The sequence below is a fragment of the Chitinophagales bacterium genome (assembly GCA_016787225.1).
In the GTDB taxonomy this organism is placed as follows: domain Bacteria; phylum Bacteroidota; class Bacteroidia; order Chitinophagales; family JADJOU01; genus CHPMRC01.
Map to the genome: position 1 here is coordinate 1 of JAEUUY010000031.1, position 57,671 is coordinate 57,671.

46 protein-coding genes and 1 CRISPR repeat array are annotated in these 57,671 nt (G+C 35.5%); of the genes, 26 read left to right on the forward strand and 20 right to left on the reverse strand.

Annotation, left to right across the window (positions count from 1 at the left end):
- Positions 1–725 precede the first annotated feature (725 nt).
- The 4 genes from JNL75_12175 (at position 726) to JNL75_12190 (ending at position 8,773) form a co-directional block, all read left to right on the forward strand.
- Positions 726–5,084 carry a hypothetical protein gene (locus tag JNL75_12175; GenBank protein MBL7790576.1) on the forward strand — a complete coding sequence of 1,453 codons (4,359 nt, stop codon included), beginning with the start codon at positions 726–728 and terminating at the stop codon, positions 5,082–5,084.
- Positions 5,081–5,980, forward strand: coding sequence for a type II CRISPR-associated endonuclease Cas1 (gene cas1, locus JNL75_12180; protein ID MBL7790577.1), 900 nt, complete (start codon positions 5,081–5,083; stop codon positions 5,978–5,980). Before JNL75_12175 ends, cas1 begins: the two co-directional genes overlap by 4 nt.
- A 29-nt stretch (positions 5,981–6,009) precedes the next feature.
- Positions 6,010–6,315: a CRISPR-associated endonuclease Cas2 gene (cas2, locus tag JNL75_12185; GenBank protein MBL7790578.1), complete on the forward strand. Its 306-nt coding sequence runs from the start codon at positions 6,010–6,012 to the stop codon at positions 6,313–6,315.
- Positions 6,316–6,365: 50 nt separating this feature from the next.
- Positions 6,366–8,245: direct repeats of the CRISPR family, unit length 36 nt; unit sequence GTTGTTAAAGATACAATTTTAAAAGCAATTCACAAC.
- 63 nt (positions 8,246–8,308) lie between these two features.
- Positions 8,309–8,773, forward strand: a complete 465-nt coding sequence (locus tag JNL75_12190; GenBank protein MBL7790579.1) for a hypothetical protein — start codon at positions 8,309–8,311, stop codon at positions 8,771–8,773.
- 530 nt (positions 8,774–9,303) lie between these two features.
- Here JNL75_12190 and mnmE read toward each other — a convergent pair.
- The 4 genes from mnmE to JNL75_12210 all read right to left on the reverse strand — a co-directional run bounded on the left by mnmE (position 9,304) and on the right by JNL75_12210 (position 12,635).
- A complete protein-coding gene (gene mnmE, locus JNL75_12195; GenBank protein MBL7790580.1) occupies positions 9,304–10,629 on the reverse strand; it encodes a tRNA uridine-5-carboxymethylaminomethyl(34) synthesis GTPase MnmE in 1,326 nt (441 codons plus the stop codon).
- A complete protein-coding gene (locus JNL75_12200) occupies positions 10,626–11,633 on the reverse strand; it encodes an adenosine deaminase (protein MBL7790581.1) in 1,008 nt (335 codons plus the stop codon). Before JNL75_12200 ends, mnmE begins: the two co-directional genes overlap by 4 nt.
- A 57-nt stretch (positions 11,634–11,690) precedes the next feature.
- The gene (locus JNL75_12205; GenBank protein ID MBL7790582.1) at positions 11,691–12,200 is read right to left on the reverse strand and encodes an ORF6N domain-containing protein; all 510 of its coding nucleotides are present in this window, start codon (positions 12,198–12,200) and stop codon (positions 11,691–11,693) included.
- Positions 12,201–12,293: 93 nt separating this feature from the next.
- On the reverse strand, positions 12,294–12,635 hold the full coding sequence (locus tag JNL75_12210) for a single-stranded DNA-binding protein (GenBank protein MBL7790583.1): 342 nt from the start codon (positions 12,633–12,635) through the stop codon (positions 12,294–12,296).
- A gap of 205 nt (positions 12,636–12,840) precedes the next feature.
- Here JNL75_12210 and JNL75_12215 point away from each other — a divergent pair, with 205 nt between their 5' ends.
- The 5 genes from JNL75_12215 (at position 12,841) to JNL75_12235 (ending at position 17,409) form a co-directional block, all read left to right on the forward strand.
- A complete protein-coding gene (locus JNL75_12215; protein MBL7790584.1) occupies positions 12,841–13,170 on the forward strand; it encodes an alkylphosphonate utilization protein in 330 nt (109 codons plus the stop codon).
- Between the two features lie 3 nt (positions 13,171–13,173).
- Complete coding sequence (locus JNL75_12220) at positions 13,174–13,524, forward strand: hypothetical protein (protein MBL7790585.1); 351 nt, start codon at positions 13,174–13,176, stop codon at positions 13,522–13,524.
- Between the two features lie 361 nt (positions 13,525–13,885).
- The gene (locus JNL75_12225) at positions 13,886–15,295 is read left to right on the forward strand and encodes an HD domain-containing protein (GenBank protein ID MBL7790586.1); all 1,410 of its coding nucleotides are present in this window, start codon (positions 13,886–13,888) and stop codon (positions 15,293–15,295) included.
- On the forward strand, positions 15,282–16,193 hold the full coding sequence (gene miaA, locus JNL75_12230; GenBank protein MBL7790587.1) for a tRNA (adenosine(37)-N6)-dimethylallyltransferase MiaA: 912 nt from the start codon (positions 15,282–15,284) through the stop codon (positions 16,191–16,193). Before JNL75_12225 ends, miaA begins: the two co-directional genes overlap by 14 nt.
- On the forward strand, positions 16,180–17,409 hold the full coding sequence (locus JNL75_12235; protein MBL7790588.1) for an MFS transporter: 1,230 nt from the start codon (positions 16,180–16,182) through the stop codon (positions 17,407–17,409). The genes miaA and JNL75_12235 overlap by 14 nt, the downstream gene beginning before the upstream one ends.
- A 408-nt stretch (positions 17,410–17,817) precedes the next feature.
- On the opposite strand, the gene JNL75_12240 is transcribed toward JNL75_12235, so the two are convergent.
- From JNL75_12240 to JNL75_12265, 6 genes are all read right to left on the reverse strand, one after another.
- Complete coding sequence (locus JNL75_12240; protein MBL7790589.1) at positions 17,818–18,246, reverse strand: hypothetical protein; 429 nt, start codon at positions 18,244–18,246, stop codon at positions 17,818–17,820.
- A gap of 218 nt (positions 18,247–18,464) precedes the next feature.
- A complete protein-coding gene (locus tag JNL75_12245) occupies positions 18,465–18,854 on the reverse strand; it encodes a hypothetical protein (GenBank protein MBL7790590.1) in 390 nt (129 codons plus the stop codon).
- A 76-nt stretch (positions 18,855–18,930) separates the two neighbouring features.
- The gene (locus JNL75_12250; GenBank protein MBL7790591.1) at positions 18,931–19,356 is read right to left on the reverse strand and encodes an RDD family protein; all 426 of its coding nucleotides are present in this window, start codon (positions 19,354–19,356) and stop codon (positions 18,931–18,933) included.
- Between the two features lie 268 nt (positions 19,357–19,624).
- Positions 19,625–21,901: a penicillin-binding protein 1C gene (gene pbpC / locus JNL75_12255; GenBank protein ID MBL7790592.1), complete on the reverse strand. Its 2,277-nt coding sequence runs from the start codon at positions 21,899–21,901 to the stop codon at positions 19,625–19,627.
- Between the two features lie 147 nt (positions 21,902–22,048).
- Positions 22,049–27,523 carry a hypothetical protein gene (locus JNL75_12260; GenBank protein MBL7790593.1) on the reverse strand — a complete coding sequence of 1,825 codons (5,475 nt, stop codon included), beginning with the start codon at positions 27,521–27,523 and terminating at the stop codon, positions 22,049–22,051.
- A 498-nt stretch (positions 27,524–28,021) separates the two neighbouring features.
- Positions 28,022–28,669: an O-methyltransferase gene (locus JNL75_12265; GenBank protein MBL7790594.1), complete on the reverse strand. Its 648-nt coding sequence runs from the start codon at positions 28,667–28,669 to the stop codon at positions 28,022–28,024.
- A gap of 50 nt (positions 28,670–28,719) precedes the next feature.
- On the opposite strand from JNL75_12265, the gene JNL75_12270 reads away from it, so the two are divergent.
- The 4 genes from JNL75_12270 to JNL75_12285 all read left to right on the forward strand — a co-directional run bounded on the left by JNL75_12270 (position 28,720) and on the right by JNL75_12285 (position 31,737).
- Positions 28,720–29,667, forward strand: coding sequence for a nitronate monooxygenase (locus tag JNL75_12270; GenBank protein ID MBL7790595.1), 948 nt, complete (start codon positions 28,720–28,722; stop codon positions 29,665–29,667).
- Positions 29,664–30,164: a DnaJ domain-containing protein gene (locus JNL75_12275; GenBank protein MBL7790596.1), complete on the forward strand. Its 501-nt coding sequence runs from the start codon at positions 29,664–29,666 to the stop codon at positions 30,162–30,164. The genes JNL75_12270 and JNL75_12275 overlap by 4 nt, the downstream gene beginning before the upstream one ends.
- Before the next feature lie 124 nt (positions 30,165–30,288).
- Positions 30,289–30,966 (forward strand): SCO family protein, encoded by a 678-nt coding sequence (locus JNL75_12280; GenBank protein MBL7790597.1) that lies wholly within the window; start codon positions 30,289–30,291, stop codon positions 30,964–30,966.
- Positions 30,967–31,221: 255 nt separating this feature from the next.
- Positions 31,222–31,737, forward strand: a complete 516-nt coding sequence (locus JNL75_12285; GenBank protein ID MBL7790598.1) for a methylated-DNA--[protein]-cysteine S-methyltransferase — start codon at positions 31,222–31,224, stop codon at positions 31,735–31,737.
- Positions 31,738–31,764: 27 nt separating this feature from the next.
- Here JNL75_12285 and JNL75_12290 read toward each other — a convergent pair whose 3' ends face one another.
- From JNL75_12290 to JNL75_12305, 4 genes are all read right to left on the reverse strand, one after another.
- Complete coding sequence (locus tag JNL75_12290) at positions 31,765–32,493, reverse strand: hypothetical protein (GenBank protein ID MBL7790599.1); 729 nt, start codon at positions 32,491–32,493, stop codon at positions 31,765–31,767.
- A gap of 225 nt (positions 32,494–32,718) precedes the next feature.
- Positions 32,719–33,135: an SRPBCC family protein gene (locus JNL75_12295; GenBank protein ID MBL7790600.1), complete on the reverse strand. Its 417-nt coding sequence runs from the start codon at positions 33,133–33,135 to the stop codon at positions 32,719–32,721.
- 11 nt (positions 33,136–33,146) lie between these two features.
- Positions 33,147–33,539: a DUF1801 domain-containing protein gene (locus JNL75_12300; GenBank protein ID MBL7790601.1), complete on the reverse strand. Its 393-nt coding sequence runs from the start codon at positions 33,537–33,539 to the stop codon at positions 33,147–33,149.
- 50 nt (positions 33,540–33,589) lie between these two features.
- Positions 33,590–33,946: a YraN family protein gene (locus JNL75_12305; protein ID MBL7790602.1), complete on the reverse strand. Its 357-nt coding sequence runs from the start codon at positions 33,944–33,946 to the stop codon at positions 33,590–33,592.
- Positions 33,947–34,004: 58 nt separating this feature from the next.
- On the opposite strand from JNL75_12305, the gene JNL75_12310 reads away from it, so the two are divergent.
- From JNL75_12310 to sufD, 6 genes are all read left to right on the forward strand, one after another.
- Positions 34,005–35,003: a bifunctional phosphoglucose/phosphomannose isomerase gene (locus JNL75_12310; GenBank protein MBL7790603.1), complete on the forward strand. Its 999-nt coding sequence runs from the start codon at positions 34,005–34,007 to the stop codon at positions 35,001–35,003.
- Between the two features lie 98 nt (positions 35,004–35,101).
- Entirely contained in the window at positions 35,102–35,941 is an 840-nt protein-coding gene (locus tag JNL75_12315; protein ID MBL7790604.1) for a hypothetical protein, read from the forward strand.
- A 111-nt stretch (positions 35,942–36,052) separates the two neighbouring features.
- Positions 36,053–37,966 carry a RecQ family ATP-dependent DNA helicase gene (locus JNL75_12320; GenBank protein MBL7790605.1) on the forward strand — a complete coding sequence of 638 codons (1,914 nt, stop codon included), beginning with the start codon at positions 36,053–36,055 and terminating at the stop codon, positions 37,964–37,966.
- A gap of 175 nt (positions 37,967–38,141) precedes the next feature.
- The gene (rplU, locus tag JNL75_12325) at positions 38,142–38,444 is read left to right on the forward strand and encodes a 50S ribosomal protein L21 (GenBank protein ID MBL7790606.1); all 303 of its coding nucleotides are present in this window, start codon (positions 38,142–38,144) and stop codon (positions 38,442–38,444) included.
- Between the two features lie 26 nt (positions 38,445–38,470).
- Positions 38,471–38,728 (forward strand): 50S ribosomal protein L27, encoded by a 258-nt coding sequence (gene rpmA, locus JNL75_12330; GenBank protein MBL7790607.1) that lies wholly within the window; start codon positions 38,471–38,473, stop codon positions 38,726–38,728.
- Positions 38,729–38,804: 76 nt separating this feature from the next.
- Positions 38,805–40,124, forward strand: coding sequence for a Fe-S cluster assembly protein SufD (gene sufD / locus JNL75_12335; GenBank protein ID MBL7790608.1), 1,320 nt, complete (start codon positions 38,805–38,807; stop codon positions 40,122–40,124).
- A 389-nt stretch (positions 40,125–40,513) separates the two neighbouring features.
- Here the strand turns inward: sufD and JNL75_12340 are convergent, their stop codons facing one another.
- The 5 genes from JNL75_12340 to queG all read right to left on the reverse strand — a co-directional run bounded on the left by JNL75_12340 (position 40,514) and on the right by queG (position 45,536).
- Positions 40,514–42,511, reverse strand: a complete 1,998-nt coding sequence (locus JNL75_12340) for a KUP/HAK/KT family potassium transporter (GenBank protein MBL7790609.1) — start codon at positions 42,509–42,511, stop codon at positions 40,514–40,516.
- Between the two features lie 82 nt (positions 42,512–42,593).
- Positions 42,594–43,670, reverse strand: coding sequence for a porin (locus JNL75_12345; protein MBL7790610.1), 1,077 nt, complete (start codon positions 43,668–43,670; stop codon positions 42,594–42,596).
- Positions 43,671–43,790: 120 nt separating this feature from the next.
- A complete protein-coding gene (locus tag JNL75_12350) occupies positions 43,791–43,967 on the reverse strand; it encodes a hypothetical protein (protein MBL7790611.1) in 177 nt (58 codons plus the stop codon).
- Between the two features lie 7 nt (positions 43,968–43,974).
- Entirely contained in the window at positions 43,975–44,490 is a 516-nt protein-coding gene (locus tag JNL75_12355; GenBank protein MBL7790612.1) for a hypothetical protein, read from the reverse strand.
- A gap of 104 nt (positions 44,491–44,594) precedes the next feature.
- Positions 44,595–45,536 (reverse strand): tRNA epoxyqueuosine(34) reductase QueG, encoded by a 942-nt coding sequence (gene queG / locus JNL75_12360; GenBank protein MBL7790613.1) that lies wholly within the window; start codon positions 45,534–45,536, stop codon positions 44,595–44,597.
- A 169-nt stretch (positions 45,537–45,705) separates the two neighbouring features.
- Between queG and JNL75_12365 the strand changes: the two genes are divergently transcribed.
- From JNL75_12365 to JNL75_12395, 7 genes are all read left to right on the forward strand, one after another.
- Positions 45,706–46,701, forward strand: coding sequence for a ribonucleotide-diphosphate reductase subunit beta (locus JNL75_12365; protein MBL7790614.1), 996 nt, complete (start codon positions 45,706–45,708; stop codon positions 46,699–46,701).
- Positions 46,702–46,720: 19 nt separating this feature from the next.
- A complete protein-coding gene (locus tag JNL75_12370; GenBank protein MBL7790615.1) occupies positions 46,721–49,153 on the forward strand; it encodes a ribonucleoside-diphosphate reductase subunit alpha in 2,433 nt (810 codons plus the stop codon).
- Between the two features lie 328 nt (positions 49,154–49,481).
- Complete coding sequence (locus tag JNL75_12375) at positions 49,482–50,135, forward strand: SMI1/KNR4 family protein (protein MBL7790616.1); 654 nt, start codon at positions 49,482–49,484, stop codon at positions 50,133–50,135.
- Between the two features lie 79 nt (positions 50,136–50,214).
- Positions 50,215–51,477, forward strand: coding sequence for a DNA cytosine methyltransferase (locus JNL75_12380; GenBank protein ID MBL7790617.1), 1,263 nt, complete (start codon positions 50,215–50,217; stop codon positions 51,475–51,477).
- Positions 51,474–52,097: a hypothetical protein gene (locus JNL75_12385; GenBank protein ID MBL7790618.1), complete on the forward strand. Its 624-nt coding sequence runs from the start codon at positions 51,474–51,476 to the stop codon at positions 52,095–52,097. Before JNL75_12380 ends, JNL75_12385 begins: the two co-directional genes overlap by 4 nt.
- A 637-nt stretch (positions 52,098–52,734) precedes the next feature.
- Positions 52,735–53,394: a hypothetical protein gene (locus JNL75_12390; GenBank protein ID MBL7790619.1), complete on the forward strand. Its 660-nt coding sequence runs from the start codon at positions 52,735–52,737 to the stop codon at positions 53,392–53,394.
- Positions 53,395–53,461: 67 nt separating this feature from the next.
- A complete protein-coding gene (locus JNL75_12395) occupies positions 53,462–55,324 on the forward strand; it encodes an ABC-F family ATP-binding cassette domain-containing protein (protein ID MBL7790620.1) in 1,863 nt (620 codons plus the stop codon).
- Positions 55,325–55,381: 57 nt separating this feature from the next.
- On the opposite strand, the gene JNL75_12400 is transcribed toward JNL75_12395, so the two are convergent.
- Entirely contained in the window at positions 55,382–57,577 is a 2,196-nt protein-coding gene (locus JNL75_12400; GenBank protein ID MBL7790621.1) for a glutamine synthetase III, read from the reverse strand.
- Positions 57,578–57,671: the final 94 nt, after the last annotated feature.

Sequence of the window (57,671 nt, forward strand, 5' to 3'; positions counted from 1 at the left end):
ATCAGGAAATAATTAAAAAAAATAAAATACATTATATCAATAAAACAATTGAGAAATATAAAATTGCAAAAGACTGTATACTAGCTAATTGAGGGGTAGTTAGATAGAATTAATCATTAGAAGCCACAACGTGGCGAACTAAATGATTTAGTTGGGGTTATCCCGATTTAGAATTTGTTTCAAGATTTATAAAATATTGAAATACAAATTCTTAATCGATTCAACATTTTCTAATGCAGAATTTGGGATAAAGCTTTGTTACGCTAAATCTACCTTTGTCAATCATTTCGAGACTACATACCCTTAAAAATCAACCCAGACCCTATTGAATGTCTTTAAATGTAGTCTTGACGAATATTTTATCTCATTCCTATTAAATAGTTATTCTTCGTAGTGGTCTTAAAATATCTGATGCTTGCTATCTTTCGGAGACAATCATTTTCTTCAAGCCAGAACAATGAGGGCTCTGGGCTACTGAAATGAGTTAAGCAATAGTCTGTGTATTATGAATAGGTTAAAATAAAAAAGGCGACGATTGCTCGCCACCTTAGATGTTTACACAACGGAATAATCCTTATTGTGAATTGCTTTAAAATTGTAATGCAAATATAGAATAATTTTATTTTTCTAATAAGTTAATCTTTTTAGCATAAATTTAACATTCAAAACGACACTATTTGGCAATAGCATCTATGATATAGTCGCAATTTTTAAATTAAACATATATGAACAATACAATTTTAGGTCTAGACCTAGGCACAAACTCAATAGGGTGGGCATTAATAGAAAAAGAAAAGCAACAAATCATTGGACTAGGGAGTAGGATTATTCCTATGTCACAAGATGTTCTAGGTAAATTCGACAGTGGAATATCTATTTCACAAACAGCAGAAAGAACAGGCTATAGAGGTGTCAGGAGATTAAGAGAGCGACATCTGCTAAGACGAGAGAGATTACATAGAGTCTTAAATATTCTAGACTTCCTACCGATTTTTTATAAAAATCAAATAGACTTTGACCAGCGATACGGTCAATTTAAAATAAACTCAGAACCTAAGCTAGCCTACAATGAAAACAATCAGTTTATCTTTCAAAACTCCTTTAGCGAGATGGTTGAAGATTTTAGAAAAGCGCAGCCCAATTTATTCTATACAAAAGAAAATGGCAAAGAAACCCTTATACCCTATGATTGGACAATCTATTATCTGCGAAAAAAAGCCCTAAGCCATAAAATAGAAAAAGAAGAACTCGCATGGCTATTACTAAATTTTAATCAAAAACGTGGATACTATCAGCTAAGGGGCGAAGATGAGGAAGTAGTTCCAAATAAGAAAGTTGAGTTTCATTCTTTATTGGTGACTGAAGTTATTGCAGATGAACCTCAAAAAGGAAAATCAGAATTATGGTATAATATTGTTTTGGAAAATGGCTGGATATATAGACGTGCTAGTAAAATTGAGTTGTTTGATTGGAAGGGTAAAATCAAGGAATTTGTAGTGACCACAGACTTAAATGATGATGGTTCGGAAAAAATGGATAAAGATGGTAAGGTCAAGAGAAGTTTTAGAGCTCCAGCTGAGACGGATTGGACACTTATGAAAACAAAAACTGAGCAAACCATAGACAAATCAGGAAAAACTGTTGGACAATACATCTACGATACTCTTCTACAGAATCCATCACAGAAAATTAATGGAAAACTGGTACGTGTAATTGAACGAAAATTCTACAAAGATGAACTGGAACAAATATTAAAAACACAAAAAAAATTTCACACAGAATTACAAGATGAAAATCTATACAAATTGTGTTTGGAAGAATTATATGAATTTAATGAATCACACAGAAACAATATTGCCAAAAGGGACTTTGTCTATTTGTTTCTGAATGATATTATCTTCTATCAAAGACCATTAAAGAGCAAGAAATCTTTGATTAGCGATTGTAAATTCGAAAGTAGAAGATATAGTAAAGATGGTAAAGAACAAAATGAACCGCTAAAATGTATCGCTAAATCACATCCATTATTTCAAGAATTTAGACTATGGCAATGGATTAAAAACTTGCAAATATTTGAAATAGAAAATGACGATAATCCTATAACTGATAAGATTATTTCCTCCGAAGAAGACGTTGCAAATCTCTTTGATTTTTTAAACAATCGAAAAGAAATCTCACAAGAAGCCTTACTCAAATACCTCCTAGAACCCTTAAAACTAAAAGCCAAGGAACTAAAAACAGAGATATCCAAGTACAGATGGAATTATGTGCAAGATAAAGAATATCCTTGCAATGAGACTAGGGCGATGATTTTAATCAGATTGGCTAAGTGCGCTATTAATCCCAATGAATTTCTCACCAAAGAAATTGAAGAAAGTTTGTGGCATATACTATATTCAGTAAATGATAAAGATGAAATCAAATCTGCATTGGAAAAATTTGCCGCCAAATATTCATTAGGTGATGATTTTGTAGAGCAGTTTAAAAAATTCCCTCCTTTTAAAAATGAATATGGAAGCTATTCTGCAAAAGCTATCAAAAAGTTATTACCATTGATGAGGGTCGGTAAACACTGGAGTGAAGCAGATATTCATCCAGAGACAAAAAATAGAATTGAAAAAATACTATCCGCAGAATATGATGAAACTATTAGAAATAAAGTTAGAGATAAAGCTATTGATTTAACGGATATAACTAAATTCAAAGGATTACCATTGTGGCTGGTCAGCTATATTGTCTACGATAGACATGCGGAAGAAATCAACCTTGAAAAATGGAAATCACCAGCCGATATCGAAACATATTTAAAAAGCTTCAAACAACATTCCTTAAGAAATCCTATCGTAGAGCAGGTAATAATGGAAACGCTCCGAGTAGTCAAAGATTTATGGATTTACTACGGAAATGGTATTGAGAACTTTATAGATGAAATACACTTAGAGCTAGGCAGAGAGATGAAGAACCCTGCCGATAAACGAAAGAAAATAACGGAACAAACGACCGCCAATGAAAACACTAACCTTCGAATAAAAGCCCTATTGGCAGAAATGCTCAATGATGCGAAAATAGAAAATGTAAGACCACATTCTCCCATGCAGCTAGAAATACTAAAAATCTATGAAGATGGAGTATTAAATTCTGGTATAGAGATAGAAGATGATATTCTCAAAATAAGCAAGATGGCTCAGCCGAGTAAAACGGACTTGTTTCGATATAAGCTATGGCTAGAACAGAAATATCGCTCACCCTATACAGGTGCGGTCATCCCTCTAAGTAAATTATTTACCCCTGCCTATGAAATAGAGCACATTATACCCCAAAGTAGATATTTCGATGACTCCTTCTCTAATAAGGTAATCTGTGAAAGTGAAGTGAATAAAGACAAGGGCAATCTATTGGCTTTTGAATATATCAACCAAAATAGCGGAAAAAAAATTGAACTTAGTAGCGGAAAATATATCTCACTTTTCACCATAGACCAATACGAAAATTTCATCAAAACAAGTTATGCAAAAAACTATGGCAAGGGTAAAAAACTAATGTTACTGGATATACCAGAAAAAATGATAGAACGGCAGATGAATGACACGAGGTATATCAGCAAAGAAGTAAAAAATCTATTATCACGAATAGTAAGACAAGATAAAAACGATGAAGGTACTACTGCCAACAATTTATTGAGCACCAATGGTCAAATCACTTCAATTCTGAGACATGACTGGGGACTAAACGATATATGGAATGACTTAATAACTCCTAGATTCGAGCGATTAAATGAACTCACCCAGTCCAATCATTATGGACAGATAAATCCAAATACTGGAAAATTTCTGCCGAGTGTGCCTCTCGATGCGCAAAAGGGCTTTAACAAAAAGAGAATCGACCATAGGCATCACGCACTGGATGCATTAGTCATAGCCTGCGCTACGAGAAATCATATCAATTATTTGAATAATCAGAATGCCCTAGACAAAGATAAAACAAGAGGTCAAAAAACCAGAGAAGATCTGAAAAGAGTACTATGTGAGAAAAAATTTAATGCCGATGCTGAAAAAAATTATAGTTGGATTTTCAAACAACCGTGGGATACTTTTGCATTAGATGCTAAAAACAAACTGGAAACTACAGTCATTAGCTTTAAACAAAATCTGCGTGTCATCAATAAAACAGTCAATAAATACCAGCGGTGGGAAAATGTCAATGGAAAACTGAAAAAAAATATAGCTACCCAATCCAAAGGAGACAGCTGGGCTATTAGGAAACCATTGCACAAAGATACTGTTTCAGGAAAGGTAAATTTAAAAGGAGTAAAAGTATCTAGAGATAAAATGATAACGGCTACAAGAAAGACCTTAGACACTAGTTTTACCATAAAAGTAATTGAAAAAATAACGGATACAGGCATCCAATTGATTTTGAAAAACTATTTAGCAGCGAAGGGAGGTGTCCCTGAAATAGCGTTCACTCCTGAAAGTATAGAAGAAATGAATGCAAATATTTCCTTATACAATAATGGAAAAGCGCACAAACCTATTGTTAAACTGAGAATATGGGAAGAAGGCAGCAAATTTGCTATAGGTCATACAGGAAATAAAGTTCATAAATATGTAGAAGGTGCAAAAGGAACGAATCTATATTTCGCCATATATAGAGATGACAAAGGTAAAAGAAGCTATGAGACTATCCCTTTCAACGAAGTCCTAGAAAGCCAGAAACAAAGTGCTGCTCTGAAACAAAAGCCCCAGTCTGTGCCCGCAAAAAATGCCAAAGGAGACCCTCTCCTATTCAGTCTATCTCCTAATGACCTCGTCTATGTGCCGAGTGCTGAAGAAATAGACAATCCTTCTATGGTCGATTTTTCAAATCTTACCAAAGAGCAAGTGAATAGAATTTATAAATGTGTGAGTTTCTCTGGATTTCAATGTTTTTTTGTAAAGGGAGAGGTTGCAACATCTGTAGTTAATAAATTAGAATATTCTTCGCTAAACAAAATGGAAAATTCAATTGAAGGTATTCAAATTAAATCATGCTGCTGGAAATTGGACGTAGATAGACTAGGTAATATTATAAAAGTTGTCCAATGATTAAGCGCACCCTTTATTTTGGCAATCCTGCCTATCTTAGCTACCAGAATAGTCAGTTGACTATTTCCTATCCCGATGCAGATGATAAAAAGACCATACCTATTGAGGATATAGGTATCGTCCTATTGGATCATACTCAGATTACCATTACCCATTCATTGATAGCAAATTTACTAAATGCTAATGCAGCCTTAATAACCTGTAATGACAAACACCTTCCTACAGGTATGATGCTCAATCTCGATGGTCATAGTCTCCAAAGCAAATATTTCAAGTATCAAATCGCAGCCAAAGAACCACTCAAAAAGCAGCTATGGCAGCTCACTATCAAAGCTAAAATTAATAATCAAGCCAATGTACTCTATGCTCAGTCAAAAAACTATCAATATCTGAGAAACCTAATACCTATGGTCAAAAGCGGCGATAGTACCAATATGGAGGCGCGTGCAGCAGGCTTCTATTGGAAATCGGTATATATGGAGCTAGGTATCAAATTTAGCCGCGACCCTACTGGGTCTAGTCCTAATCATTTGCTCAATTATGGATATACTATCCTCCGTGCTATGGTAGCTCGCTCCTTGGTAGGGAGTGGACTCTTGCCTACCTTAGGGATTTTTCATCGAAATCAATACAATGCATATTGCCTAGCCGACGATATCATGGAGCCATACCGACCTTATGTCGATGTTTTGGTTTATGATATCTGTCAAAAATATGGATATGCTGTAGAACTAGATACAGCTATAAAAAAAGAACTCCTCACTATCCCTGTCCTAGATGTAGTCATAGAACATAAAAAAAGTCCTATGATGATAGCCATACAGCGTACCACGGCTTCGCTTGCCAAGAGCTTCGAATCAGGGATTTGCGAACTGATATATCCTGACTATGAATGAATACAACACGCTTCAACGCTTATCAGCTTATGTGGGTACTCGTCATGTATGACCTACCTACGGTCACTAAAAAAGAAAAGAAAATAGCAGCTAGATTTAGAAAACAAATATTAGCGGATGGCTTTACTATGTTTCAGTTTAGCATGTATGTGCGTCACTGTCCGAGTAGAGAAAATGCAGAGGTGCATATGCAGCGGGTCAAAAACATTATACCCGACGATGGTCTCGTAGGCATATTCTATATTACCGATAAGCAATTTGGAGATATTCAGATATTCCAAGGAAAAAAATCACAAAAACCACCTGACATTTCTTATCAGTTAGAGCTTTTTTAATGCCAAATTTTTGGCTAAAATCTTCAACAACAAGCCCTTAAATCAGGGCTGTTGTTAAAGATACAATTTTAAAAGCAATTCACAACTATTGGTCTAATAGTTCAAATCGACTTAATGTTGTTAAAGATACAATTTTAAAAGCAATTCACAACGGCAAAAAGTGCTATGGAAACGCACGGGAAGTTGTTAAAGATACAATTTTAAAAGCAATTCACAACAATACTGAGTTTCTTTGGCTCCTCTATCTTGTTGTTAAAGATACAATTTTAAAAGCAATTCACAACGGAACCAAATTGACTATAGATAATAATGAAGTTGTTAAAGATACAATTTTAAAAGCAATTCACAACATCGGTGCCATTCTCTACCATGTGAGTAAAGTTGTTAAAGATACAATTTTAAAAGCAATTCACAACGAGACAGTGGACACAGCAAGTAACTGGTATGTTGTTAAAGATACAATTTTAAAAGCAATTCACAACAATCCCTGTTATCAGCCAATTGGCATTAAGGTTGTTAAAGATACAATTTTAAAAGCAATTCACAACGCTATTTCCTTATCGCCCAAATAATGATAAGTTGTTAAAGATACAATTTTAAAAGCAATTCACAACGACACTCTCTTACGTGTTTAGTAATTGGGTGTTGTTAAAGATACAATTTTAAAAGCAATTCACAACTAGAGCAAACAAATAATGACGTTGCAGATGGTTGTTAAAGATACAATTTTAAAAGCAATTCACAACGGAATAGTTTTTGCACTTAAAAAATTCGTAGTTGTTAAAGATACAATTTTAAAAGCAATTCACAACAGTGTCCTCTCTTTTCTCTGATTAGCTGTCGTTGTTAAAGATACAATTTTAAAAGCAATTCACAACGGCTTAAAAACTATAGCGACAATACGATAGGTTGTTAAAGATACAATTTTAAAAGCAATTCACAACGAAGCCTTCCACGATTAGCGAGTCTATGCGTTGTTAAAGATACAATTTTAAAAGCAATTCACAACAAATTCCATACGCTCTCTACAAACCGAGCGGTTGTTAAAGATTCAATTTTAAAAGCAATTCACAACATAAATTCTACGGCAAACTCCCTGAGCATGTTGTTAAAGATACAATTTTAAAAGCAATTCACAACATTCTAAACTACTGAGTTCGTTTCCTTTGAGTTGTTAAAGATACAATTTTAAAAGCAATTCACAACTCAGCATCAACAATTAGACGAATCAAATGTGTTGTTAAAGATACAATTTTAAAAGCAATTCACAACCCATGCATGGTGATAAATTTTAGGCAAAGTGTTGTTAAAGATACAATTTTAAAAGCAATTCACAACCGCTGACTACTATGCCCGTATCGTAGAGAAGTTGTTAAAGATACAATTTTAAAAGCAATTCACAACATGCCTGATGGAACTTCGTATTCAAACTGGCTGTCGAAGATACAATTTTAAAAGCAATTCACAACCAACTACATGCTACATCCTCTATTATAGAGCTGTCGAAGATACAATTTTAAAAGCAATTCACAACTATTAAGGCTATTTTCATTTGAGTAGTTCAGCTGTCGAAGATACAATTTTAAAAAGCAATTCACAACTCTAAAGTTCCGTTAGAAACCCCTATTTTTGCTGTCGAAGATACAATTTTAAAAGCAATTCACAACGATAGCATTGAACCACTTGTCCCGTTTAGTGCTTTCGAAGATACAATTTTAAAAGCAATTCACAACATATTGCTCTTGCTATGCTATCTGGAGTATGCTGTCTAAGATACAATTTTAAAAGCAATTCACAACGATACAGTTATAGACCTCGAAATTTCAATCGCTGTCGAAGATACAATTTTAAAAGCAATTCACAACTTTTAGCCACTGCAACCACTTATTATCATGTTGTTAAAGATACAATTTTAAAAGCAATTCACAACTTAGTTCTCATTTGATGAAAGTAAAAAGCTGTCGAAAGTTCGTTCGAGCTAGATGAAAGTTCGTTGAGAAAGGATGAATTTTCGTTGAAGCTAGTTAAAAGTTCATTCGAGCCAGATGTATATTCGTTCGAGCATAATGAAAGTTCGTTGAGACAAGATGAATCTTTGTTGAAGCTAGTTAAAAGTTCATTCGAGTCAGATGTATATTCGTTCGAGCATGATGAAAGTTCGTTGAGACAAGATGAATCCTCGTTGATGCTAGTTAAAAGTTCATTCGAGCCAGATGTATATTCGTTCGAGCATGATGAAAGTTCGTTGAGACAAGATGAATCTTCGTTGAAGCTAGTTAAGAATTCATTCGAGCCAGATGTATATTCGTTCGAGCTAGATGAAAGTTCGTTGAGACAAGATGAATCTTTGTTGAAGCTAGTTAAGAGTTCGTTGAGACAAGATGAATTTTCGTTGAAGCTAGTTAAGAATTCATTCGAGCTAGATGAATCTTTGTTCGAGCTAGTGGGTGGACAATAATAGCCATTTGAACGAATATATTTCCAAAAAGAGCGTCAAAACTCATTACTCAGCTTCAGCTAAGCCTAGCTTTAGTACTAAATCTTATCAAACCTATTGCATAACTCCTCTGCGCTCTCTGCGCCTCTGCGGTTAAACCCAGCCTATCCACTTAAAACTTTCGTGTCCTTCGTGATACCATTGTGTACTTTGTGGTAAAACCTCTCACACCGCAGGTGTCTATGATTCGTGCTAATCTGTGTCATTCGTGGCTACCACCGCATTCATTTAATTACCCTCTGCGCTCTCTGCGCCTCTGCGGTTAAAACCCACATATCCACTTAAAACCTTCGTGTCCTTTGTGATACCATTGTGTACTTTGTGGTAAAGCCGACACACCGCAGGTGTCCGTGATTCGTGCTAATCTGTGTCATTCGTGGCTACCACCTCATTTATTTAATTACCCTCCGTGAACCTCTGTGTCTTCTCCGTGCGCCTCCGTGTCCAACTACCTGCAAGCGTAAAACTAGCAAATCGTACTAATCTATACCCTATTTACCAATACAAAACTTCCCAAAGATAGTACCCAAAATATCCTTGTCCACATCGATATGACCCGTAATATCACCGATATGTCGCAGCGCATCACGCAGGTGAAACGCAAGTAAATCACCAGATAGGTTCCCATTCATTCCATGCTGCACTTGATTGAGAGCAGCCAAAGCCAGACCAAGCGATTCCAGATGTCTAGTATTCGAAATAATCGTTTGATTTTCACCGATGCCTTCGCGGATAGACCTCAGCAGTTTTTGTTTGAGCGTATCCAATCCCTGCTTAGTCACAGTTGATATCGCTATCGTATGTTGCCCAAAATCCATATCGCCTACCAAATCTATCTTATTCGCTATCGGAAATATAGTTTTGTCTTCCTGTGCTATCTCAAGAGGCAAACCCTTACTACAATCAAAAACATTGAGCACAATCCTCGCTTGTTCTATCATTTTCTTACTGCGAGCTATACCTATACTTTCTATCGTATCACTCGACTCCCGGATTCCCGCCGTATCGATAAACCGAAACCGAATGCCATCGATGGTGATAGCTTCCTCTATCGTATCTCGTGTCGTACCCTCGATATCACTCACGATAGCACGCTCTTCATTGAGTAGAGCATTGAGTAGGCTGCTCTTCCCAGCATTCGGTGGTCCTACGATAGCTACTGGTACGCCATTTTTAATCGCATTTCCGTATTGAAAACTATGAATCAAATTTTCAATCTTTGACTTCAAATTCTGAACAAGCTTATGGAGTTCTTCTCTATTTGCAAATTCCACATCCTCTTCCCCGAAATCCAGTTCTAACTCTATCAGTGCAGTAAAATTAATTAATGATTCCCTTAACTCAGCCAGCTCGCTCGATACACCACCACGCATTTGGTGGAAAGCGATTTGATGAGAAGCTTTAGTTTCCGAAGCTATCAAATCAGCTACAGCTTCTGCTTGAGCAAGATCCAGTTTACCATTGAGAAATGCTCTCTGCGTAAACTCACCCGGCGCAGCCATGCGTGCACCTCGCTGCATCAATAACTCCAAAATCGATTTGATAATAAACGGAGAACCATGGCATGAAATCTCTACTGTATCTTCTCCCGTATAAGACTTAGGATTTCTAAATACAGACACCAATACTTCGTCAATGATCTCTTCCCCATTGCGTATTGTACCAAAAACTTGTTTCTGGCTTTCGACTTCACTTAATTTCTTCTTGTGGTGAAATACGTCATTTACTATGTCTATAGCTTTCGACCCACTCAGTCGTATGACAGCTATAGCTCCAGAACCAGGAGGAGTGGCGAGCGCTATGATGGTATCATTCATATTGCTTGAAATTTATTAACTTCATGCAGTCTTTTCTCTTTTGCATCATGTTTTAAAAGCGAATACTGAAACGAATTTCTTACAAGTTCTAGAATGTCATCGTGCGTTAAATCAAGTGCGTCAACCATAGCATCATAATTCGCTACGAGTTGCCCACCGAAATAGGCGGGATCATCAGAGTTGACAGTTACTTTCAGTCCTAAATCCATCATTCGTTTTAAAGGATGTTGATTCAAATCTTTGACTACTTGCAAAGCCTTATTAGACAGAGGACAAACAGTTAAAGCTAGATTTCTTTGAATAATTTCCTTTACTAAATCCTCATCTTCCAGACAACGATTTCCATGATCTATTCGCGTTATTTTTAAGATATCGATTGCTTCCCAGATATATTCTGGCGGTCCTTCCTCACCAGCATGTGCCAGTGGGATATAGCCTTCTGCTAACGAGGCTTCAAATACTCTTTGAAATTTACTCGGTGGATGACCCATTTCAGAAGAATCTAATCCTACTGCTTTGATGTGATGCTTGAATGGTTTAGACATTTCCAAGATTTCAAATGCAGACTCTTCCGATAAATGCCGCAGATAAGACATGATAAGAAAAGAAGAAATTCCAAATTCTTTCTCCGCTTGCTGACATGCTTTGGATATACCCTTTATCACCGTTTCAAATGAAATACCTCTATCTTTATGACTTTGCGGGTCAAACATAATTTCGGTATGTACAATATTCTGCTCCTTACATTTCAGCATATACGCCCAAGTAAGGTCAAAGAAATCCTGTTCTTGTATGAGAACTTGTGTCCCTTTATAATATATATCTAGAAAATCTTGAAGGCAATCAAACTGATAAGCATTTCGCAGTTCATCGACTGACTGATAAGGAATAGAAATTTGATTGCGCTGCGCTAATTCAAAGAATAACTCAGGTTCGAGCGTACCTTCGATATGCAAATGCAGTTCTGCTTTAGGGATTTTACGAATAAATTCTTTGATATCCATGTTGAGAAATATCGGCTAAGATATTCATTCATATCTAGAACCAATAAAAAATTCATATCATGACTTTTTAAAGCCTATTCTAGTTCTATCTTTGATATCCTCTGCTTGCTTATCCTTATTGAGCAGATAGTTCAGTGCATCGAATACATCCTTAAATTTTTTATTATAGGTCAACTCAAGTTCCTTTAACTTGTCAGATAATTCATTATGTGATAAAGTTAATTTTCTCATATAAACAAAGGCTCTAACTATAAATATATTCACTTCTATAGCTTTAGGACTTTGCAAAACTGATGCTAGCATCGCTACACCTTGCTCAGTGAATAAATAGGGTGTGTATCTGATTCCACCATGTAAACTTGAGGTGCCAAATTGGCACCTCAAGTATGACCATTCTTCTTCGGTTAACTCTATTAAAAAGTCTGATGGAAATCTCTCTCTATTTCTATTGACAGCGCGTTTGAGATATTTAGTCTCAATTCCATATAATTCAGCTAGGTCATAGTCTATCATAACTTTAAAACCTTTGAATTCAATTATTTTCGATTTGATTAACTCTAATTCCATTTCTTCATATTTAAAAAAAAGCCACCAAAACCCTCCAGCACAAACCAATCTTTGCGCCTTCGGGACTTGGTGGCTAAAACTAAAAAAAATCAATTATGCAGACTCTTTGCTGCTAAATAAGTTGAATTCGTTCACTACGATTTCGGTGACATATTTTTTCACGCCATCTTTTTCATAGCTGCGGCTCACAAGTTTACCTTCTATAGCTATTTCACTTCCTTTTTTAAGGAGTTTCTCTGCATTCTCAGCGGTTTTACCGAAGAAAACGAGATTATGCCAGTAGGTCTCCGTTACTTTTTCTTTTTTATCATTGTAATAGTAATCAGAAGTAGCGATAGATACGCGGGCTATCTTGATGCCCTTTTCTGTGTTTACGATAGTAGGTACTGCGCCTAAATTACCAATTAGTCTTACGGAATTTTTAATTGTGCTCATGTGTGAAGTAATTTAAATTGTTTAAAAATTAAAGTTTAAAATTGAATTTGTTTATGTCGAATTGCAATTGACAGTGCAAAGATGGGGGTATGGGGTAATGGATAACAAGAGTCTAAGTATTTGTAGTCGAATAAAACCATTTGCAAATGATTAAAAACGATTATATTTGTTGAAAATTAATTGTTTATAAAAAAACTATCTTAGCATGAATTGTCCAAATTGTAAATCTCCAGACACCTATCCCATCGATAATTTATGGAATTGTACTGCTTGTTTTCACGAATGGGACCCAAAAGAGGAAGTTGCAGCCAGTGATGAATTAATCGTCAAAGACTCCAATGGCAATTTACTTCAAAATGGGGATAGCGTGATTGTCATTAAGGATTTACCAGTAAAAGGTTCTCCTAAACCTGTCAAAGCGGGCACTAAAGTCAAGAATATCAGACTCACAGATGGAGATCATAATATAGACTGCAAAATAGAAGGATTCGGTGCTATGGGTTTGAAATCAGAATTTGTAAAAAAAGCTAATTAAATCATGGATAAACTATGTCAAAACTGCTCCAAACCTTTAAAAGGTCGTGCGGATAAAAAGTTTTGCGATGAGAATTGTCGAAACCAATACAACAATACCCTCAATAGCGATACCAATGCGGAGATGCGCCAAATTCAAAATATCCTAAGAAAAAATAGAAGAATATTGCAAGATGTATTGGGAGAGCATGATAAGCTCAAAACCTCTTTGAAAAAACTTACGGATAAAGGTTTTCTACCTGACTATCTTACACACTTATATAATACCAAATCAGGCAGTCAATATCGATATAGCTTTGAATATGGAGTTATGCTATTAGAAGAGGGTATGGTATTGATCGTTAAGAAGGGATAGCGTTATAATCTAGAATTTATAAATATAAGTTAAAAACTGAAAAACCTAGTCTTATAGCTAACAATATAACTTCTTGTAAGATAGATAAATGTTCAATTCAATGATCACTTTAACCCAAATTCCGCATTAGAAAATGCAGAATCGATTAAGAATTTGTATTTCAATATTTTGCAATCCCGTACGTACGGGATTGAAACAAATTCTAAATCGGGATAAACCCAACTAAATCATATAGTTCGCCACGCAGTGGCTTCTAATGATTAATTTGGGTTTAACTTTGCAAATTTTTCAATCTCTGTATTTCAATTTAGAATAAATAATAGTTCCCGATTTTATCTTAAGAATTAGTTTTGTCCATGAAATGTTAACCCAACTCAATCAAATATTCTTCAAAACCTGTTCAAAAGTCTCTATCGAAACTTCTACACCATGTTATGCCGTTGGCGGCTGGGTCAGGGATTTATATCTCGAAAGAGAATGTAAAGATATCGATGTCGTAGTGGTTGGGAATGGAATAGATTTCGCTAAAAAAGTAGCGGAGAAACTAAATCCAAAATTAAAAGTAAATTATTTCTCAAACTTCGGAACAGCTCAATTTAACTATCAGGGGATAGATTATGAGTTCGTAGGTGCGAGAAAAGAGTCTTATCAGCGAGATTCACGCAAACCTATTGTAGAAGATGGCACTGTCGAAGATGATATATCCCGTCGGGATTTTACGATAAATTCTATGGCTATTTCGCTTTGTGAAAATAACTATGGTGAATTGTTAGACATTTACAATGGTCAACATGATCTTGAAACTAAGATTCTAAAAACTCCTCTAGATCCTGATATTACCTTTTCAGACGATCCACTGCGCATGCTTCGCGCGATTCGCTTCGCATCACAACTCAATTTCACAATTGAAAAAGAATCTTTAGAAGCCATTACCAAAAATGCTTCTCGCATGGACATCATTTCCAAAGAGAGAATTCATACAGAGTTGAATAAAATATTACTAAGTCCAAAACCCTCTATAGGATTGGAATTATTGTTTCAAACAGGATTATTGGATTATGTTTTACCAGAGCTTAAATTGCTGCATGGAGTGGAATTATATAAAGGCAAAGGCCATAAGGATAATTTCTATCATACCCTTCAAGTGGTCGATAATGTAGCTCAAAAGTCTGATAACTTATGGCTTAGATGGTCTGCTCTATTGCATGATATTGCCAAACCTCAAACGAAATCCTATAGTGAAGAAAACGGCTGGTCATTTCATGGGCATGAAGTTTTAGGAACTAAAATGGCTGTCAATATATTTAAAACCTTGAAACTGCCATTAGATCAACCTTTACAATACGTCCGCAAAATGATTTTTCTTCACCTTCGTCCTATTGCCCTAACGAAAGAAGAAATTACAGACTCTGCCGTTAGGCGTTTATTGTTCGAAGCTGGAGATGATATCGAAGATTTACTTCTCCTCTGCCAGTCGGATATTACGAGTAAAAATGAAGCCAAGGTAGCACGTTATTTAGAAAATCTTGAGAAGCTCAAACTTAAAATCAAAGAAGTAGAAGAACGCGATCATATCAAAAATTTTCAGCCTCCTATAACTGGAGAAATTATTATGGAGACTTATGATTTAAAGCCGTCAAGAGTCATAGGTGATATCAAGAATCATATCAAAGAGGCTATTCTAGATGGGGTCATACGAAATAATTATGAAGAAGCTTATGCTTTAATGCAAGAGATTGCACCAAATTATATATCGAATGACCAAGCCTAGGTTTATAGCCATTTCTGGACCTACAGCTTCTGGTAAAACTGCACTTGCGATTGCTCTAGCCAAGAAATTGAATGCCGAAATCATTTCTTTTGATTCTAGACAGATATATCAGGAACTCAAAATAGGGGTTGCAAGACCTAGTGAAGAAGAATTAGCGGAAGTGAAGCATCATCTTATCGGCCATAAATCTATTCACGATAAATACACAGCGCAGGATTTTGTGAAAGAAGTTGAAAGTATAAAGTCGAAAGTTAAAAGTCAAAATCCCTTCATACTCGTCGGGGGTACAGGATTTTTTCTTTATGCATTAGAGAAAGGATTAGATGAACTGCCCGATATATCAGAAGGCACGAGAACAAAATTGCAACAAGAATTTGATCGATACGGTTTAGTTTATATGCAAGAACGAGTGAAGGAAATTGATCCTGTTTCTTATTCTCAAATGGAAACAACCAATCCTCGGAGACTCCAGCGTATAGTAGAGATATGGGAAGAGACAGGTTGTGTCTTTAGTGAATTGATTGCAAATTCAAGTAATAATTCTTTTCCAGAGTTAGAAATAAAAAATATAGTATTAGATATTCCCAGAGATTTATTGTACGAAAGAATCAATCATCGAGTGGACTTAATGCTAGGGCAAGGATTGGTTGATGAAGTAAAAAATCTTCAAGAATTTAAACAACTCAATGCCCTACAAACCGTCGGATATAAAGAACTTTTTGACTATTTAGACGGAAGTGTGACACTGGATTATGCCATTGATAAAATAAAACAACATAGCAGAAACTATGCGAAAAGACAAATTACATGGAATAGAAAATATAAGAAAGATGCATTATGGGTCAATCCATTGTATGAAAATTGTGTAATGAAAATACTAGAATATGTCACTCATTGATCAATATAGAAAGTTAGAAAGACCAATCTATTATCTTATCATTGCAGAATTTCTTTTGCAGTGTATCAATGCTACATTTCTTGTTTTAGTCAATTACTATTTAATTAAATTAGGTTATAAAGATTATGAAATAGCCAAATTTGTCTCCTATCGCTATATTTCAGTACTCATACTGGGTGTGCCTTTTGGATTGTTATACAAGCGTATTCATCTATTGCCAATGATTAAGATTGGAGCTTTGTTGTTTGTAGCAAATGCCATAGTTATCATCATTATTGCTCCCCTACACTCTAATCTGGCTATGACTATATTGATGTTTCTATTTGGTGTTTTTCTTTTGATGTCTCATGTCGTTTCTTTGCCATTTCTGCTAAAGATAACAAGTAAAGATAACTTAAGTATATCATTATCGCTATTCTTTCAAACCTGGGGTGCATCCGTTATGACCGTAGGAATAGTTTCTTTTATATACAATAAATTATTGACGAATTATAATTCAGAGAAAACCATCATTCTTACCATATTTGCCTTAGCTAGCATCGCCGTGGTACTCCTTTTCAAAATTCCAAAAAACATAGAAGTCAAGGCTCAGGAAATGGAAGAAATGACAGATACCAAGCCGAGTGAAGGTGATACAAGAAATATATTCTATCTGCTCTTACCTACGTTGATAATTGCTATTGGCGCAGGTTTTAGCATTCCTTTTTTCAATCTTTTCTTTTTCTATACCTATCAGATGGATTCAGATAGTTACTCCATTGTACTAGGACTTTCTCATCTTATTGTTATTATATTTATGATGTTTACTCCATGGATACAATCTAAACTCGGCTATCAGAAAGGCATAGTAGGCATTCAATCCTTAGGTATTCTCTGCTTAATCGTTATGGTTTGGGCAAAAGAATTTTTCCCGATATCTATAGCTTATATTTTGTCAGTAACTTTTTTTATACTTCGCCAACCATTGATGAATAGTGCGCAACCTATCATCACTAATTATAAAATGAATGTGATTGGTAAAAAAAATCAAGCCTTGATAGGTAGCATTGAAGCTACTATTTGGTCTGGGTCATTTTGGTTTAGTTCTATCATATTTGCTGAACTTAGAAAAATAGACTTAAGCTATGCCACCATTTTTAATATCACCATAATTCTTTACATAATCGGTGCCATGAGCTGGTTTTTTATAATAAGAAAGTTAGGGAACAATAAGTAATAATTATGCTTCCTAGTTAAGAATTATAATGCCAGCAAAGATGAAAAAAATCAATGAAAAAGCAATGATAAAGGAGGTAACAAAAAACAGCTTTAAAAGCCTTATCCCTTTTATTAAACGATTTTGTTCACTCAAATGAATAGAATAAGAAAGGTAATTAGAACTTATCCATAGCAAAATTGAAGGAATTATCATTGATAATGCTACAATAAATGCAACTTAAGCACCTCCACCTTCACTTGAATCTATGTTAATATTCTTAATGTAAAAAAGATAAAACCAAATAGAAAAAAGAGCTATGATTGACAAAATACCTAATACAGATAAAAATTTCAACCACTTTGCAATAGATAAAATTGCTAATTCTGTTTCTTCATCAATCTATAACTCGAACTCAGACATAAACTTTTATCCTAGCCCTGAAACCATAGCCATAACCATAACACCTATTATTATAACAATGTAAAGAACTAATATACCTACTACCATATAACCTGTAAATTTAAACAGTTTAGACAAGTTACTTACCCCTAAATCAAAATTAGTTTGAGTGGAATTTTGTATCGCTTCTTTTAAATTCTTGGACATTCTATACATAAATGTTACAGGAAAAAAATAAAAAGCAGCAATTAAAAAATAAAAGACACTTAGCGCACTCGTGGGAAATCCAGGTATACCAGAAGAAACATTACTACCTGCTACGATTAAGATGAAACCAGCTAGAACCATAAAACCCATACCCACATAACCAATTATTGCTAAGAATTTGGCCCATTTGGCTGCAATTAATAGATCTTGTTTATTTTTCTCATTAATTTGTAAATCAAAATTTGACATAGTTATAATATTATATATGTAAAATTAAGAAACTAATTGGTTTTAACTCAATTAAATTTGACACACCAAGAATAAAGCAATTCAAGAAACTTAAAAAAGCTGGAAATCAATCCAAAGAGAGCTTAAAATTCATATAATTTCTTTAAAAACATTGTCTTTATACATAGGCAAATTAAGCAACTTATTTGCTATCCATGCAAAAGAAACGATTAGCGCGTTTATATATTAGTGATAACCAAATAGCTAATAAAAAAGAATGCCAACAAACTCAATATGGAGTATTTAAAAAAACAAGCTAAATAAAATAGTCCACTATCTAAGCTAGATTGAAAAGTACTTTGTATAGCCTCTTTCAAATTTTTGGAAGCTTTAAAACTATAAACACAAGATGGAAGCATACATCCTACCAGAATGAGCATTAAAGTTGGTAACTCAATATCTGTATTTGTTCTTTTGCCATCTTCTCCTAAAAATATTATGAGCATAGCAAAAGTAAATATGATAAAAATCAAAAGTATTCCAAAATACATAGTAATTTTAGTCCATCTAATAAGCACTATTAGTTTTTCTTCGGTTTGCTCTGTAATAGTTAAATCAAACTCTGACATAGAATTACTTAAAAATTAAAGACCGAATTTGTTTTTAATAATTTTCTAATCAACTTGAATATTATAATAATAAAAACTAGAAGCTTAAAGACTTAATCTCCTTTACTACAAGCGTATCAGCTATTGAATCATGGAGACATTGTTTCTTTTCACCTGTAAAGAAGAAAATAAATCCCAGACCGCAAGTGAGTACATTAAGAGCATTTGCAAAGAAACGCAATGAAGCTTGACCAAAAGTCACGTCTTCTCCTCTTAGACTTAACAATTTTATATCAAAAATTCGCTGCCCTATGGTAGACTGTTCTTTACTGCTCTGTAATACAGCCCAATAAAGCCACCCAGCAATAATTGGGATGCAAAAACTAGGAATCGTTATAATTAATGAGTCAATAAATCTAGCAAAGAACCTCTCTCCAAAACTTGCAAAAACAAATCTTCTTGGAACACCATCAATTTCAAATTCAAAGCTGCCATCAGTTTCTATAATAATTTCATTACTCATAAGACTCTTATTAACCTGAATAGCAAAATTAATAATTTCAACATGAATTGTTAGAATTTATATATCTATTGAAAATTATAAAGCTTGAATAACTCACATGTATTAGTATTAGTTCAATTTCACTAGGCATTTGCACCTAACAAATATTGCTACTTTATTTATTGTAGAGTTTTTAATCCTAGTAATTTCAATTGACTTTATCAGCATTCACTTGAAATTGTTGATTATAGCTTAAACTATATCATATTATTAATAAAGAAATGATATTTCAATCTATCGTGAAGAAATTCATCTTCACATTCCCTTCTGTATCTTGCACTGTTAGTTTATGTCTGCCTTTTATAGGGCTCCAGCTTATTTTATGTTCGCTCATAGTTGTTGAGATAAAATTATTATCAATAAACCAATGTACACGAGCCTCTTTATTTCTATGAATGGCTTGAAACACTATTTGATTGGATACTTCTGAAGCATGTCGAATAATAGTAGCATTTTGTTTTGGGAATACAATCTCTAAAGCATCTAATTCAGAATGGGTACAATTAGGATGAAAAGGTGGTAGGCTTTTATATAAAGGATGGATTAGCTGATAATAACTCTCTTCTACGACAGGTAATTTAAACCAAGTTTTCTCTACGATGCTATCTTCTGAGTAGCACAATCTGCGCACCTGATATTGTTGACTTGCATCTAACAATAACTTAGTGTGATAAGGACATACATCTTTTAACTCTGCATTTTGGGGAATTTCTAAGTGAATTGACTTACAGTTCTCGGTTGGCTTATGACCACTCTCAGAACAAACTAATACATGCTTTAAAGCCTCACTTGGCTTATTATACCACGATTTCTTCCCTTTAGGAAGTGTATTCAATATATCAAAAAGGATTGGAGCGGCTTTTTGAATACCTGTCAAATTAGTTCGTCCGTTCCCATCTGCATTTCCTACCCAGATGGCTATCACATAATTCGGATTTACGCCTACAGCCCATGCATCCCGAAATCCATGAGAAGTACCCGTTTTCCATGCTATTTTTTGGCTCTGTCTATATTGCCAATTGTCTTCATTCTCTGGTCTCACCACATGAGATAGTGCTTCGAAGGTCAACCAAATAGAACCTTGACTCAGCTTAATATCCTTTTTAGCCTCCACATGTTTACCTAATTCGAAACTAGCAATAAGATTATCTGCACCTTTAAGTTTGTGTGAAAGCTGAAGATAGGCATTCGCTAGTTCCAATAATTCTAGTTCTCCTCCGCCTACCACCAAGGATAGTCCATAATGCCTGGAAGATTTAGTAAAATGACGAAAGTTATAATCTTTCAAATTCATATAAAATTTATCATAGCCGTATTTTTTTAATGCTAGTAACCAAGGTATATTCAAAGAACGCTCCAACGCCTCGTGAGCAGGTACTAAACCATCAAATCTTCTTGAACTATTCTGAGGTTCATAGCCGTTTATATCTATCGGAATATCTTGTAATAAAGTATTGGGAGAAATAAGTCCGGCATCTAACATATGAGCATAAAGCAAGGGTTTTAAAGTGCTACCACTGCTTCGTGGTCTCCGAATCATATTAACTTTGTAACCATTTACACTATCTTTAGTATTGCCAACATAGGCCAGTACCTCGCTCGTATTCGCATCGATTACTATAGCACTCAAATTTTGAATAAGATTTTGTTTAAAAGACTGGTGATACATCTCTAAAATATCTGTTACAGTTTTTTGAATGGATAAATCTAAAGTGGTAGTAAAATTGCCATTCACAGCTCCAGTCTCTGAGGCTAGATGATAGGCATAGGAAGGAATTGAAAAAACTCTTTGAGGTAATGGTTCATCCATAGCCAATTCGTAATCCATTTCACTTAGAATATTTTCATCCCTTAATTTTTTCAAAAGGGCATTGCGTTTTTTCAACAAAAAAGTTTGATTTTTTCCAGGGTAGATATAAGATGGTTGATTAGGCAATACTGCCATAGTAGCAGCTTCGGACCACGATAAAGCTTGTGAAGGTTTCTGATAATATCGCCATGCTGCCGCCTCTATACCAACGATATTTCCCCCATAAGGCGCATTAGAGACATAATAAGCAAGAATATCCTTTTTTGAATATATAAGTTCAAATTTTAAGGACATGAATACTTCCTTTAACTTCTGCCAATAAGTTCTTGGGGGGTTATTATGCAGGAGTCTTATTGTCTGCATGGTTATCGTTGATCCGCCTCGCTTGATATCTCCTTTCTTCAAATTCAAAATAAAGGCTTTGAATAAAGAGATAGGATTTACTCCTGGGTGAAAGTGAAAATACGCATCTTCATAATGCAATACGCATTGCTCTAACTTATCGCTCACTGAATCTATCTTCGGAAATCGCCACTGCTCATCGTCTGCTACACTGGCATATAGCAGCTGTCCATGTCTATCATACATCGCCAAACTCTTCGGGGCTTCGAATAAATCTTTAGGCAAAGAAAAAAACAAAAACCAAAGAAGGAATAGGCTTAGGAAAAGTTTAAAGGCAGTGTAAGCAAATTTCATCTTTCAGAGTTGTAACACAAAGTTCCACAAAGTGAGGCACAAAGTTTCACGAAGAAATACGAATAAAACAATTTATAAGAATTAATCTTGCTATACTTTCAAACTAAAAAATTTATCACAATAAATCAACTATTCATAATTCAAAATCTATCTATACACAACCGTCCTATAAGATCCAATCACAGTTCGATAGGCTGGATTATACATAGATTCGAGAATAATGGCTGGCACTTGATAATTTCCTTCATAACTTGCATTGAAATCTTGAACAATTGTCTTTGTTTCGTTTGCTCCTAACGAGAAATAACTCATGACCGCATCATCTCGTATATCTTGATAATCCATACCCGAATTGACGTCAGCGCCAGCTATACGCTTATTGATAATCTCCCAACCTGCAGGCACATAATTCGTCAATGCCATATTGCTAAGAGTTGTCCCTGACCGATTCGTCACCTTAATAATTTGTTTAAAATCTGTCTGACGAGCAATTTTATCTGCTGAAATTTTGTTGCCAGACTTATCGACATACTCTACATTGAGAGATAAGAAATTATTAGACAAAGGTTTCACTTGCATTTCAATTCCTTTGCGAACGATATTGACAACCGTAATCGCATTCGAGTTATTCGTCAATGTCAAGTTTCCAGTTACAGGATCCACGGCTTGCGAGTAGGCTGGTTTATTGCCTTTCAGGCTATATGCTTTTCCATTGTAATTCGCACTGATATCAATCGGTTCTACTTTATATTTCGCCAAATAGCTAGAAATAGATTTGAGTAGCATAGCTGTAGCCTGTGTACCTAAATAACTGCGGGAATTGAGTGCCGATATATTTTTTCTAAATAAGGTATATGCATTTGCCTTATCCCCTAGCTTTAAAAACAATTCCAACAAATAAGCTTGATCTACATGATGGGAGCCATAGGTATATCGGTCATCAATATAAGGGACTATCTCTACAGGAATTGAGGCCAATAATGATTTTGCAACATCCGTTTTACCTGCATAAAAATAAGCTAATGCTAATTTGGCTTTAGACCCATTATCTATCTGTACTTCTTTTAATCGATTCATCGCACCTAGATTAGCTTTACCTCCCAGGGCTAATACCATCAGGCGATATGCTTGATACGAATGCTGATAGGACTGCCCTGCGATAGGATTGAAACTCGAAGCATAGCCATTCAACGATTCTAACGATGAATTCAGTAGGCTGCTATTGAGATCATAGCCTTTATTCTTAGCCTCCGCCATAAAATGGGTGGCATAGCTTGTGGCATAATCATCATAAAATCCACTATTTGGCCAATAGGAAAGTCCACCACTGCTTGATTGGAAGGACTTATACTTTTCAAAACCATCCTTTAAATTAGAAGCTATCATCTCTTTATCTTCCGAAGTGAGCGTCGTCAAATCTGCTAGGTAAAGTTGAGGGAAAAGCGCAGAGGTCGTTTGTTCCAAACAGCCGTGTGGATAGGCTATCAACTCATCTACTTTAGATTTAATATTCAATTCTGGAATCGATGAGGATTCAATGTAAATTTTATTTGTGCCAGGGACGCCTAAAGGCTGAACCGCTATCGTTTTTGTTTCATGCGGATTTAAAACGATTTGCTGCACATCCATAGATGGCGGATTAGCTATCCGCAAAGGTACTTCCATTTCATAATTTGAAACATATCTACCGGATTTAGCAATTATTTTGACCTTTGTCACACCTTGTTTAAAACCCGTCTTGAGCTTAAAGTTTACAATTTGATCTTGAAAATTAGAGAAAGTCAACACTTGACTCTTACTGCCTACCAGACCAACCCTTTCATCCGTGACTACTTGGACGCTTACATTCTTTATCGACTTATCCGTAATAAAGACATTAACAGGAAGCTCTATCTCCTCACCTAAGGACAAGACGCGTGGTAATGTACCTAAAACCATAAGAGGCTTCGCTACTTGAACATCCTTGGTCACCGAACCAAACTTATAATCTTTACCAGCAGCGACAACCATCACTTTTAGATTTCCGACATAATTTGGCACATCGATGGTATGCGAGTTGCTACCACCTTTAAGTTCGAAGGGTCCAAGATATTTCACCACCGACTCATAGCGATTGCTTTTCGCTTTATTCATTTGACTCAATTCATCTTCTCCACCACCGATAGAGAACACATCCCTGAAAACACCTGTAAATACTCCCATAACGTCATCAAATATATCCCATGTCAAGACGCCTAATGCTTCTTTGCTATAGAAAAACTTCCATGGATCAGGAGTTTTGTAACCACTGATTCCAAGTAATCCTTCATCTACTATAGCTAATGTATAAGTCATATTATTATCATTAGCCTCACTCACTTTGATATTCAATTTAGTCTCAGGTTCTATCTTCGCAGGTACTGTTATTTCAGGATTTAGAACAGATTTAGAATTATCGACATAAATAGGTATAATACCATAGGTGCGAATGGGCAGGTTGTTTTTTGTATTTGGTTGCGGCTGAATAGCACTCACATAGGCATACACATTTGGAGACATATTTGCTTCTACCTTAAAACTGATTTCATTTTTCCCCTGCACTAAATCAAACCATTCCGCTTTGACGACTTCATTTCCATTTTCAATACTCAATAAGGCTCGTCCTTTGAAATAGCTGACCATAGATATTTTTGCGGTCTCTCCTACTTGGTATTTTTCTTTGTCTTTCGACATTTGAATGACTTGGGATGATTCTTCGCTAGTATTCTCATAATATGGAGATTCAAAATATACAAAGCTCGCACTCGAATGATTAGAAGCTAAATCTGTCACTTTTATTAAGTAATTTCCCCATTGATTTCGCTTCATAAATACAGGTATCTGTGCCTTACCATTGATAATATCCACTTCTTTTTCAAATAGTATGGATTTTACTTTTTCTTGATCAAAGTAACGATTAGAATTATAGCTATTATACCACCAGTTGTATTCAACTCGGTAAACTCCTACCTTAACTTTATTGGAGGAAAGCAATTTACCTTCCCCATTGACATTCGCGATATCTATATTATAATGCTTCTCACAATCTAAGTAATAACTACTATTTCCACCAATTTTGTGTCCAGCATAGGACTGATAGTAAGAGAATTTTTTCGTATCATATTGTATGGAAAATTCGCCTCCATTTTCAAACACTTTCGTCGTAGATACGGCATTTAACATACCAGGGATAGCAGAGGCATCTGCTTCTAAATTAAAATTGAATTCGAAGGAACCGTCAGACGCTGTGTTTCCAGAATAAACGGATTGTTCAAATGGTTTAAATTCTTTTGTCTTATCATTAAATGTAAAAGTACTAAAGCCATTGAACACAGCAGGAGTATTGTAAAAATTCATATCAACAGATGCTTTCAAACCTGCTGAACTAGCACCATTTAACCATGAAGTTTGATACTTTACCTTATCTCCATTTTTTATAAAATCTGAAGTGTTTTCTGCTACTATGCGCAGTCTATTGGGCTTAACTGTTTCTACTTTTACCGTCTTATCATATTTCAGCCCTCCACATTTAAAGCGAGCAGTCCAGTTTCCTGTAGGAGCATCAGCTGTTGTCTTGGTCACAAAACTATAGAAGCCATTCAAATTTTTCTCTACGACCATTCTATCCATAACCTGTCCAGAAGGATTTAGGAGTTCCATTTGACAAGGAAGGTCTTTTGGTAATTCATTATAACCATTAGATAAAATCATAGTCAAATACACTTTATCTCCAGGACGCCAGACTCCACGCTCACCATAGACAAAACATTTCATTCCTTTCTGCGTACTATTTCCTTCTACATCGAATACATCGATAGACTGGGCAGAATAATTCTCTAGTTTGATATACGATTTTTGACCATTGTCACTAGCCACAACAAAATAAGGCTTCTCAGTCGCTGATATAGTAGCAAATCCATCGCCATCTGTGGAGGCGTGACCTATATTTTGAAATTGATAACTAAAGACCTCTACCTTAGCCCCTGAAAGAGGTTTGGCAGTTAATAGATCGACACAAGTAGCGTAAACTTTATTATCTGTGCCTTTTTTTGCTATCAGTCCAATATTTGAAATGAGAAAATTTTTCTTAGAAAAACGTTCATAATTATAATAAGAATCATCTGCCGGATCATCTCTTTTTTCATAGTCATAATCATCGGGATAGTAATACTCGTAGTCATAATCATTTTCTAATTCGCTTTCTTCGTCATCGAATCGATTCTGAGCCATAGAAAATTTGAATAAGTTAGAATTCGCTGTAGTTTTGTCATCGGCATAGTTAGCAGTCATCGAGCGATCAAAAGATAATCTCACTTGATAAATAGCTCCTTTCTCCAATTTGGCCAATTCAGATAAATCCAAATTATAATTGTAAGCTCTGTTGGCTTTAAATCCCGTTTTTCCATTAAGTTTAATCACCTGTGAATAAACCTTTCGTCCAAATCGCTTCATATTGTATGTTTCACTCAAACTTCCATTTTGTAGAAAATACAACACATTGGATTGGAAAATTTTATGAACTTCTACTTTGATTTGATTTAATCCTACCGTTTTGATAGGAACGGAAGCCCCATTATTATCTACTATAATATTTCCGTCTCCTATCAGCTGAGCACTTGGGAGCAATGAACCAAAGCTAGCCTCCTTCACATAATCTTTCGCCAATTTCTTACCATGTTTGCTTTTGGTACCGGCGAGTATCTTTAGCTCTACATCACCGAAGATATTTTGATTTGAAGGAGAAATAATCATTCTATTTCCTGTAATTTCCATGGTATTATCAAACTTACCTTCAATACTGCACATTTCTTCATTCTCAGTAGGGGAAAGAGATTCTGAAAACACTACCGTGATCTGATTATTCTTATCCTGATCGACAGACATAGAAGTCACGACAAAATCTGATTTGGTGGGGATTTCAATAACTAGATCTTCCTCGGCATTCGTTACATTTTTTAAATCAATATCCAAATCTATTTTTTGAACCTTGTCTGTAGCTGTAATTTTTTTAATGACAAAGTCATGTATCGTACCATCCGCAGAGTGCGTCCACGTCACTTGATTTTCCGTATCAAACTTAACATTAGATTCCACATCTTTTGCTTCCACAAAATCTGCTGTTTTTATGGCTCCTTGATAATCGAATACTTTAGATTGAGCTGATTCAGAAACTATCTCAATACCTTTATCAACAAAGCTTGTCGAAGGCGCTATCGTTTTCAAGGTATATTTAAATAATTCATGTTCATCATCCACTTCTCTTATAGCCTTATCCAAGGCAAACTCTATGGTATAGGATTGATCTTCTATTAGAGGTTTATTAGGGATAAATACAATCTTATTCGGAGCTTTCAAAATAGTGCGACCTTCTATACTTGGTGAAATATCAAACAAAGGAGTCTTGATCTCATCACCTATTTTCTCTCCACCCATATAGTTGTCTTGGAGCTCAATTTCAAAAGGTGAACGCACAGATACTACACCATAGGTAAAGCCTGAAATATAGCGACTGAAGCTACTAGGCGGCAACTCCATATTTTTATTTTTACAAGAAAATTCTAGAAGCAGTAAAACTGCAAGTAACAATCTTAAACAAGGACGCATAATGGAAGAAAATTAAAGTATTGATACAAATTTAAGGCAATAACGCATTGGGGTTTTAGAAATTTTAAGAACCAAGGAGAAATGTGGAAAAAGATAGGAGTTGTAAATCGATTATATTTTAATGGAGCGACAACTAAGTTCATCAAGACGAGTATTAACTCTCATAATCCAAGAACTATTCACATCAAAGCGAAAATATAGTCTGACGGAGCGCCAACGAACTTCATTAAAGCTATTATTAACTCTTACAAAGCAAGAATATCCTGCATCAAAGCAAAAATATACTCTTTGATAGTGATAACTAAGTTCATCAAAGCGTGTATTAACTCTCACAATCCAACAATTATTCACATCAAAGCGAAAATATAGTCTGACGGAGCGCCAACGAACTTTATTAAAGCTATTATTAACTCTTACAAAGCAAGAATATCCTGCATCAAAGCAAAAATATACTCTTTGATAGTCACAACTAAGTTCATCAAAGCGAGTATTAACTCTTTAACAAAAACTACCCTTCTTCCCTATCAAAACCCCATCTCTCAAGGGTAAAATGCTACATTTCCAACCAGATTCAGTAAACATAGCGTTCGTTGTTTGCAAAATAGCATTGGTTCTATTATCAGGTTTTTCATCAAGCACTTGTCCACTCCATAGAATATTGTCCACGAGGATAAATCCACCTGGTCTGATCTTATTTTTTAAACAATGAAAATAATTAGGGTAGTTTGCTTTGTCAGCATCGATAAAAGCGAGATCAACGGAATTATCGCCTAAGGTTTCACAAAAAGGCAAGGCTTCTTCCAGTCGATATTCAATAAGATTTTCTAAATGGAGTTTTTGAAAATATTTCTTAGGTAAATGAGAAATTTCTTCATTAACATCAAGTGTTATAAGCTTAGAATCTTTGGACATAGCCAAAGCCATGCAAATCGCACTATAACCTGTATATGTTCCGAGTTCGACCACTAATTTAGGATTCAAGGCCGAAACAAATTGATGCAAAAACATTCCTTGTTCCTTACCTGAGAGCATATTGGGCATGGGGATAGACGCGTAGGTCTCTTTCTCCAATTCCTCTAATTCTGGACAAAGGTGAGCGGTCAAGTTTGAAATATAAGATTGAATATCAGGATGGGTAATATGCACGGTAAACTATTTAGTAAGGAGAAATTTTGATTGATTAATTTTGCAAAGATATGAAGTCAAGGAATAGAATTTGTGAACTTTTTAATATAGAAAAACCTATCATTCAAGCAGGAATGATATGGTGCAGCGGTTGGGAATTGGCTTCGGTTGTTTCGAATAGCGGAGGACTCGGAATTATCGGTGCAGGGTCTATGTATCCTGATATATTGAGAGAGCATATTCAGAAATGCCAATCCGCTACAGATAAACCTTTTGCGGTCAATCTACCTCTACTTTATCCAGATATAGATCAACATATACTATCTTGCATCGAATTGAAAGTACCTATAGTATTCACATCAGCAGGAAATCCAAAAACATGGACGGAAACGTTGAAGAAAGAAGGTATCAGGGTTGTTCATGTAGTGAGTTCAAGTAAATTTGCACTTAAAAGTCAAGATGCAGGAGTAGATGCTATCGTAGCAGAAGGCTTCGAAGCAGGCGGACACAACGGACGTGAAGAGACCACGACCATGTGTTTAATTCCTAAGGTAAAAGCCACGATTCAAATTCCACTAATTGCAGCAGGTGGCATAGGTTGCGGCAAGAGTATGCTCGCCGCTTTTGCTCTCGGAGCAGATGCTGTGCAGATAGGTAGTAGATTTGTGGGAAGTATAGAATCCAGTGCGCACAGCCTTTTCAAAGAAAAAGTATTGACTGCACAAGAAGGTGATACTCGACTAAGTCTGAAAGCTTTAACTCCTGTGCGATTATTAAATAATGATTTCGCTCAAAAAGTAGTGTCTGCCGAAGCGAGCTGTGCGAGTAAAGAAGAGCTAGAGGTCTTATTAGGACGTGGACGAGCAAAGAAAGGAATGTTTGAAGGTGACCTCATCGAAGGGGAATTAGAAATAGGTCAGGTCAGTGCGAATTTCTCCGAATTGAAGTCAGCTGCTGACATCGTGGATGAAATCTGGAATGAGTTTCTCGCAGAAAAACAAAAACTCATAGATCGATGACTATAGCGCAGGCTAGGACGGTATTAGGTTTATCAGAGAACTTCGACCTAGACCAACTCAAAACGCAATACCGAAAAAAAGTGCTCATAGCCCACCCTGATAGAAATGGTGGGGATGAGAAAAAGTTTCTTTTAGTTCAGCAAGCGTTCGAAATTCTAACCAACTTCAAAGAAAATGGAAGAGTATATCAACAAGCGAACCAAAAAAGACATCACAATCCAGGAGGAGTATATGAGCAGCGACGACAAGCGGAGCAAGCCTATAAAGAGAAAGCCCATTATTACTATCAGCGAAAACGCAGAGTGCGCAGAGATGAATCTATTGTCGATGAATTTAGAACCAATGTTAAATATTTTTTCCTTACAGTATTAATCTTTATCGCTTTTTTTATTTTGCTTTTAATTGCAATGGCATTTGGGGCTTTTGGTGTAATCTTCTTATTGGTAGTCAGTGCCGTTAGCATTTCTAGAGTTAATTTTAAAAAATTCAAGTTGTAGTCAGAAGTCTAAAGTAGCAAGGTAAAAGTTTAAAGTTTCCTAATTGCTTGGTAAACCCATAAGTTTAATCTAATTTTGACACGAAGTAACTTTCAACTTTATACTTTTCACTTTTAACTAATTTATGAGTAAAAACTTCATTCGAATCGCCTACGCACTCAATATCCTTGTCTTGATCGCTGCATGGTGGATAGGTGTTAAAATCATAGAAGGTGCGCAACCCTTATCCAGTGGATTAGGCTATTATGCCAAAGATACGACGACGGCGATGCAATATATCGTGCGAGATTTTTCCTTTTATGACCAGGATTCACAACTCATCACGAGAAAAAACTTTGAGAACAAAATTTGGGTAACCGATTTTTTCTTCTCCACCTGCGAAGGCATTTGTCCCATTATGAATATGAATTTGGCTGCTATACAAGATAGCTTTGCTGCGGATACGAATATTCTCATGTTATCACATACCGTAGACCCAGAAACGGATAATGTAGCGACACTTAAAACTTATGCACAAAAACACCGAGCGATAAAAAACAAATGGCATTTCGTCACAGGAGAGGCGGCGACTATTTATGACTTGGCCAGAACCTCCTACTTCGCTGCTACACCCAAAGACAGCACCCACGGAGAAGACTTTGTCCATAGTCAACTCATCTGCTTGATAGACCCGCATCTGCATATTCGTGGTTATTACGATGGTACTAGTGGGAAAGATATGCTCAAATTGGTCAAAGATATTCGACTGCTGAAAATAGAGTATGAAATGGTGAAGAAGGAGAAGTGGTTGGGAGTGTTTTAGATTTGAGAATTGAGATGTTAGAATTATGACTTTTCGGCTTTGTCTTTTCGAGAAATTTGTTTGACGGGAGTTGGAACACAAAGAAACACTAAGATATAGCACAAAGACACACAAAGTCTTACACAATGAATACAAAATTATCAAAAAACATAGTGTTCTCTGCGTGTTCTTTGTAAACTTTGTGTTAAAAAAATTATTATTAGTTTAAACGTAAAGTACACAACTACTTAAAAATTCAACATTCATAATTAAACCATGCTTTACCGAACCGAATGGAAATCCCCACTAGGTGAACTCATACTCATGGCTACCGAAGATAAACTCTGTCTCTGCGACTGGAAGTATCGAAACATGCGGGCTAGCATAGATAAACGAATTCTAGACTATTACAAAACTGAACTAAGAGAAGAATCCAATGAAATCATCAACGAAACCATCCACCAACTCAATGACTACTTCGAAAAAAAGCGAACCGAATTCGATATACCCCTAGAACTCATAGGCACTAAGTTTCAGCAGCGGGTGTGGCAAGAACTTCAGCGCATACCCTATGGAAAAACCATCAGCTATCTCCAACTCTCCAAAAACCTAGGCGATGAAAAAACTATACGTGCCGCCGCCACCGCCAATGGTGCCAATTGCATATCGATCCTCATTCCCTGCCACCGCGTCATAGGCTCCGATGGCGCGCTCACGGGCTATGCAGGAGGATTACCTGCTAAGAAAAAATTGTTGATTATAGAGGGAAGCGGGCAGAAGGAGTTGTTTTGAAAAAATACCAAAATTATACTTGTTAATTTAATACTGCGCAGTCTTGTTAAACTCTTGAGCATATTCATATCCAAGGAAACCTAATTTCGAACAAATTTCTATAGTATCTCCTTCTGATATAGATTCAAATAGAGGTTTTTTGATTTTGAAACACTCATCCTTTTTTGAACTTGTGTTCACATATATAGAATAAGTCCGGATACCTGAACTCTTTTTTTCGATTCTAAAATTTCTACATTGAATTTCATTCTTCGAAAAAAAATGATTTATAAAGCTTGAAATAGTTGGTGTTAGAAGAAATAAACCTAGGAATAATCCAAAGTTAACAGTATATCTTCTTTTACTTTCATGATAAGTTGAAGGTGATAGTTTTAAAATTAATAAAGTAATAATAATGGCCAATACTATGCCTAAAATTCCTGATATCCAAAAGAACCTAGTTCCTAAAAATGTATTTTCAATATTTCGAATTTCAAAAATTGATAGGAATACACTTACAAAGCAAAAAAATGAAGAAAATGGATATATAATTTTATTGAATTTAGTAGGTTTTTTTTCAAAATAAGTCTTTGGAGGAAAGAAGGCATCTATAATTAATGGCGAAAGTTGCACTAATGTTATAAGTTGATAAATTATAATAAGAAAAAATCCCAATGCTATAAATCTTCGACTTGATTTATCATCTGCCAAAATATATAATGGAACGATGCAAACTAAAATATAAAACAATCTTTTGAAAAGTTCTTTTTTTAGCATTTGATTTTCATAAAAATGGATCTCAGAACAACTAATTACTAATCACATTAAATTCAACATCTTGCTAATGCCCAGCAATTTAAGGGAAATTGATAAAGAACAATACTATTTACTCAATTTTAAGTTTTTCAAACAATATTCTATTTCGTTTTCTTTCACTTGGGTGAGCAGCTTTTAGGTTACAAGTTCTAACTTTGCTTCGCTTTCGAAGAGAAAAATTATCCATTAATTATTCTCCACATACCTCTTAAAATTATCCAAAATCGCTTGCCAGCCTTGCTGTTGAAGTTCTACAGGATTTTCATTTTCAGGATCGAAGATTATAGCGACTTCGGTTTGATTGCCATCTTCCTTGATTAAAACGTTAACCACTCGATTATCTGGCATCGTATAAGTATAGCTTTCACCAGTTATAATTTCGTTATATATGGCTTCAAAGTCAAAACCAAAACTACCATCTTTGGCTTCCATACGCGCTATGTATTTACCTCCTACTTGCATTTCATTGGAAGCGGAAGGACAGTGCCATGTATCGGCTGCAAAGTTCCATTTCGTGATATGCTCGGGTTTTGTATAATAGTCCCAAACTTTTTGTTTGTCAGCGGCAATCCTTGCTTTGATGGTTATCTTGTTATTGGTCATATATAATTGATTTAGTTTAATCGTTCTAGTACTCCCTTGCGTTTGACAATATTCTTATAATCCCACTGTATTTCTCTAGACTTCTGGAGCCAGCGTTTGAGGTCGTCAGGGATTATGTCGGTCGCATCATTGTAAAAAATGGAAGCATCTTTAAATTTCCCTCCTTTCATATTTAGCTTTTCTTCATTAAAGTCCAAGCCACTCCAAAACATCAGCCGAATTCCCTTTTTCTGTTTACTGTAACCCACGATAGGATTTCCATTTAAAAACCAGACAGGATGCCCATGCCATAACTTGGATTCGGCATCTGATAATTCATAATCAATTATTTTCACCAGCAAATCGCATATCTCTTTATCCGATTCGACTTGCTTATCGTTGTATTGTTTGATTTCTTTATTCACAATTTCAAAATTACCAAAAAAATAAACTAAATCTCAGTTTTTATAAAATCTCAATACAACCACACATCTTCAAAATGTTCTATTTCAGGTGCTTTATTGTCATAGATAAGAATAGCTAGGATATCGAGGAAAGTTTCATCTTCTATTTTGTTTTCAAATTTGTACTGATCTATGGTTTCAAGTAGAAGTTTGATTTTCTTTCTATGAACTGCTTGTTCGGGTTCTCCTCCGCCCTTTCTGGTCTTGACCTCAAAGAAAACGTACTTTCCCACTGGGTTTGTGGTGACCAGGTCTATCTCTCTTTTTCCACTTCTATAATTTTTCCGAACGATATTAAATCCTTTTCGGACTAGATATTCACATGCAATTTGCTCGCCAAATTTTCCTAAATCATTATGTTCAGCCATAGTTTTTAGCGAAATAGTTTAGTTTTGCTATCTTTTAACGAAGCAAATATAAAAAGAGATGAACGAAAAAATGCGAGAATTGACGGAGAATCTTCCGAATCAAATCAGTGAAGCACTCAATATAGCCGCCCAATCAAAATTGACGCCGGTGAAAGGGATTAAAAACATTGTGATATCTGGGCTAGGAGGCTCAGGTATAGGTGCAACCTTAGTTTCCAATTGGATTTTTGATAGCTGTAAATTTCCTATAACCATCAATAAGGGTTATTTCTTACCTAACTTTGTCAAAAAGAACACCATGGTTATCTGTAGCTCATATAGCGGCAATACAGAAGAAACTATTCATGTCTTAGAACAAGCGCATAAACTCGGTGCCAAAATAGTATGTATCTCTAGCGGAGGAAAGATGATAGATTTTTGCAAAACGAATCAACTAGACTATATACAAGTACCAGGTGGCATGCCGCCTAGAACGTGTTTGGGTTATTCTATAGTGCAATTGATGCAGGTATTGACATTTCATAAATTTATTCCAGGAAAATTATTCAAGCAATTGACCAAGATTCCTGACTTCCTCAAAAAAGAAGAGGCTTTCATTCAAAAATTATCTGCCAAGCTATGTGATAAAATTTTCGATAAAATGCCAATCATCTATGGTGATGAACGATTTGAAGGAGTCGTCGTTCGGTATAGACAGCAGATCAATGAAAACGCTAAAATGCTTTGCTGGCATCATGTGATTCCAGAGATGAATCACAATGAAATGGTAGGCTGGAGAGATGAGAATCATAATCTAGCTGTTTTATTTATCGATAACAATCTAGATTTTAAACGCAATGTGCAGCGCAGAGAAATCAATGAAGAAGCTATAAGGAAGTATACTCCTAATATTCATCATATCCAATCAAAAGGTAGAAATATTATAGAGCAATCGTTCTACCATATTTTCTTTACGGATATTTTATCGATATATCTAGCGGAGAAAAGAGGTTTTGAGTCTATGGAAATAGATGTTATCAACCATTTGAAGTCGACACTAGAGAAGACAAGCTTTTAAGTTTTTGTTTTTCTAAAGTGGAAAAGAAATAATTAATAAAAAATATTAAACCTTTTGCACTATTTTTGTCTCTTAGGAATAATTAAATCATCATTATCATGAAAAAATCATTTTTAATCCTAATAACGAGCGCACTCCTTTTGGGTTCTTGTAAAAAGGCAGCTGAGACTATCGATGAAATTCAAAAAGACAAAACCATGGCACAGGACAATCATATGGCAGAAGATGAAGCCGATGATATCAGTGTAATCTCTGATGAAGCCTATAGCTATGGAGAATTAAAATCCAGAGGTGGTTCTGGTGGATCTGGCATTATGGGAGATACCGTAAAAATCATTCGCTCTAAAACTGATAGTACGATCACTATCGATTTTGGTATCAATGGTATCATAGGTAAAAATGGTAAAATCCGTAAAGGAAAAATTATAATAAAGTTTAATGGTGGATACAGGGTTGTGGGTTCTGCCATTAGCCAGACTTTTGACAATTATTTTGTAAATGGCAAAAAAATAGAAGGAACTAGATCCATCACCTACAAAGGAGACTCTAGTGGTATGCCAAAATGGACCATTCAATCTGACTTGACGATTACAAAAAACGATGGTAAAAAAGTAACATGGTCTAGTACTAGAACTCGTATAATGACAGCTGGATATTCAACTCCGCTCAACTGGTACGATGATGAATACACTATAACAGGAACAGCGAATGGAACCACGTCCAATGGTGACACCTACACGATGTCTATTGGCAAGCCTTTGTTTATAAAAGTTAGTTATACTCCTCCAACGCTTTGTAAATACATAATTGACGGTACCATTACATATACTAGAGGTTCCAGAACAGCAACTCTCGACTATGGCTATGGTGGAATTACTAGTTGTGACAATCAAGCTGAACTCAACTATAATGGCTCGAAAACCATTATAACACTATAACCCTACACTGCTGTGTATCTAACGAAGTTTAGCTAGACTTTACTTCGAAAGATGAAACGTAAACCTCTCTAAATCCCCGAACTATCGGGGATTTTTTTTTAACTTTACCCTGTGATGCAGTTGGCAAGAGAAATATTAAAAAAATATTGGGGATATAGTGATTTTAGACCAGCCCAAATACCAATAATTGAATCTGTAGTATCAGGACGAGATACCCTAGGATTATTAACCACAGGAGGTGGTAAATCCATTTGCTTTCAGGTACCTGCTATGATGACTGAGGGTACATGCGTCGTCGTAAGCCCTCTGATAGCCTTGATGAAAGATCAGGTAGCTCAGCTCAATCGACGTAAAATTCCTTCGGCAGCCTTTTATTCAGCTCAATCGAAAGAAAATCAAACTAAAATATTAGACTATCTTCATGCTGGTAAATTGAAATTTCTCTATATTTCACCGGAGCGATTAAATACTCAAGATTTTAGAACTCGATTGAGGCAAGTGAAAATCAATTTATTAGTCATAGATGAAGCTCATTGTATTTCCCAATGGGGTTATGACTTTCGTCCAGCTTATTTAAAGATAACCAATGCCTATGAAGTATTAACAAAAGTTCCTATACTAGCCTTGACTGCTACTGCTACACCGAGGGTCGTGGAGGATATTCAGGAAAAATTAGAAATGAAGCAACCGAAGATATTCGTTTCTAGTTACTTCAAACCAAACTTGAGTTATCAAATTAAGTTTTCGGAACGTAAAGTCGAAGATTTAGTAGCATGGATAAATAGGCTATCAGGTTCCGGCTTGATCTATGTCAATAGACGAATAGTAGCAGAAGAACTAGTCAAGCAATTGCGAAATCAATTCCATATAAATGCTGATTACTACCATGCAGGATTGTCAGCAGAAGTAAGGAATGAGAAACAAGATGCCTGGCTTAAAAATCCGAATTCCATAATGATAACAACAAATGCTTTTGGAATGGGAATAGATAATCCAAAAGTGAATTATGTGATACATTATCATTTCCCAGCGAGTCTGGAAGCATATTTCCAAGAATGTGGACGCGCAGGAAGAGGTGGACAAAAAAGCTATGCCATCAGTTTAATTTCAGATGCAGACATACATGAAAAGGAAGAATTAATAAAAAACTACCCAACAATAGACGAGGTGAAAAACCTCTTATTATTATTATTCAATTACTTCGATATCCCTTATGAAACAGGGAAAAACAGGCGATTCAATTGGTCGATAGATGAGTTTCTTATCAAATACAAACTAGATTACGGACATACCCAGAAATGCCTGCAAATTCTAGAAGATAACGAGTTTATATATATTCAAGATGCTTTCTATAAACCAGATGAAATACAGATAATAGCCAATGAAAATCAAATAAAAGATTTCAAAGATCAATATCCTGACTATGGACAATTATTGACTAATATGATTCGTGGTTTTGAAGGTATTTACTATAAAAAGAAGGTAAATCTGTATAAATTCTCTAAAACCTATCACTATAATATCTCAGAGCTCAAGAACAGTTTACGAAATCTAGCTAAAAAGGAAATCATACATTATGAAGCAGCTAGCAATAAACCAACTCTGGAATTTCTTATCGATAAATTAGCTGCAAAAGATATTCCTTTAGATATACAACAATACAGAAAAAGAAAGGAAATATTACTGAATCAGCTCCAAGCCTGTCTGAACTATATACAAAGTAAAAAACCGTGTAGAAGTCAACAATTATTGACTTATTTAGGAGAATTAAACTCTGATAAATGCGGCATTTGTGAAGTATGCCTTGGTGAAAAAAATTTCATTTCACAAGAAGATTATCTTCGTATGAGAGACATCTTACTTTTAAACTTAGAACTGAATAACTATACTCCTATAGATAAACTGGCGAAACTACTTAAAAAATATCCAGAACAGGCTATTCGCAAAGTCCTAGATCGTATGCTTGAGATAAATGAGATAGAGAAAGGAGTAGGTGAGGTTTTTAGGAGAAAAAAGAGTTTCTGAGCGTCGAATTTTAACAAATGTAGGATCAGATTTTATCTTAATAATCAAGTGATTACTCTTTTTCACAAATCGTGAAGTCCTAATTTTCAGACAAAAATGGGGAAATCTTGAAAATAGGCTTGTAAACAAAAAATAAAGTATTATCTTTGCAAACTCAAAAAAACGCAGTAGAGATATGTATGCAATCGTAGAAATAGCTGGAAAGCAGTATAAAGCAGAAAATGGAAAATTTCTTTATGTAGATTTAATAGGTGGCAAAGAAGGCGATAAAGTATCCTTTGACCGTGTATTGTTAACCGATAATGGAGGAAAAGTAACTGTAGGGACACCTACCACAGGTACATCTGTATCTGCAACCATATTGAAGCATAAAAGAGCAGATAAAGTGATCGTTTTCAAAAAGAAGAGAAGAAAGGGCTATAAAGTGAAAAACGGTCATAGACAAGGTTATACCCAGATTCAAATAGAAAGTATTTAATTTTAAACCCTAAAAATTAGAAAGAAATGGCTCACAAAAAAGGTGTCGGTAGCTCGAAGAACGGAAGAGAATCACACAGTAAGAGATTAGGAATCAAAATGTTTGGTGGTCAGGCAGTGACTCCAGGTAATATCATTGTTCGTCAAAGAGGAACTGAATTTCACCCTGGAAATGGTGTTGGAATAGGCAAGGACCATACGATATTCGCTATGATAGAGGGTGTGGTAGAATTTAAGAAAAAGGCAAATGAGAGAACTTATATCAGTGTTCTTCCTCAAGCATAATCTAACTATTCTTTAATTATTTATAAAAAACTCTGCTTAACTCAATGGCAGAGTTTTTTTTTATATTTTTGCCTCTATGAATACCAGTACATATAGTTATAAAGATATTTTCAAAGAACAAGAAAAAAATCTAGGTGCTCTTCAGAATAGTTTTATCCATAATGCTAAACTAGATGCTTTTGATGATTTCTATAAGTTAGGATTTCCTACTCGTAGAAATGAGGCATGGAAATATACCAATGTATCCGCATTTACCCGCGCCTCACTCAATCCTTTGTTTTACCCCCAAGTGCATAGTGATATCAAGAAAAGTGACTTTCGCTATTATGATCATATCAAAGCAAATAAGTTGGTCGTAGTCAATGGGAGTTTTCAAAAACATTTATCCGAAATCCATGAAGACCCAGACAAGGTAGCTATTATGTCTGTATCAGAAGCTATTACGGGTGGAGATCCATGCTTTGCCAAGCATTTCAACTCACTCGCTCAAAATGGCACAGATCATTTCTCAGCGCTTAATACCTCCATGTTTGGGGATGGTATATTGATACATGTTCGCAAGAATGTGCAATGTCAGTATCCTATTATTTGGTTTTTTATATCCAAAGACAACTCCGATTGTATTATCAATCCTAGAAATCTTATAATTTTAGATAAAGGCGCACAAGCTGAGATAATCAAAGATCATCAAGGATTGACAGAAGGAGATTATTTTATCAATGCCGTGACCGAAATCATACTTTCCGAAGATTCTACTCTGGACATGACTTCCATTCAAAATGAGACTTCTCATGGATTGCACTACGTAAGTACCAAGGAAATCACTCAAAAGAAAAATTCTACATTAAACTTTAATACGATTTCTCTTTCTGGAAAACTGATACGCAACAATCTGCGATCTGCACTACAAGATGTAGATATTCAGTGCAATATACGGGGTTTGTATTATGGCAAAGACCATGACACCATTGATAATAACTTTCTAGTAGAGCACAAAGCTGAAAACTGCATGAGCAATCAGCTCATAAAAGGGATATTAAAAGACGATTCTAATGGTATTTTTACAGGTAAAATATTTGTACATAAAGGCGCAAATAAAACCAATGCATATCAAAAAAATAACAATCTCCTCCTATCTGAAAATGCGACAATGAATTCTCGTCCTCAGCTAGAAATCTATGCCGACGATGTGAAATGCAGCCACGGTGCTACGAATGGGCAAATAGACGAGAATGCTAAATATTATCTCATGTCTAGAGGATTAACTGAAGAAACTTCCCTTTCCTTTATTCAGTATGCCTTTGTAGCAGAGGTATTTAGTTTTATAAAAAATGAAGGTATTCGAAATTATCTCGATGAGGTTTTTCGCTACAAGCTAGGACTGGGACATATCTAAGGTTAGTTTTTAAACTCAGATTAATTATAACCACATAAGCACATAGAAAAGTTAGAAAATTTTTATAGACATTAAAATGCTCAAACATAGTTTAGACTCTATAGTGAAGGCGCTTTAGCGCACTATGCTGTCCTATTTATAATATATATTGTACTGTCTAATTCTAAATCTATAATAAAATCTATGTTTCTATGTGGTTAGAAAACAATTTGTCGCAAGGTTTTTCTATGAAAATATTGGGCTTTTTGTATCTCCATTTATTTTATAAAAATTCTTCTTTAACACATTATTGGTCGTGGATTTGCAAGTTTTTCAGCAGAACCTATCTAAATAATACCAATAGCTCTATAAACCCATATTCTGATAGAAGGTTTGATTTCGAATTTAGTTTAATAATTCGGCTTATGTTCTAATCTCACTAATGTCTGGTCCATAGTTGGTTTAATCACCAAAGGTATTTTCTCTACAACCAGTAGGTTTTTATCAATATTGAACCACTTTTCAGGTGAGGCAGTGAAAGACTTAAACCAAAGATTGATTTGAATAGCCAGTCTATCCCAGAATCCGAGGTCATTATCTGTAGATAGCTCTTCTTCTAAGATTAGAAATTTAAAATCACCTGATAGTTTTTCATCATCAATTAAATGATAACGTCTATCAATATTGGTTATTTCTCCTTTCTTAACCATATCTTCTACAGCTTGTTTTAGAAACTGACTTATTCTTTCTTCAACCTTAAAACCTAGAAAAAAAGTAATGCGATAAATATCATTTTTTACGATTTCCTCTACCTTGTATTCACAGGTAAATGGATAACGGGTCACATGTACATGCACAAACCAATAATTATCTGCTCGCTTGGGCTGCTTATGCAGTATGGAATAGAAGACTTTATTCTCTACTTCTTCCTCCTTTGGAGAAGTCGTCATAAATACAAGATTCGTAGCAAATTTTTCCTGCGACGTATCATGACTAAGAGCCATTAGCTGATCTTTGTAGGCGTTAATAGGTACAAACTCTCTAAGAGCTTTTTTGATTCGCATGGTACGATAACGGCTAAACATTAGCACAATAAAAACTCCAGCTATTAATACTGCGATATATCCGCCATGAAAAAATTTCAGTAAGTTTGAATAGAAAAATAAGGTTTCAATAAATAAAAATATTCCAATAAGACCAATGAGGTATAACACTGATTTTCGCTTGACAATAAAGTATTCTCTTAACAAAATGGTAGTCATTATCATAGTAACCGTTATGGATAAACCATATGCAGCCTCCATATTGGCTGCTTTCTCAAAATAAAGCACTACAAAAATACAACCTACAAGTAGAAAATTATTTATAAAAGGTATGTAGATTTGTCCTTCAGACATTGACGGGTATTTCACTTCAATTTTTGGAAATATATTTAAGCGTATGGCTTCACTTATTAAAGAATAACTTCCGCTTATGACCGCTTGCGAGGCTATGATGGCCGCCAAACACGCAAGTATGACCATGAAAACTTTAACTGCTCCAGGAATCATGTAGAAGAATGGATTTTGACCATTTAAAGTTTCACCGACATGATTAAGTAAAAACGCACCTTGACCCAAATAATTGAGAATAAGACAAGTCTTAACGAAAATCCAGCTGATTCGTATATTTTCTCTTCCTACATGCCCTAAATCTGCAAAAAGAGCCTCCGCACCTGTAGAACAAAGGAATACTGCTCCAAGCAACCAAAATCCACTAGAACTGGCGAGAGTAGTTGGATCTTGATAGAAGTTAAATATCATTTTGATAGCATAATAAGGATTTAGAGCTTGTAAAATTTGAGGATTTTGTAGAATACCATAAACTCCTATTGTTGCTAACATTGAGAACCAAAGCAACATAATAGGTCCAAAACTTCGACCAACTTTCGCAGTGCCCAATTGCTGGAGTAAAAAGATACCTAAAATAACAGCAATAACAATAGGAACAGTATTAATATCAGGCTTGAAAAAAGAAAGTCCCTCAATAGCAGAAGAAACCGAAATAGGTGGTGTAATGACACTATCTGCAAGCATCATAGCGCCTCCTATCATAGCTACCCATATAAGATATCCTCTTTTTCTTTTTCGTTTGATCAACGCGAAAAGTGAAAAAATTCCTCCTTCACCTTTGTTATCAGCTTGCAGAGTGAATATTACATACTTAACTGTCGTCAATAAGGTAATTGTCCAAAACACCGCTGATATGCCTCCATAAACGAGGTCTTCTGAGATTACTTTATTAGTAATAATTGCGCTCATTACGTAGAGTGGCGATGTACCAATATCACCATAAATAATTCCTAAAGAAACTAATAAACCGGTTAAAGAAAGAGGGTGATGATGTCCACCTTTTGAGGAAGTTTGCATAAAAAAGTATTGCTATTTTTTATTTGAATTATCAAAAATTGTGCAAATTTAAGAGGAGTTTGAATTTTGTATTCGTTTATTTTTAAAAAGAGAATATACAAGCCGAAGTAATGGAGTGATTTCTTTCATTCAGATGATTAAAAATAGCATCTTTAGACTGTAAAAACTTGTATTCTAGTCGAATTTTGATATTCGAATTTATATGATAATCTTGATTTAAAGATGTCCCAAAAGTCTGGAATCCGTTTAATGAGCCTGTAGGAAAAATGATACCTTGTTTATCAGCATAGTATTCTACTCGAGCCGCAGTTGTCCAGTTTGGAGTCCAACGATAACGAAGAATAAATACAGGCGAATACCATGTAGCATAATCATTAAAGTTATATTTATCTATTCCTAGATCAAGTCCAAAAATAAACCCCCATTTTTTCTGCGATTCATATTGAAGATATAGATTATGAAATTGTCGTAGCGCCTTCAAACTATCTGGTTGAGCATTCCCTATGAAATTACTATAATTTAAAATCCACCCATCTTTAGGCTTATACTGAAACTGGAAACCTAATGCAGGCATAGGAGAACTATTGGGTAATCGCTGTATGCGCTGCCAGCCATTTAAGACGAGAATAGAAGAATAGAACTTTTCATTTTTACTGGTATAGGAGAGTTTAGCACCAGCCTCATAATATGGTGATCCCTCTGCCAAAAGACTTCTAGTCAAGGTCCAACAATCTCCACTGACTACACTTTCAAATCCTAGATGAGATGGCATAATCCCAATATCAAACCATATATTTTTACTTTTTAATAACTTAATACCTGCATTCGCTTCATAGATAAACTTTGCCCATGCGGGCTCAGAGGCTAAATTATATTGTGCATAGGTTCCTACCATAGCACCTAAATTAGCTCTGTAGTTTTGTTTTTGATAATTTGCCTTTACAAAGATGAGATTGGCTGTGATTTCGTTGTGTCTTTTATGATTATAAACGAAGTTTGATTTTTCATTATTAAAAGGCATTGAAAAATCATAACTGTAGTAGAATTCGCCATATGCACTGAGGGTTAACGGTTTCGTTATAGTATCGGTGTGTGCCGTTTGACCTTTTAAATTAGAACAATAAAATATTGGAAAGAGGAGTAAAAAATGGAATCGCATAAATTTTACAAATCGACGGTGAGATTAAATTTAAAAAACTATATACTTGAAAATTATAATCTTGCAATATTAAGCCATTAACTCAATTGCTAAGATCATCGATACTTTTTTTAAAAAACACTAAGTCTTAATTAACTCTTTTTTATGAGTACGTCTTTTTGTAGATAATGAAGTTTTTATTTTTTTCAGCCTTTTCCGTTCTTCTATAAATTCTGTAAACTCTTTTTCTTCTCTTTCGGAAAGAGGAATAGTTTTAATTATGAAGTCAACACCATCAGGTTCCTTGATATATCCCATATTCAGTTTATTTAAAATATTTTTCTACTAATTTTTTGGCTTCATCAGACTCTATAAACATTCTTTGATTTCGATAATGTATAGCTCCTAAAGTCTTTTGGTAATGAATGATGAGTTGTGTTTTTGCGGTAAATGCTACATAACCATCAAATCCACTTTGAAAAGAGACCTTACAACAATAGGCCACTAAATTACCAGCTACGCCTTCGTATATTTTTTTCTTTCCAATATTGAATGGCGCACTTTCTAAGAGATTCATTTCAACATATCCCTTTTTCTTAGATAAACTCACTATTCCTTGTACGACATGCGGACTGCTAGTTATTGTCAATTTATATACTTCTCGGGTTAAATCTACATATTCAATATTCCAATCAAAATTCCATTTATTTTTCTTGTTAATAGTTTTCAACTCCTGTTTTGTCAAAAGAGAAACTTCTGTCTGAAAACTATCGCCTGTATAAACATTAACAATAGAATCCGTTAATCTATCAATAACAAAATCTAATTCTCGATTTTTCACACCTCTAAAATACTAAATTTAAAGTAAATTATAGTTGATTTTTAGCTCTTTCATTGTGGGTATTATATTTCCATTCTCAAAAAGTAAATATCACTCTTCAATATTTACTTCTTCTTACTATGCTCGAGATTTCGCATCAAACCCTTATATCCTGTGCGTTTGATTGGGCTATCGTGAAAAACTTCATTGAAATTGTCTTCCGTGATTTCTTCCCAGGTACTTCTTCTCATATCTGAGAAAATATCTTTATCCTGAAATTCAGATTCTGCGTGCTGTCGGGCTCGAGCATTGATAGGACATACGTCTTGACAGATATCGCAGCCATAAATCCAGTTTTGACTATTTTCAGAATAATGCGCAGGCATAGTTTCTGCCTTGTATTCAATAGTTAAATAAGATATGCACTTATTGCTATCCACCACATAGGGTGCCACGATAGCTTGTGTAGGACAGGCATCTATGCATTTCGTGCAGCTACCACAGAAATTTTTGACAGCTACATCGTAGTCTAGCTCTATATCTACAAATATTTCCGCTAGAAAAAAGAAGCTACCTTTGGACTTGGTGAGTAGCAATGAATTCTTCCCTATCCAGCCTACACCGCTCTTTTCAGCCCATACGCGCTCCATCACCGGTGCACTATCTACAAATCCCCTCGCACTGACATCCCCTACTTCTTTTTTTAGAAAATCGATGACCAATTTTAATTTTCTTTTCAACACCTTGTGATAATCACGACCTCTAGCATACTTGGAAATCTTAATTTTTTCTGGAGCATTTTCTTGACTCTCTTCCTTAAAGTAATTATAAGATAAACTAATAATACTTTTAGTATTCTCATGTAGTTTTTGAGGTGATATTCGCAGGTCAAAATGTCGCTCCATATAACTCATTTCCCCCTGAAAACCATTCTTTAACCACAGTTCTAAATCTTTTGCTTCCTTTTCTAAAGTAATAGCTTTAGAAATTCCAATATCTTGAAAACCAATGCTTTTAGCATATTCTTTTAATTTCTGACTTAATAAAAATCTGTTAATATTCTCCAAATCTTAGTCTTGCAATGGGTCGCAAATTTTAATATATTTTTTTAAACACCTGTGGATATATAATTGTGAAATCGTCACTTAAAAAATTAGTTTTGTCATCAGAAAGTAACCACAGGATTTTCTACAAAAATTAATAAATTCTTAACAAAGATACAAATATAATCATCTCATGGAAAAAGCGCAGAATATTGAGCCTATATTACAAGACACCAAAGACCGTTTTGTGCTTTTCCCTATCCAATATGATAGTATTTGGAAAATGTATAAAGCAGCTGTCAATAGTTTCTGGGTAGCTGAGGAAATAGATTTACAGCCTGATTTAGAAGATTGGAATAATAAATTAACTGCTGACGAAAAGCATTTTATTTCTCATGTATTGGCATTCTTCGCAGCGAGTGATGGCATAGTGAATGAAAATCTGGTAGTCAATTTTATGCAAGATGTCACTATTCCAGAGGCGCGTTGTTTTTACGGTTATCAAGTAGCTATTGAGAATATACATGCAGAGACCTATAGTCTATTGATAGATACCTATATCAAAGATCCGAACGAAAAGGAAAGATTATTCAATGCTATAGAGACCGTACCATGTGTCAAGAAAAAAGCAGAGTGGGCACTGAAATGGATTGAGAAATCGACTTCTTTCGCAGAGCGCCTTGTGGCTTTCGCTGCGGTAGAAGGTATCTTCTTCTCGGGTTCTTTCTGTTCTATCTATTGGCTTAATAATAGAGGATTGATGAAAGGTTTGAGCTTTTCGAACGAATTAATCTCAAGAGACGAAAACCAGCACTGCGATTTTGCTTGCTTGTTATATTCTATGTTAGAAAACAAACTTTCAAAAGAAACCGTTACTTCTATCATCACCGAGGCCGTGACTTATGAAAAAGAATTTGTGAGCGACGCCTTACCTGTATCCCTCATAGGAATGAATTCTGGAGCTATGTGTCAATATATCGAATTCGTAGCTGATAGATTATTAGTCTCTCTTGGATATCCAAAGGTTTATAATGCGACTAATCCATTCCCATGGATGGAAATGATATCGATGAGACCTAAAACAAATTTCTTTGAGAGAAAAGTAGGTGAATACCAAAAAGCGGGAGTAGATAAGGCAGCAGAGGATACAGCCTTTAGCATACCACAAACCAATGAAATAGATTTTTAAAAATATAAAGTAATATAATATGTACGTAATCAAAAGAGGAGGAAATCAAGAGCCCGTCATGTATGACAAAGTCACGGAGCGTGTACGCAAGCTGTGCTATGGTTTGAATCCAGAATATGTAGTGCCTCAGCGTGTGACCAAATATGTCATCAGCGGTATATTCGATGGTGTGAGTACCTCACAGCTTGATGAATTAGCGGCTCAGACTGCAGCTTCTATGACTCCTATTCACCCAGACTATGCGGTCTTAGCTGCGCGTATCGCTGTTTCTAATTTACATAAAAATACCAAGAAGAAATTCTCTGAAGTGGTAGATGATTTATATCATTATGTACAAAAAGAAACAGGTGCCAAGGCTGGCTTGATAGCGGATGATGTCTATGAAGTTGTTATGGCTAATAAAGATAGACTCGATGCAGCTATAGTACATGCGAGAGATTCTTTCTATGATTATTTCGGTTTTAGAACCTTAGAGAAATCGTATTTACTTAAAATCGATGGGAAAATCGCAGAAAGACCGCAGCATATGATCATGCGGGTAGCTGTAGGTATCCACAAGGGCGATATCGACTCAGCTATTGAGACCTATAACATGATGAGTGAGAAATGGTTTACCCATGCTACACCTACTTTATTTAATGCAGGTACGCCTAATCCGCAGCTTTCTTCTTGTTTTCTACTCACTACCAAAAATGATAGCATTGATGGTATATTCGATACGCTCAAGCAATGCGCCCAAATTTCTAAAAGCGCAGGTGGTATAGGTTTAAGCATACATAATATCCGAGCCAATGGTAGCTATATCAAGGGTACGAATGGTACATCGAATGGAATCGTACCTATGCTGCGTGTATTTAACGATACTGCGCGCTACGTAGATCAGGGAGGAGGCAAACGCAAAGGTGCTTTTGCTATATATCTTGAGCCTTGGCATGCCGATGTCTTAGACTTTCTTGACCTCAAAAAGAATAATGGTAAAGAAGAAATGCGTGCAAGAGATTTATTCTACGGCATGTGGATTCCAGACTTATTCATGAAGCGACTCAAAGTAGATGGAGATTGGTCACTATTCTGCCCTAATGAGTGTCCTGGTTTAGCGGACACCCACTCAGCAGAATTCGAAACGCTTTATGAAAAATATGAAGCAGAAGGAAAGGCCAAGAAAACTATTAAAGCATCTGAAGTTTGGTTGAAAATCCTCGCTTCCCAAGTAGAAACAGGTACTCCATATATTCTATACAAAGACCATGCGAATTCAAAATCAAATCAGCAAAATCTAGGAACGATTAAGAGTTCGAACCTATGCTGCGAAATCATAGAATACACATCAGAAGATGAGGTGGCTGTTTGTAACCTAGCATCTATCGCTTTGAATAAATTTGTGACAGAAGATAAAAAATACGATTTTAAAAAACTGGAAGAAGTGACCGCTCGTGTCACGAGAAATCTCAATCGTATCATCGATGTCAACTACTACCCAGTCATAGAAGCACAGAATAGCAATATGCGCCATAGACCGATAGGTATTGGAGTACAGGGCTTGGCGGATGCATTCATTTTAATGCGTATGCCATTCGAATCGGAAGCAGCTAAAAAGCTCAATAGAGATATTTTCGAAACCATATACTACTCCGCAATGAAGACGTCGATAGAACTTGCAAAAGAAGAAGGTAAATACTCTAGCTTTGAAGGGTCTCCGCTATCCAAAGGAATATTCCAGTTCGATTTGTGGAATGTCAATCCAGGAAATGAGCGATACGACTGGGAAAGCTTGAGAAAAGAAGTAATGGAGCACGGTGCTCGCAACTCACTCTTACTAGCTCCTATGCCTACCGCATCTACCTCACAGATATTAGGAAACAACGAGTGCTTCGAGCCTTATACCTCCAATATTTATATCCGTAGAGTGAATTCTGGGGACTTCATTATCGTCAATAAGCATTTATTGAATGACCTTGTGGACCTAGGTTTATGGTCAGAGGATTTGAAAAATAAAATCATAGCTGCCGATGGATCTATCCAAAATATCCAAGGCATTCCGCAGCATATCAAAGATCTCTACAAAACCGTATGGGAAATCAAGCAGCGCGTCATCATAGACATGGCTGCCGATAGAGGTGCCTTTATCTGCCAGTCTCAATCTATGAATATCCACTTAGAAAATCCGAATAACGCTATGCTCACGGCTATGCACCTGCATGCATGGGAAAAAGGATTAAAGACAGGAACTTACTATTTACGATCTAAAGCAGCTACTCGCGCGGCACAGGTGACTATCGAAAAAGAAGTAGCACAGCAGCCAGAAACCGAAGTAGTGCCAGAAACCAAGGTACAAACCATCAAAGAACCTGCTAAATTCGCAGCAGATGTTCTCGATAGCTTCACCGCCGAACCAGTCGTCAACGGCCCTGTATGCACCATGGAAGAAGGGTGTATTAGCTGTAGTGGGTAGGGGTTGGAAGTTTTTAGTTATTAGTTGCAAGGGATTAAACGCAAAGTGAGCAGAGATTAACAAAGGGTCTCTGTGCCACATTAGCAGAAAAAAGAGTAATAGCACAGACATCACTTCGTCTATGTCCGCGCCAGAAGGGATTAACATAAATTCAATCAGCAGAATTTACGAACTATTAGTTTAGTTAACGCCTTCGTCCATTATGGTATGAGTTATAACCATATCAACGCCCTGATAGGTGTTTCACCTTACACAAATATAAAAACTTATACCTTTGAAATAATCGCCTTAAAATATACCTTTCCACCCACTCTTGAAAGATAGTATTATGATGAACGAACAACTAAAAAGAATATTAGTTAAAATAGATCAACTCAAAGGATTGGATAGTTATTTTACTGTATTTGGCTCACAAGAACATAAATACCAACTAAATCATCCTGTCTCAATCGACAAAGTTCATGAATTTGAACGAAAATATGACATAAAACTGCCAAGAGAATATGTAGATTTTGTTACAATACTTGGTAATGGAGGCGCTGGACCGTTTTATGGACTCGAGCTATTTGAAAATTGTTTGTTTGATGATCTAAACTATAAATATGAAAATTCTTTGTTAAATCCAAGTAAGCCCTTTTTGTTTACAGAACCTTGGAACCCCCGATTTTCGACTAAATTCAGCAAAGATAATGCAGAAGAAAATGAAATAGAATATGCAAAATTTGAAGAGATATATTATAGCAAAGAACATATGAATGGAACTATTACTATATGTAATTATGGCTGTGGTGCAAGTTTGCACTTAATAGTCTATGGCAAAGAGTATGGAAATATATGGACGGATGACAGAGGAAGTGAGAATGGAATTTATCCTTCTTTTGAACTTGGGAATAACCAAAATATTTCCTTTTTAAATTGGTATGAGCTGTGGTTAGATAATTCACTTCAAAAATTCCTTGCCCCTACAGGTGGTTCTATCTGACTTAGAAAAAATCGGTTTCGTTTTTTGATATCCTTTGTAATTTTGTATATAGGTTACAGAGGTAAGATACGATGATAAAATGAATTTAAAGGAGCGGATTAGCATTGATGAATTGGATGGAAAGCGTTTCCAAATTCGACTCATAGAGCCATTAGAGGATCGAAAAGCTATTTTGACTCATTATCTTCATAACATCCAAAATGGGGTTTCAAAACACTACAAAAAAAACGCTTTAAAAGTCTTAAAAGAATACATAGACTATAAAGTCGAAAATGATAATATATCAATAGTTGCCGAATATGCCATTCAACAAATGTTATTTGAAGTCCAGAATGTACCTTTTCCGACACCAAAAAATTACACGTTTAAATTTATAGATTTATTTGCAGGAATTGGAGGTTTTAGGATTGCAATGCAAAATCTGGGTGGAAAGTGTGTATTTACAAGTGAATGGGACAAAGAAGCTCAGAAAACGTATAGAGCAAATTTTGGAGAAGTGCCTTTTGGCGATATAACTAAATCGCATGTTAAAAGTTATATTCCCAAAGAATTTGATGTTTTATGTGCAGGATTTCCATGCCAAGCTTTCTCAATAGCAGGCAAACGCGGTGGCTTTGATGATACAAGGGGGACGTTATTTTTTGATGTAGTTGAAATAATTAAGAAACATAAACCCAAAGCGATTTTTCTTGAAAATGTAAAAGGTTTGAGAAGCCACGATAAAGGGCACACTTTGGCAACTATATTGAATGTATTACGCAATGATTTAGGTTATTTTGTACCCGAACCTCAAATAATAAATGCTAAAGAATTCGGAGTTCCTCAAAATAGAGAAAGAATTTATATTGTAGGATTTCATGAAGACACTGGTGTCTCAAATTTTCAATATCCAAAACCAATTAAGAAAAAGGTGAAATTTGCTGATATAAAAGAGAAGCAGGTTGTACCAACAAAGTATTACTTATCAACTCAATATGTTCAAACTTTAGTAAATCATAAAGCACGACATGAAGGGAAGGGAAATGGATTTGGATATGAAATTATTTCTGATGATGGCATTGCAAACACAATCGTTGTTGGAGGAATGGGTAGAGAGAGAAATTTAGTGTTAGACAATAGAATTACAGATTTTACACCTACTACACACATTAAAGGTGAAGTAAATAGAGAAGGGATTCGCAAAATGACTCCACGAGAATGGGCAAGACTACAGGGGTTTCCAGATAATTTTATTATTCCAGTTGCGGATGCTTCTGCATATAAACAGTTTGGCAATTCTGTCGCTATACCAGCTATTCAGGCTACAGCAAAAAAGATTTTAGAATTAATTTTAAATAAATGAATCAACTAAATAAATTAGGAATCACTGTTGGAAAGGATAATAAAGCTGAAATAGTTTTCGATTCGTTGTTTTCAGATTTCAGGCAGGTCAAGTATAGATATCCAACAGAATATGTTGCTACCTATTGGAACGCTTTTAAGAATCATGAAGAAAGCAATAATAATCTTAATGGAAAAATTTTTGAATACATTTTAGCTACTTTGTTCGTACGTGAAGGATTATTACCTTTATATTTGAGTGCAAAAGTTGCGTTTGTTCCAAACGTTATTTATGACTTAATGTTTTATACCGCAGAACGTGGTCCTATTTGTATTTCAGCAAAGACAAGTTTAAGAGAGCGATATAAACAAGCTGATTTGGAAGCAATAGCTTTAAAATATGTACATAGAAAAGCATTAAGCTATTTAGTAACACTTGAAGAAAACGAAGCAAGAAGCGTAAAAGCAAAAATTAAAAGTGGAGATGTAATTGGGCTTGATAACGTTGTGGTTGCGACTAACTCTGAGTTCAATGATTTAATAAATGAACTTAAAACATTTCAATTTTCAGAACCTCCAACAGTAAAAGTAATAGAAAGTAATCAAGTCATTACATCAGAAAAATTAATGAATTTGAATTAATAAACAGGACGAATATCTAAAAGCCAATTATTAAACCCTGCGCCTATCAAGGTATTGCCACCTTGGCTAATAAATTTTAAGATTTCAAGGTTGATAAAAATCTATGGGCTATGTTGAATTGTATGGGTAAAATATTTATCGGTCTATGTTGAATAGTTTGGCTTGATTTGGAGCCATGAATCACATGTCACCCCTCTGGGGTTTAAAAGTTATAGGTTATTTTGTCTATTACAAACAGACCACTCCTACGGAGTTAAAAGCCGAATGTTAAATTGAACTATATACCGGATTCAATTGAAAACTAATTTATACAACCCTACTCTGTTTAACTGCAAAAATAAAATGAAGTTTCTAGATATGAGTCTCTGACTACGTCGCGGTGCACTGAAATCTCTGATTTCATGCTTTTTATTCATTGCAACACAAATATAGCTTTTTTATTTTGTAAATTACAAATTTACTAACACTTCGACGAAGTCACAGACATTCGCTGAACGCTGCACGAATTCGACTATAGACTCCGGCGAACAGGGGAAAGCAAAAAAAACTTTTCGAAATTTAGCTTTTAGAGCCATTTTCACAATTATTCAAATTAGTATAGCTATTTAATCGTAATTTTATAATCTAAAATTTTATCATGTTCAGAAGTTTAACCTTTGGTTTTTTATTGATTTGGAATTATCATGCATTTACGCAGAATGTAAAAAATATAGAATTGGCGCCAAAGGGTGTTTATGCAGAGGTGGATGTCGAAGTTAGCAACGGATTGGTGAACTTTTTAACGAGAGGTGAAGCGGATGTCAAGCAGAAGGCTGCCGAAGAGGTATTGAAAAACCCAAACAATTATAACCCTACGGTTTTATTTGCCTTATCGCAGGTACTTTTTAATTCTGATAAAAAAGATCAGGCTTGTTTTTGGTTCTATGTAGCTCAACTCAGAGCTCGCTATGATGCAAATCGATGCATGGATATAACAGCCACATCGGGACTTGCCGTTCTCAATGAACAATATGGCACTACTATCAATCAATATGCATTTAAGGATATAAATAAATTGAAGGAAACGGTAAAAAGTGTCGTGTCATTTGTCAGATCGAATGAAGAAAACTATGACCCTAGATGGATGAATCTACATGGAATGGATGCTATAAATGCTAGTCTAGATAAAGAAGATAATAAGAAAACAAAACAGAAAGAACTCAGTCAACCAAAAGCAGAGTGGAAGGCGATTAAAGAGAAAACAATCAATGATTATTTTGCAGACTTTCAAGAGTTTTTGAAATCTTTGAAAAAGTAAAACTTCTTATACAACAAGTTCTACATAGATTTTTTCTTGTAGATTTGCGCTCCAATTTTTCTTATCCATGAACTACCTTGCTATCGAAAACCTTACGCTTCATTATGGCGATAAGGTCATATTTGAAGATATCCATTTCTATATCAATAAAGGCGATAAAGTAGCATTGGTAGCCAAAAATGGCACAGGTAAAACGACGCTTTTAAAAATGATATTCGGTGAGGAATTACCTAATAGTGACGCTAAGTTCTTTATTCACTCTGATGTCAAAGTGGGGTATCTGCAGCAGGACACCCCTTTGGACGAGTCTAAGACGATACGCGAAGTATTATATAGTCAAAACTCTGAGAAATTTCTAGCGATAGATCATTATAAAAAAGCTATGGAGGGCAAGTACTCTCTGGAAGAAGCTATGGCAGCTATGGACAAGCTACAGGTGTGGGATTTAGAGTCTAGGATGAGTCAGATTTTAGGCAAATTGGATATTTATGACCTCGAACAGCGGGTGGGAAGTCTATCTGGTGGTCAGAAAAAACGAGTAGCCCTTTCTGCTATATTAATCGAAGAACCCGATCTCATCTTGATGGATGAGCCGACCAACCACCTCGACCCTGAGATGATCGAATGGTTAGAAAACTATCTCAGAAGTAGAGAATTGACACTACTAGTCATAACCCACGACCGCTATTTTCTCGATGCTGTCTGCAATCAAATCGTAGAATTGGAAAACGGTAAAATGCAAAAATATCAAGGGAACTATGCCTACTATTTAGAAAAGAAGCAAACTCAAATAGAAGTTCTCTTCGCTCAAAATGAGAAGATGAAGAATATATTTCGCAGAGAGAAAGAATGGATGAGCAAACAACCAAAAGCTAGAACCACCAAGGCTAAATCCAGAATCAATAGCTTTGAAAATATCGAAGAAAACACGATACTCAAGCCTAAAAAAGAAGAATTGAAATTGGAGACAGTCGAGAATAGACTGGGGAGCAAGATTCTTGAATTTCACAAGGTTTACAAATCATTTGGTGATAAGAAAATTCTTGAAAATTTTGAATATAAATTCAAGAGAAATGAGAAAGTAGGTATTGTAGGAAAAAATGGTGTGGGCAAGACGACGTTTTTAAACCTGATATTAGGTCTAGAGAAGCCGGACAAAGGTGAAGTAGTGGTAGGAGAAACTGTAAAAATAGGATACTATAGACAGGAAAATAATGAGTTCGATGGTGAAAAGCGTATGATAGAAATTATCAAAGATGCAGCAGAGCATATTCCATTGAAAGGTGGTAAATCCTATACTGCTGCGCAAATGCTGGAGCGATTTTTATTTCCCGGACACATGCACTATGTATTTGTCAAAAAACTAAGTGGTGGTGAAAAGCGCCGTCTGTCGCTGATTCGCACCTTGATGCTCAATCCAAATTTCCTTATACTCGACGAACCAACGAATGATTTGGATATCATCACCTTAAATGTATTGCAGGAATTTATAGAAGAGTTTGAAGGCTGTGTCATAGTTATATCGCACGATAGATACTTTATGGATAATTGTGTAGAGCACCTCTTCTGCTTCGAAGGCAATGCCAAAATCCGAGACTATTATGGTACTTACACGGAGTACAGAAACGAAATTCAAGAGAATAAATACAATCAAACCGAAACAAAAACTACCACAGAGAAAGCAATAGAGCTAAAACCTAGCAGTAAACCATCAGGTATTAAGCTGAGCTATAATGAACAAAGAGAGTTTGAAAAAATAGAGAAAGAACTCCCAAATTTAGAAACTGAGCAGTTAGAATTATCAGCTAAACTCATGGATAATTTACCATTCGATGAAATGCAAAAAGTCACAGACAGACTCTCTGTCATCGCCAAGATTATCGAAGATTATAATATGCGCTGGCTAGAACTAGCGGAGAAAATGGGGTAAAAAAGTGTTGAACTTATTATTATAAACTCAACACTTAAAACTTATAATTATTAACTTCTATTTCAAACTCAATATTTCTCTATACTTCGGTAGCGGCCATAGTTTGTTATCTACTAACTGCTCTAATTTATCTGCATGGTAGCGGATTTCGTCGAAATAAGGAACTACTTTATCACAGTATGCTTTGGCTTTGGCGGCATTGTCCTCGATTTTATTACAGATTTTTCTGGCTTCTATCATAGAATCGACCAATGACTTAACTTGAGCAAGGTGTCCTGAAAGGTTCTCTACAAGCTCTGCCTGAGCCTTGTACATATTTTTATCGAATCCCGCTTCTTTCAGTTTTAAAATATTATCCAGCATATTATTTTGATATTGGATAGCTGCAGGAATAATGTTATTCACGCAAAGTTCACCGATTAATCTTCCTTCGATTTGTACTTTGAGTAGATAGTTGTGATTGAATATATCATAACGAGCCTCCATTTCTCTCTCGGAGAGGACTCCATGACGAGCGAATACATCTACATTTTCTTTGACCATCCAGAAATCAAGTGCGTATGGAGTGGTGCGAACATTATTCAATCCGCGTTTAGCAGCCTCTGCCGCCCATTCTTCGCTATAATTATCCCCTTCGAATAAGATATTCTGTGATTCTAAAATATAGTTTTTCAATACACGCATGATAGCACCTTCCTTCTTCTCCCCTTCTTTGCTTATAAGAGCTTCCACATCATTTCTAAATCGTAAAAACTGATCTGCTACGATAGTATTGATGACGACCATGGTCGAAGAGCAGTTCGCGGAGGATCCTGTAGCTCTTATTTCAAATTTATTGCCCGTAAAGGCAAAAGGCGAAGTTCTATTTCTATCCGTATTATCCAATAAGATATCCGGAATCTGATTATGAATATGCAACTTTAAATCATCGGTCAATAATTGATTAGATTTTTTATCACTCACTTTTTCTGCTATGTCGTTGAGAACATCTGTCAAGGCCTTACCTATAAATACGGAGATAATAGCTGGTGGAGCTTCATTGGCTCCTAGTCTATGATCATTGCCTGCGGAGGCTATAGCTGCTCTCAATACATCACTATATTTGGCCACTGCCGCTATCACATTGACAAAAGTGGTGAGGAAAAGGAGATTATTTTTAGGGGTCTTACCTGGGGAGAGTAAATTTTTACCGGTATTAGTGCCCAAAGACCAGTTATTGTGTTTACCACTTCCATTGACCCCTTTAAAAGGTTTTTCGTGCAGCAACACTTTCAATTTGTGCTTCTGCCCTACTTTGTCCATAACGTCCATCAGAAGCTGATTATGATCTACCGCTACATTGCACTCTTCAAACATAGGGGCGCACTCAAACTGGCAAGGAGCTACTTCGTTGTGTCTTGTACGAATAGGAATACCTAGAAGATGACATTCTTTTTCTAGGTCTATCATAAAATTTAAGGCTCTATCTGGTATAGCCCCAAAGTAATGGTCTTCTAACTGCTGTCCTTTGGCTGGTATGGCACCTAAAAGCGTTCTACCGGTATACATAAGATCTGGTCGTGCATGGTAAAAAGCCTCATCTACTAAGAAATACTCTTGTTCCCAGCCCAATGTAGCTGTGATTTTAGTAGCTGCTTTGTCGAAATAATTCACGACGGGCAATACCGCCTTTTCTAGTGCCTCTATAGATTTGAGCAAAGGTGCTTTAAAATCTAAGGTTTCCCCTGTATAGCTTATAAATATGGTAGGAATACAAAGTGTTTTTCCAAAATTGCTCTCCATTAAAAAAGCTGGCGATGTAGGATCCCAGGCAGTATAACCTCTGGCTTCAAATGTTTGTCGTATACCACCATTTGGAAAACTAGATGCGTCAGGTTCTTGTTGAACTAGATTATTGGCACCAAAACTCTCTATAGCCTTGCCATTTTCCGTAGGTTCAAAGAAAGAATCATGCTTCTCTGCCGTGAGACCAGTCAATGGCTGAAACCAGTGTGTATAACTCTTGGCACCGTTTTCTATGGCCCAATTTTTCATGCCTTGTGCGATATGCTCTGCTGTCTCTCTATCTATTTTTTGATTGTGTGATATACATTCCTTGAGCTGCTTATATACCTTGTTCGATACATAATTTTTCAATTTGTCATCTGTAAATACATTCTGAGCATAGTAGTCCGAAACCTTGTGAGAAATAAAATCAATCTCTGGACTTTTCCTATCAAGAGCTTCTTGTATAGCATGAAAACGATTCATAATGGAAATATTTTATTATTTATGCGGGCAAAATTATAGAAATTTTATTATTTAAATAATATTTTCTCATATATATTTTATTTTAATATAATGTAGA

Excerpts from the sequence above, each read along its gene's own strand:
- cas1 (MBL7790577.1), top strand. The coding sequence starts at position 5,081 with ATGATTAAGCGCACCCTTTATTTTGGCAATCCTGCCTATCTTAGCTAC.
- cas2 (MBL7790578.1), top strand. The coding sequence starts at position 6,010 with ATGTGGGTACTCGTCATGTATGACCTACCTACGGTCACTAAAAAAGAA.
- JNL75_12350 (MBL7790611.1), bottom strand. The coding sequence starts at position 43,967 with ATGGGATATATCAAGGAACCTGATGGTGTTGACTTCATAATTAAAACT.
- JNL75_12250 (MBL7790591.1), bottom strand. The coding sequence starts at position 19,356 with ATGAGTAATGAAATTATTATAGAAACTGATGGCAGCTTTGAATTTGAA.
- JNL75_12210 (MBL7790583.1), bottom strand. The coding sequence starts at position 12,635 with ATGAGCACAATTAAAAATTCCGTAAGACTAATTGGTAATTTAGGCGCA.
- JNL75_12240 (MBL7790589.1), bottom strand. The coding sequence starts at position 18,246 with ATGTCAAATTTTGATTTACAAATTAATGAGAAAAATAAACAAGATCTA.
- JNL75_12245 (MBL7790590.1), bottom strand. The coding sequence starts at position 18,854 with ATGTCAGAGTTTGATTTAACTATTACAGAGCAAACCGAAGAAAAACTA.
- JNL75_12205 (MBL7790582.1), bottom strand. The coding sequence starts at position 12,200 with ATGGAATTAGAGTTAATCAAATCGAAAATAATTGAATTCAAAGGTTTT.
- JNL75_12340 (MBL7790609.1), bottom strand. The coding sequence starts at position 42,511 with ATGCAAACTTCCTCAAAAGGTGGACATCATCACCCTCTTTCTTTAACC.
- JNL75_12215 (MBL7790584.1), top strand. The coding sequence starts at position 12,841 with ATGAATTGTCCAAATTGTAAATCTCCAGACACCTATCCCATCGATAAT.
- JNL75_12275 (MBL7790596.1), top strand. The coding sequence starts at position 29,664 with ATGACTATAGCGCAGGCTAGGACGGTATTAGGTTTATCAGAGAACTTC.
- JNL75_12295 (MBL7790600.1), bottom strand. The coding sequence starts at position 33,135 with ATGACCAATAACAAGATAACCATCAAAGCAAGGATTGCCGCTGACAAA.
- JNL75_12345 (MBL7790610.1), bottom strand. The coding sequence starts at position 43,670 with ATGCGATTCCATTTTTTACTCCTCTTTCCAATATTTTATTGTTCTAAT.
- miaA (MBL7790587.1), top strand. The coding sequence starts at position 15,282 with ATGACCAAGCCTAGGTTTATAGCCATTTCTGGACCTACAGCTTCTGGT.
- JNL75_12305 (MBL7790602.1), bottom strand. The coding sequence starts at position 33,946 with ATGGCTGAACATAATGATTTAGGAAAATTTGGCGAGCAAATTGCATGT.
- JNL75_12175 (MBL7790576.1), top strand. The coding sequence starts at position 726 with ATGAACAATACAATTTTAGGTCTAGACCTAGGCACAAACTCAATAGGG.
- JNL75_12290 (MBL7790599.1), bottom strand. The coding sequence starts at position 32,493 with ATGCTAAAAAAAGAACTTTTCAAAAGATTGTTTTATATTTTAGTTTGC.
- JNL75_12310 (MBL7790603.1), top strand. The coding sequence starts at position 34,005 with ATGAACGAAAAAATGCGAGAATTGACGGAGAATCTTCCGAATCAAATC.
- JNL75_12200 (MBL7790581.1), bottom strand. The coding sequence starts at position 11,633 with ATGGATATCAAAGAATTTATTCGTAAAATCCCTAAAGCAGAACTGCAT.
- JNL75_12260 (MBL7790593.1), bottom strand. The coding sequence starts at position 27,523 with ATGCGTCCTTGTTTAAGATTGTTACTTGCAGTTTTACTGCTTCTAGAA.
- JNL75_12370 (MBL7790615.1), top strand. The coding sequence starts at position 46,721 with ATGTACGTAATCAAAAGAGGAGGAAATCAAGAGCCCGTCATGTATGAC.
- mnmE (MBL7790580.1), bottom strand. The coding sequence starts at position 10,629 with ATGAATGATACCATCATAGCGCTCGCCACTCCTCCTGGTTCTGGAGCT.
- JNL75_12380 (MBL7790617.1), top strand. The coding sequence starts at position 50,215 with ATGAATTTAAAGGAGCGGATTAGCATTGATGAATTGGATGGAAAGCGT.
- JNL75_12270 (MBL7790595.1), top strand. The coding sequence starts at position 28,720 with ATGAAGTCAAGGAATAGAATTTGTGAACTTTTTAATATAGAAAAACCT.
- JNL75_12220 (MBL7790585.1), top strand. The coding sequence starts at position 13,174 with ATGGATAAACTATGTCAAAACTGCTCCAAACCTTTAAAAGGTCGTGCG.
- sufD (MBL7790608.1), top strand. The coding sequence starts at position 38,805 with ATGAATACCAGTACATATAGTTATAAAGATATTTTCAAAGAACAAGAA.
- JNL75_12385 (MBL7790618.1), top strand. The coding sequence starts at position 51,474 with ATGAATCAACTAAATAAATTAGGAATCACTGTTGGAAAGGATAATAAA.
- JNL75_12365 (MBL7790614.1), top strand. The coding sequence starts at position 45,706 with ATGGAAAAAGCGCAGAATATTGAGCCTATATTACAAGACACCAAAGAC.
- JNL75_12375 (MBL7790616.1), top strand. The coding sequence starts at position 49,482 with ATGATGAACGAACAACTAAAAAGAATATTAGTTAAAATAGATCAACTC.
- JNL75_12225 (MBL7790586.1), top strand. The coding sequence starts at position 13,886 with ATGTTAACCCAACTCAATCAAATATTCTTCAAAACCTGTTCAAAAGTC.
- JNL75_12285 (MBL7790598.1), top strand. The coding sequence starts at position 31,222 with ATGCTTTACCGAACCGAATGGAAATCCCCACTAGGTGAACTCATACTC.
- rpmA (MBL7790607.1), top strand. The coding sequence starts at position 38,471 with ATGGCTCACAAAAAAGGTGTCGGTAGCTCGAAGAACGGAAGAGAATCA.
- JNL75_12280 (MBL7790597.1), top strand. The coding sequence starts at position 30,289 with ATGAGTAAAAACTTCATTCGAATCGCCTACGCACTCAATATCCTTGTC.
- JNL75_12235 (MBL7790588.1), top strand. The coding sequence starts at position 16,180 with ATGTCACTCATTGATCAATATAGAAAGTTAGAAAGACCAATCTATTAT.
- JNL75_12395 (MBL7790620.1), top strand. The coding sequence starts at position 53,462 with ATGAACTACCTTGCTATCGAAAACCTTACGCTTCATTATGGCGATAAG.
- pbpC (MBL7790592.1), bottom strand. The coding sequence starts at position 21,901 with ATGAAATTTGCTTACACTGCCTTTAAACTTTTCCTAAGCCTATTCCTT.
- JNL75_12315 (MBL7790604.1), top strand. The coding sequence starts at position 35,102 with ATGAAAAAATCATTTTTAATCCTAATAACGAGCGCACTCCTTTTGGGT.
- rplU (MBL7790606.1), top strand. The coding sequence starts at position 38,142 with ATGTATGCAATCGTAGAAATAGCTGGAAAGCAGTATAAAGCAGAAAAT.
- JNL75_12390 (MBL7790619.1), top strand. The coding sequence starts at position 52,735 with ATGTTCAGAAGTTTAACCTTTGGTTTTTTATTGATTTGGAATTATCAT.